This is a genomic window from Kribbella sp. NPDC058245 (assembly GCF_042882005.1).
Classification (GTDB): domain Bacteria; phylum Actinomycetota; class Actinomycetes; order Propionibacteriales; family Kribbellaceae; genus Kribbella.
Window position 1 is genome coordinate 1 of the sequence record NZ_JBHVWY010000030.1, and the last position, 49,225, is coordinate 49,225.

General features: G+C 67.1%; 45 protein-coding genes and 2 tRNA genes. 22 read left to right on the top strand and 25 right to left on the bottom strand.

Annotated elements, in window-relative coordinates; translation table 11 throughout:
• Positions 1 to 99 precede the first annotated feature (99 nt).
• From ACFVWG_RS40560 to ACFVWG_RS40570, 3 genes are all read right to left on the bottom strand, one after another.
• Positions 100 to 546 (bottom strand): DUF5994 family protein, encoded by a 447-nt coding sequence (locus ACFVWG_RS40560; RefSeq protein WP_391548858.1) that lies wholly within the window; start codon positions 544 to 546, stop codon positions 100 to 102.
• A gap of 201 nt (positions 547 to 747) precedes the next feature.
• The gene (gene smpB, locus ACFVWG_RS40565; RefSeq protein WP_391548859.1) at positions 748 to 1,227 is read right to left on the bottom strand and encodes an SsrA-binding protein SmpB; all 480 of its coding nucleotides are present in this window, start codon (positions 1,225 to 1,227) and stop codon (positions 748 to 750) included.
• A gap of 16 nt (positions 1,228 to 1,243) precedes the next feature.
• On the bottom strand, positions 1,244 to 1,690 hold the full coding sequence (locus ACFVWG_RS40570; protein ID WP_391548860.1) for a hypothetical protein: 447 nt from the start codon (positions 1,688 to 1,690) through the stop codon (positions 1,244 to 1,246).
• Positions 1,691 to 1,774: 84 nt separating this feature from the next.
• Between ACFVWG_RS40570 and ACFVWG_RS40575 the strand changes: the two genes are divergently transcribed.
• Positions 1,775 to 2,080, top strand: coding sequence for a hypothetical protein (locus ACFVWG_RS40575; protein ID WP_391548861.1), 306 nt, complete (start codon positions 1,775 to 1,777; stop codon positions 2,078 to 2,080).
• A 9-nt stretch (positions 2,081 to 2,089) separates the two neighbouring features.
• Here the strand turns inward: ACFVWG_RS40575 and ACFVWG_RS40580 are convergent, their stop codons facing one another.
• The gene (locus tag ACFVWG_RS40580; protein WP_391548862.1) at positions 2,090 to 2,458 is read right to left on the bottom strand and encodes a nuclear transport factor 2 family protein; all 369 of its coding nucleotides are present in this window, start codon (positions 2,456 to 2,458) and stop codon (positions 2,090 to 2,092) included.
• A 730-nt stretch (positions 2,459 to 3,188) separates the two neighbouring features.
• Between ACFVWG_RS40580 and ACFVWG_RS40585 the strand changes: the two genes are divergently transcribed.
• On the top strand, positions 3,189 to 3,692 hold the full coding sequence (locus ACFVWG_RS40585) for a phosphotransferase family protein (RefSeq protein WP_391548863.1): 504 nt from the start codon (positions 3,189 to 3,191) through the stop codon (positions 3,690 to 3,692).
• Positions 3,693 to 3,992: 300 nt separating this feature from the next.
• On the opposite strand, the gene ACFVWG_RS40590 is transcribed toward ACFVWG_RS40585, so the two are convergent.
• The 5 genes from ACFVWG_RS40590 to ACFVWG_RS40610 form a co-directional block, all read right to left on the bottom strand.
• Positions 3,993 to 4,065: transfer RNA gene (locus tag ACFVWG_RS40590), tRNA-Arg, on the bottom strand.
• 30 nt (positions 4,066 to 4,095) lie between these two features.
• Positions 4,096 to 5,388 carry a hypothetical protein gene (locus ACFVWG_RS40595; RefSeq protein WP_391548864.1) on the bottom strand — a complete coding sequence of 431 codons (1,293 nt, stop codon included), beginning with the start codon at positions 5,386 to 5,388 and terminating at the stop codon, positions 4,096 to 4,098.
• 92 nt (positions 5,389 to 5,480) lie between these two features.
• Positions 5,481 to 6,092, bottom strand: a complete 612-nt coding sequence (locus ACFVWG_RS40600; RefSeq protein WP_391548865.1) for an META domain-containing protein — start codon at positions 6,090 to 6,092, stop codon at positions 5,481 to 5,483.
• A complete protein-coding gene (locus ACFVWG_RS40605) occupies positions 6,089 to 6,583 on the bottom strand; it encodes a SigE family RNA polymerase sigma factor (protein WP_391548866.1) in 495 nt (164 codons plus the stop codon). The genes ACFVWG_RS40600 and ACFVWG_RS40605 overlap by 4 nt, the downstream gene beginning before the upstream one ends.
• 208 nt (positions 6,584 to 6,791) lie before the next feature.
• Positions 6,792 to 7,403, bottom strand: a complete 612-nt coding sequence (locus tag ACFVWG_RS40610; protein ID WP_391548867.1) for a hypothetical protein — start codon at positions 7,401 to 7,403, stop codon at positions 6,792 to 6,794.
• Positions 7,404 to 7,578: 175 nt separating this feature from the next.
• Between ACFVWG_RS40610 and ACFVWG_RS40615 the strand changes: the two genes are divergently transcribed.
• The 3 genes from ACFVWG_RS40615 to ACFVWG_RS40625 are packed head-to-tail and all read left to right on the top strand — an operon-like array spanning position 7,579 to position 9,040.
• On the top strand, positions 7,579 to 8,283 hold the full coding sequence (locus tag ACFVWG_RS40615) for a hypothetical protein (protein ID WP_391548868.1): 705 nt from the start codon (positions 7,579 to 7,581) through the stop codon (positions 8,281 to 8,283).
• Positions 8,280 to 8,420 (top strand): hypothetical protein, encoded by a 141-nt coding sequence (locus ACFVWG_RS40620; protein ID WP_391548869.1) that lies wholly within the window; start codon positions 8,280 to 8,282, stop codon positions 8,418 to 8,420. The genes ACFVWG_RS40615 and ACFVWG_RS40620 overlap by 4 nt, the downstream gene beginning before the upstream one ends.
• Entirely contained in the window at positions 8,417 to 9,040 is a 624-nt protein-coding gene (locus tag ACFVWG_RS40625) for an alpha/beta fold hydrolase (protein ID WP_391548870.1), read from the top strand. Before ACFVWG_RS40620 ends, ACFVWG_RS40625 begins: the two co-directional genes overlap by 4 nt.
• Here ACFVWG_RS40625 and mscL read toward each other — a convergent pair.
• From mscL to ACFVWG_RS40640, 3 genes are all read right to left on the bottom strand, one after another.
• Positions 9,037 to 9,429: a large conductance mechanosensitive channel protein MscL gene (gene mscL, locus ACFVWG_RS40630; protein WP_391548871.1), complete on the bottom strand. Its 393-nt coding sequence runs from the start codon at positions 9,427 to 9,429 to the stop codon at positions 9,037 to 9,039. The two genes, ACFVWG_RS40625 and mscL, sit on opposite strands and share 4 nt — an antisense overlap.
• 85 nt (positions 9,430 to 9,514) lie before the next feature.
• Complete coding sequence (locus ACFVWG_RS40635) at positions 9,515 to 10,129, bottom strand: Flp pilus assembly protein CpaB (protein WP_391548872.1); 615 nt, start codon at positions 10,127 to 10,129, stop codon at positions 9,515 to 9,517.
• A gap of 55 nt (positions 10,130 to 10,184) precedes the next feature.
• Entirely contained in the window at positions 10,185 to 10,526 is a 342-nt protein-coding gene (locus ACFVWG_RS40640; protein WP_391548873.1) for an FmdB family zinc ribbon protein, read from the bottom strand.
• A 183-nt stretch (positions 10,527 to 10,709) separates the two neighbouring features.
• On the opposite strand from ACFVWG_RS40640, the gene ACFVWG_RS40645 reads away from it, so the two are divergent.
• Positions 10,710 to 13,256: a penicillin acylase family protein gene (locus tag ACFVWG_RS40645; protein ID WP_391548874.1), complete on the top strand. Its 2,547-nt coding sequence runs from the start codon at positions 10,710 to 10,712 to the stop codon at positions 13,254 to 13,256.
• On the opposite strand, the gene ACFVWG_RS40650 is transcribed toward ACFVWG_RS40645, so the two are convergent.
• Positions 13,253 to 13,801, bottom strand: coding sequence for a 5-formyltetrahydrofolate cyclo-ligase (locus tag ACFVWG_RS40650; protein ID WP_391548875.1), 549 nt, complete (start codon positions 13,799 to 13,801; stop codon positions 13,253 to 13,255). The two genes, ACFVWG_RS40645 and ACFVWG_RS40650, sit on opposite strands and share 4 nt — an antisense overlap.
• Positions 13,802 to 13,947: 146 nt before the next feature.
• On the opposite strand from ACFVWG_RS40650, the gene ACFVWG_RS40655 reads away from it, so the two are divergent.
• The 8 genes from ACFVWG_RS40655 (at position 13,948) to ACFVWG_RS40690 (ending at position 19,709) form a co-directional block, all read left to right on the top strand.
• On the top strand, positions 13,948 to 15,336 hold the full coding sequence (locus tag ACFVWG_RS40655) for a UTP--glucose-1-phosphate uridylyltransferase (RefSeq protein ID WP_391548876.1): 1,389 nt from the start codon (positions 13,948 to 13,950) through the stop codon (positions 15,334 to 15,336).
• Entirely contained in the window at positions 15,336 to 15,839 is a 504-nt protein-coding gene (locus ACFVWG_RS40660; RefSeq protein WP_391548877.1) for a GNAT family N-acetyltransferase, read from the top strand. Before ACFVWG_RS40655 ends, ACFVWG_RS40660 begins: the two co-directional genes overlap by 1 nt.
• Positions 15,840 to 15,849: 10 nt before the next feature.
• Positions 15,850 to 17,076: a gephyrin-like molybdotransferase Glp gene (glp, locus tag ACFVWG_RS40665; protein WP_391548878.1), complete on the top strand. Its 1,227-nt coding sequence runs from the start codon at positions 15,850 to 15,852 to the stop codon at positions 17,074 to 17,076.
• On the top strand, positions 17,073 to 17,552 hold the full coding sequence (moaC, locus tag ACFVWG_RS40670) for a cyclic pyranopterin monophosphate synthase MoaC (RefSeq protein ID WP_391548879.1): 480 nt from the start codon (positions 17,073 to 17,075) through the stop codon (positions 17,550 to 17,552). The genes glp and moaC overlap by 4 nt, the downstream gene beginning before the upstream one ends.
• Positions 17,549 to 18,037, top strand: coding sequence for a molybdenum cofactor biosynthesis protein B (locus ACFVWG_RS40675; RefSeq protein ID WP_391548880.1), 489 nt, complete (start codon positions 17,549 to 17,551; stop codon positions 18,035 to 18,037). The genes moaC and ACFVWG_RS40675 overlap by 4 nt, the downstream gene beginning before the upstream one ends.
• Positions 18,037 to 18,654 carry a GNAT family N-acetyltransferase gene (locus tag ACFVWG_RS40680; protein ID WP_391548881.1) on the top strand — a complete coding sequence of 206 codons (618 nt, stop codon included), beginning with the start codon at positions 18,037 to 18,039 and terminating at the stop codon, positions 18,652 to 18,654. The genes ACFVWG_RS40675 and ACFVWG_RS40680 overlap by 1 nt, the downstream gene beginning before the upstream one ends.
• Positions 18,655 to 18,751: 97 nt before the next feature.
• The gene (locus tag ACFVWG_RS40685; protein WP_391548882.1) at positions 18,752 to 19,561 is read left to right on the top strand and encodes a hypothetical protein; all 810 of its coding nucleotides are present in this window, start codon (positions 18,752 to 18,754) and stop codon (positions 19,559 to 19,561) included.
• 75 nt (positions 19,562 to 19,636) lie between these two features.
• Positions 19,637 to 19,709, top strand: a tRNA-Ala gene (locus tag ACFVWG_RS40690).
• On the opposite strand, the gene ACFVWG_RS40695 is transcribed toward ACFVWG_RS40690, so the two are convergent.
• From ACFVWG_RS40695 to ACFVWG_RS40720, 6 genes are all read right to left on the bottom strand, one after another.
• Positions 19,683 to 20,105: a nucleotidyltransferase domain-containing protein gene (locus tag ACFVWG_RS40695; protein WP_391548883.1), complete on the bottom strand. Its 423-nt coding sequence runs from the start codon at positions 20,103 to 20,105 to the stop codon at positions 19,683 to 19,685. The genes ACFVWG_RS40690 and ACFVWG_RS40695 overlap by 27 nt on opposite strands.
• A gap of 78 nt (positions 20,106 to 20,183) precedes the next feature.
• Positions 20,184 to 21,260 (bottom strand): ABC transporter substrate-binding protein, encoded by a 1,077-nt coding sequence (locus tag ACFVWG_RS40700; RefSeq protein WP_391548884.1) that lies wholly within the window; start codon positions 21,258 to 21,260, stop codon positions 20,184 to 20,186.
• 3 nt (positions 21,261 to 21,263) lie between these two features.
• Complete coding sequence (locus tag ACFVWG_RS40705; RefSeq protein ID WP_391548885.1) at positions 21,264 to 21,701, bottom strand: DUF6069 family protein; 438 nt, start codon at positions 21,699 to 21,701, stop codon at positions 21,264 to 21,266.
• Between the two features lie 56 nt (positions 21,702 to 21,757).
• Positions 21,758 to 23,197, bottom strand: a complete 1,440-nt coding sequence (locus ACFVWG_RS40710; RefSeq protein ID WP_391548886.1) for a sensor histidine kinase — start codon at positions 23,195 to 23,197, stop codon at positions 21,758 to 21,760.
• Complete coding sequence (locus tag ACFVWG_RS40715) at positions 23,197 to 23,883, bottom strand: response regulator transcription factor (RefSeq protein WP_391548887.1); 687 nt, start codon at positions 23,881 to 23,883, stop codon at positions 23,197 to 23,199. The genes ACFVWG_RS40710 and ACFVWG_RS40715 overlap by 1 nt, the downstream gene beginning before the upstream one ends.
• A gap of 208 nt (positions 23,884 to 24,091) precedes the next feature.
• On the bottom strand, positions 24,092 to 24,559 hold the full coding sequence (locus tag ACFVWG_RS40720; RefSeq protein ID WP_391548888.1) for a GNAT family N-acetyltransferase: 468 nt from the start codon (positions 24,557 to 24,559) through the stop codon (positions 24,092 to 24,094).
• A gap of 93 nt (positions 24,560 to 24,652) precedes the next feature.
• On the opposite strand from ACFVWG_RS40720, the gene ACFVWG_RS40725 reads away from it, so the two are divergent.
• The 8 genes from ACFVWG_RS40725 (at position 24,653) to ACFVWG_RS40760 (ending at position 40,730) form a co-directional block, all read left to right on the top strand.
• Entirely contained in the window at positions 24,653 to 25,060 is a 408-nt protein-coding gene (locus ACFVWG_RS40725; protein WP_391548903.1) for a Fur family transcriptional regulator, read from the top strand.
• A gap of 37 nt (positions 25,061 to 25,097) precedes the next feature.
• Positions 25,098 to 27,344 (top strand): catalase/peroxidase HPI, encoded by a 2,247-nt coding sequence (gene katG / locus ACFVWG_RS40730; protein ID WP_391548890.1) that lies wholly within the window; start codon positions 25,098 to 25,100, stop codon positions 27,342 to 27,344.
• A 96-nt stretch (positions 27,345 to 27,440) separates the two neighbouring features.
• Entirely contained in the window at positions 27,441 to 27,758 is a 318-nt protein-coding gene (locus tag ACFVWG_RS40735; RefSeq protein ID WP_391548891.1) for a hypothetical protein, read from the top strand.
• Positions 27,759 to 28,222: 464 nt separating this feature from the next.
• The gene (locus tag ACFVWG_RS40740; RefSeq protein ID WP_391548892.1) at positions 28,223 to 29,659 is read left to right on the top strand and encodes a GuaB1 family IMP dehydrogenase-related protein; all 1,437 of its coding nucleotides are present in this window, start codon (positions 28,223 to 28,225) and stop codon (positions 29,657 to 29,659) included.
• Positions 29,660 to 29,967: 308 nt separating this feature from the next.
• Positions 29,968 to 30,738, top strand: coding sequence for a hypothetical protein (locus ACFVWG_RS40745; protein ID WP_391548893.1), 771 nt, complete (start codon positions 29,968 to 29,970; stop codon positions 30,736 to 30,738).
• Between the two features lie 75 nt (positions 30,739 to 30,813).
• Complete coding sequence (locus ACFVWG_RS40750; RefSeq protein ID WP_391548894.1) at positions 30,814 to 36,018, top strand: fibronectin type III domain-containing protein; 5,205 nt, start codon at positions 30,814 to 30,816, stop codon at positions 36,016 to 36,018.
• A gap of 97 nt (positions 36,019 to 36,115) precedes the next feature.
• Positions 36,116 to 37,099, top strand: coding sequence for a LuxR C-terminal-related transcriptional regulator (locus ACFVWG_RS40755; protein ID WP_391548895.1), 984 nt, complete (start codon positions 36,116 to 36,118; stop codon positions 37,097 to 37,099).
• Between the two features lie 76 nt (positions 37,100 to 37,175).
• Positions 37,176 to 40,730, top strand: coding sequence for a discoidin domain-containing protein (locus tag ACFVWG_RS40760; protein WP_391548896.1), 3,555 nt, complete (start codon positions 37,176 to 37,178; stop codon positions 40,728 to 40,730).
• A 266-nt stretch (positions 40,731 to 40,996) separates the two neighbouring features.
• Here the strand turns inward: ACFVWG_RS40760 and proS are convergent, their stop codons facing one another.
• From proS to ACFVWG_RS40790, 6 genes are all read right to left on the bottom strand, one after another.
• Positions 40,997 to 42,409, bottom strand: coding sequence for a proline--tRNA ligase (gene proS / locus ACFVWG_RS40765; RefSeq protein ID WP_391548897.1), 1,413 nt, complete (start codon positions 42,407 to 42,409; stop codon positions 40,997 to 40,999).
• 44 nt (positions 42,410 to 42,453) lie between these two features.
• Positions 42,454 to 43,476, bottom strand: a complete 1,023-nt coding sequence (locus ACFVWG_RS40770) for a TAXI family TRAP transporter solute-binding subunit (RefSeq protein WP_391548898.1) — start codon at positions 43,474 to 43,476, stop codon at positions 42,454 to 42,456.
• Entirely contained in the window at positions 43,473 to 44,834 is a 1,362-nt protein-coding gene (locus ACFVWG_RS40775; RefSeq protein WP_391548899.1) for a sensor histidine kinase, read from the bottom strand. The genes ACFVWG_RS40770 and ACFVWG_RS40775 overlap by 4 nt, the downstream gene beginning before the upstream one ends.
• Positions 44,831 to 45,484, bottom strand: a complete 654-nt coding sequence (locus ACFVWG_RS40780) for a response regulator transcription factor (RefSeq protein ID WP_391548900.1) — start codon at positions 45,482 to 45,484, stop codon at positions 44,831 to 44,833. The genes ACFVWG_RS40775 and ACFVWG_RS40780 overlap by 4 nt, the downstream gene beginning before the upstream one ends.
• 4 nt (positions 45,485 to 45,488) lie before the next feature.
• Positions 45,489 to 46,802: an MFS transporter gene (locus tag ACFVWG_RS40785; RefSeq protein ID WP_391548901.1), complete on the bottom strand. Its 1,314-nt coding sequence runs from the start codon at positions 46,800 to 46,802 to the stop codon at positions 45,489 to 45,491.
• Between the two features lie 90 nt (positions 46,803 to 46,892).
• Positions 46,893 to 49,109, bottom strand: coding sequence for an NADP-dependent isocitrate dehydrogenase (locus tag ACFVWG_RS40790; protein ID WP_391548902.1), 2,217 nt, complete (start codon positions 49,107 to 49,109; stop codon positions 46,893 to 46,895).
• Between the last annotated feature and the right edge of the window lie 116 nt (positions 49,110 to 49,225).

The window sequence follows — 49,225 nt, forward strand, 5'->3', positions numbered from 1 at the left end:
CACAGCGCCGGCGACCCACCACGGCCCAACAACACCAACCACCCGCGACAACGCCGCACCACTCATCAACCGAACAGACGAAACATCGAGGCTAGAAGCTCACTGCTTGGACGCCTCAACACCGGCGAGGAGGAATTGCGCAGGCACCTGGTTGTCATCCGAGCTGGCCTGCTCCAGCGCCAGCTCGGCCACGTCCTCCGGCGTACCGGGCGGGACGGTCAGCAGATCGAGGCGCCACCCGTACGAGTCGCGCATCGCGATCAGCAGGTTGAGCGGCTGCGTCGTGAAGTACCCCACCGTCACCACGCGCCCGGCGACACCCAGCCGTGCCGGATGCGAACTCCAGGACGGCCGGTGCAGCAGCAGCCGCGTGACGATCCCGTCACCGAGCTCGTCGAGCGCCATGATCAGCCCGGGCAGCTCCGCCACCGGGTCGTCCGACCGCGGCCACCAGCCACCGTTCAGCGGCAGATCCTTGTTGGCCGACTCGCGCAGGCGCACCCGCGGCGTCGACGGCTCGGTCTCGAATCCTGCTACTCGTGACACTGACTGGAACCCACTCACGACGCGTTGATGGAATCGAACGGAACCTTCATGGCGCATCCCTAGGGGTGGCCGGGCACAACCGGCACCACAAGTTCGATGTCGTCGATCCGGATACCCCCACCTTACGCCCTCACTGCCACCCCTCCGCCGATCGCGCGTGCCACCGCCGTCGCCGCGAGCCTGGGTCGGGAGCGCGGAACGTCAGTCCGGGCGACCCTTGAGCCGGCGGTTGAGCGCACGCTCGGTCTCTCGGGTGGCTTCGCGTTCGGCGAGGACCTGGCGCTTGTCCCAGGTCTTCTTGCCGCGGGCGAGGGCGATCTCGACCTTGGCGCGGCCGTCCTTGAAGTAGAGGGTGACCGGGACGATGGTCAGACCGCCCTCGTTGACCTTGCGGTCGATCTTGTCGATCTGGGCGCGGTGCAGCAGGAGCTTCCGCTTGCGGCGGGAGCCGCCTTCGAACCAGCGGGCCTGCGAGTACTGCGGGATGTGGACGGCGTGCATCCACATCTCGCCGTTCTCGACCTGAGCGAAGCCGCCGACGAGGGACGCGCGGCCGGCCCGGAGGGCTTTTACCTCCGGACCCTGCAACACGATCCCTGCCTCCCAGGACTCACCCAGGTGGTAGTCGTGGGCAGCCTTGCGGTTGCGCGCGATCACTGGGTCCGTCTCGGGCTTCTTCACAGTCCGATTCTCGCACTCAGCGGTGTTCGAGCGTGCCCAACGGCCAACTCGACTCAAGCCACTCGACGAGCGTGCTGTGCAACGTGCCGTCGAGCTCGTCCCGGTCGACGGTCACCCAGCTCCGCAGTACGGCGTCGTACTCGGGCTTCTTCGACGGATAGAGGTAGACGCACCCGATGACATCGCTCGTCTCCGGATCGAGCACCGTGTAGGTGAATCCGCGCCGCGCGGCGAAGTCGTCGGCATGCCGTTGCAGATCAACGAGATTCGCCTCCAGCGTCATCCCCTCGACCGGCGGCCACTTGCCGAATCCCGCCGTACTGCGGATGTGCTCGATGCTCCCGGTCCACGCCGCATGATCAGCAACGTTGTGCTGAGGCCCCAACGGCTCAAGCCGAAACCCCGGCCCGACGAACTCCGTCGGTACGTCGAAATCATCCGGCACCAATGCACTCACAGCCATGCGCTCACTCTACGAGAGGCCTTGAACGTGCTTGTTACCTTGGGTGATTCCCTCCTAGCCGACTATGACTGAAGGGTTCTCCTCATGGGCATCTTCGACTCGCTCAAGGACAAGGCGACCGAGCTTCTCTCCGGCGCCACCGACAAGGTCACCGAGGCCACCGGCCTCGACCTCTCCGGCGTCTCCGACAAAATCGCCGAAACCACCGGCGTAGACGTCTCCGGCGTCACCGACCAGGCCACCCAAGCCACCGAAGGCCTGACCGAAGCCGCCCAAGGCCACGCCGACACCTTCGGCGACCAGGTCACCGACACCACCGGCATCGACCTCCCCACCGAGGGCCTCACCGACCAAGCCACCGAAAAGTTCGGCGAAGCCACCGGCCGGTGATCAACAGCCTCAGTCGTTGGCCGACTCGAGAGCTTCGGCAACGGTGAGACTGTCTTCGTACACGGCGTAGCGGGTGATCAGCCCGTTCTCGACGGTGAGATGAAGCGCGAACAAGGCGATGTACTGCTTGCCGGTAACCCGCACTGTCTGCTGGATATCACCGAGGACGACCGCGTCCTGATCGTCGATCAGGACGCGGGCTACGCCTCCGGCCGATCTCTCCGGGATATGGAACGCGGCCAGTTCCCGGAAGTGATCGGCAACGTCGTCGCGGGTGGCGCGCGGGCGAATCCACGGCACCGCTGGATGACCGTCCTCCGGCCAGTCCAGCAGCCACTCGACGCGCTCGGCGAACAGTTCGGGGCGGATCTGTGTCACCGTCTAAGTGGCTGCTGAGCGGTCGGGGGCGGCGTGCTGAGCGCGAATCAGCGGGCCGCGTGGAGTTGGTGGGTGATGGCGGTCCGCCGGCCGCTCGCTGGATCATGCGATCGGCGTGGTGGTGCGGACCTGCGCCACTCATCAAGCCGCTTCTGAGCCAGCTGGGCGGTACGCGCTGAGCGTGAATCAGGCGCGCCGCGCAGAGTTAGTGAGTGGTGGCGGTCCGCCGGGGATACGTCTTGAACTCCTGGCATCGGCCGCTCGACTCAGGCACCAATCCAAATGACCGAAGTCAGGCCGTACGGTGACCGGGTGGACAGATTGCCTGCTCACCACCGTGCCGTAGCCGTTGCGGCTCGAGTGCTTGGGCGTGAGCTCGTTGCCTTTGAGCCGCAGCGGACGTGGGGACCTACGGGCGTGGTCAAGGTTGTGTTGGGTGGTGGGCTGACGGCCTTCATCAAGGCGGGGGCGAACCAGAACGTCCACACCGAAGCCGCCGTCATCGACCTGGCGCGCGCGGCCCGCGTACCGGTGGTGGATGTTCTCGCGACGGGCTTTGACGAACAGTTGCCGGGCGGTCGGTGGATGATCACGCGGGCTGCTAGTGGACAAACACTTGCAGATGTTGGCTTGGGTGCGCCGACGATCGCGCGGAGCCTTGCCGACCTCGCCGATCACTACGCACAACTCCACGAGACCACGCTGCCCGGTCGCGGGCCGATCGCGCCTGATGGCTCCCGGGCGACTCGACACTTGGTCGCAGTGGCAACGGGAGGTGCTGGACGAAGCCCTTGCCAAGCTGACGCAGCGAAACGATGTCAGTGCCTCGTTTGCAGAGCGGGCCAGGCGTTTGGCGCAGCAGTTTGCCGCCGATCTCGACCGTGCGCCTGCCGCACTGCTGCACGCTGATCTGGGCGATCGCGAAGTCTTCGTCGACCCGTCGACCGGAGGCGTGACCGCCCTTGTGGATTGGGGCGCTGCGCTGGTTGGCGATCCTCTGTACGACCTTGCCCGCTTCGTCGGCGGCGGCCCCGCCGACGATCCCCGGCCCGCTCAACTCAATCCCGTACTGCGGGAACGCTACTTCGCACGCAATCCCCAGGACCCCGCCCACGCTGACCGCATGCTGCTCTTCTACCGCTTCCACATCTGCATCGTCGAAGCCGCCTGGGAACCAGCCTGGGCACCAGCCCACACCGCGTGGGCCGACAAGCTCACCGCCGAACTCTCCTGAGCGCATGTCTCCTGAGGCCTGCTAACGTCCGAAAACACGCCGAGGCAGGCGACCACGGTCTCGCCGTCGGGCGGAGGGGCTGTGGTTGCTGCACGAAAAGCTGAGGGGATCTCCGCTCAAGTTGCTGGTTCTCCCCTCGTTTTTTGACCAGAGAAGGGTCAACTTGAACGGATAGCCCACCAGATTACTGAGGTCCAGGCGACGGGTCCGAAACGCGCCGATCACGCGAACGTCCGAAAACGCGCCGACCACGCCATCCGAACCTTCGGACGTTGGCGCAGGCGGGTGTCCGGCTTGAGGTGCCCCCAGCAGGATTCGAACCTGCGACGCACGGTTTAGGAAACCGACGCTCTATCCCCTGAGCTATGGGGGCGCACTGGTGCGGGGACAGCTTAGCGGAGGGTCAGCCGGTGAGGGCGCGGACGCCTAGGTGGCCGGTGATGGAGGCGTAGCGCTCGGCGTAGAGGGTGGTGCAGCGGGAGGAGGCGCAGCCGGCGCCGGCGAAGGCTACGCCGCGGATGGTGGCGGTGGTGGAGCTGGGGCGGCTGTAGACGGGGCCGCCGGAGTCGCCGCCCATGATGGCGATGGCGCCGCCGCGGGTGGCGCGGATGACGTAGGTGGTGCAGCCGTCGACGTCGCAGTACTTGGCGGAGGTCGAGCGGACGGTGAGGCCGCAGAGTGAGGTGCTGAAGCTGCCGGACTGGCAGACGACGGTTCCTACGCCCGGGTCGGCGCCTCCGGTGACGGTGCGTTTGGCGGCGGCGTCGCCGGGGCCGTCGGTCCAGATCTTGGCGCCGTACGTGCTGCCCATCAGCAGGGACTGGTCGTAGTCGGGGTAGTTGGTGCGGACCGCGGTGGTGCCGTAGAAGTTCGGGCCGGACTTCCAGCTGGTGCCGACGCCGCCGCAGTGGCCGGCGGTGACGGAGCCGCGCTTGCCGTCGGAACGGCGGACGACGGAGAAGCCGGCTGAGCAGTTCTTCGAGCTGGACGAGATGCGGGCACCACCCCAATGACCGCCCTTCGGGGTGTCACTGAGCCGGGAGGTGCGTTCGAGACCACCTGCAGTTGCCTGTACGCCGGTCAGTCCGCTCAGGCCGTCGGCGGATTCGGGGGAGGTGCTGGCCTGGTCGTACTCGACCTGGATGTTCTCGCTGACGGGGTCGAGATCGGCGGCGAAGGTGGTGTGCTTCGCGTCGTTGGACCAGGCGCGGGCACCGACCGTGTTCCAGCTCTCGGCGATTGCCTTGGCCGAGCGGCAGCTGCGCTCCAGGCCGACCAGCTGCTTGCCGGCGGCCGGCACGTTCTTGGAGAGAGCCGCGCCGTACTTCTTCTCGTCCAGCACGTTGGTGTCGACGACGACCTTGTACCCGGTGGACGCCGTACCGATCACGCCGATCACGCCCTGGCTCAGGCCGAACGGCAATCCGGACTTCGGGCGGCCGGTCGCGTCGAGGGGTTCCAGTGAGCGGACGGCGACACCGATGCCCTCGCCCATGGTCTCGCCGAGCGGGCGCGGATCCGACGACGAGGTCGGCTGCGAGAGCCGCTTCGCCGCGGTGGCGCTGACGCTCGGACCGGCGTGCGAACAGGCTGCTTCCGCAGCCTGTGGACGCCCCGAGGCAGTGGCGGTGAGGCCGACTGCGAAGAGTGAGACTGAGCCAAGGGCCAGCAGAGGGACGGTGGCTGAGAGTCGCACAGGGCTCCTTCATCGGTGGACGACCTCGGTCAATCGTCCGCGCAGAGACTCCGCTCAGTCAATAGGTGATCACCGTCCGCAAGCAAATTTGACTACCCTGCGCGAGCGTATCTGGCAAGCTCGTGACCGTCCGCGGCAGTGAACGTGAGCGTGTCCCCGGCGACCTCGATCCGCTTGGCGGACTGCAGGACACCGGTGTGCGGAACGTTGTCGCAGCCGATCATGTGCTGCGGACCGATCTTCGCGGCGAACTCACCGCGTTGACCGATCGTGAACGTCCCCTGCAGCGGGTTGCAGCCGTCCGAACCGGACCAGGTGCCGTCGGCCTTGAAGACCAGCACCGGGTCGTCGGGCCGGGGCGCCTTCAGCGACTTCGCTCCGGTGATCTGGGTGGCTCGCCAGGTGCCGGCCACGGTCTTGGCCGACATCGGCTGGACCGCGGTCGTCGTCGGGACTGTGCTCTGGGGGGCCACGCCGCCGGCAACCGGTGGTTGCTCCGGTGTGTTGCCGCCGGTGAGAGCAAAGCCCGTGACGGCGACCGCGGCGACTGCGACCGCGGCGGCACCGGAGACCATCCAGGTACGGCGGCGGGCCTGACGCGCTCCGGTCGCGGCCCGGTCGGACAGACCGGTCGCCTGCGGCACGGACGCGGCGGCGCGGTCCAGCGTCCCGCGCAGATCATCCTCGAGATCGGTGTTGCTCACGACAACCTCTCATCAACACGGTTGGACTGCTTGCTCTTCCGTAGCGTGGCCAGCCCGCGGCTGGCCGTCGCCCGGACGGAGGACGGTTTGATGCCGAGCAGGTCGGCGATCGTGCGGTCGTCCAGGTCCTGGTAGTAGCGCAGCACCAGAACGACCCTCTCCCGCGCCGACAACTCCTGCAGGGCATGCCAGAGGTCGTCGGAATCCACGATGCCGGTGGCCGGGTCGGGCACCGTGCGGTGCGGCTCGACCTCGGCGGTCGGCGCCTCGGTGAAGGAACGCCGGCGCGTCATCGCCAGGTACTCGTTGACCAGGATCCGCCGCACGTAGTGATGCGGATCGTCGGCCTTGCGGACCTTGCGCCAGGACCGGAACGCCTGCATCAGCGCGGTCTGGGCCAGGTCCTCGGCTCGTTGGTAATCGCCCGAGACGGTGAAACCGAGCCGCACCAATTCCTGTCCGCGCGCTGACACGTACTCCTCGAACTCCACTCGCCACTCCCCGGCTGGGCGTACAACACCTCACATCTATTAGATGCACCGAGGCGCCCGATGTGCTGCAGAGGTTGCCGCACAGTCTCATCTCACCGTGCTGAGACGGACCGTGCCAGCTCACCGGACGGCCCAGACCGGGGTGAACCGGTCTGGGCCGCGGTGTGACCCGGTCCGGACGGCTTCGGGGGGCGCGTCCGGCGCCAGGTCAGCGCAGGCCGAGCGACTTGATCAGCTCGGGGGTCGCCTGCCGCGGCGCCGGCAGGGCGCCGGGCTTGCCCTGGCCCTCCAGCGAGGTCGCGACCAGGCGGTGGCAGCCGAAGGCCTCCACCGTGACAGACAGAACTCCGCGGTCGTTGTCGGTGAACCGCAGGACGTAGGTCGGGCCGAGCTCCTTGGTGCAGAAGGCCGGCTGCTTGGCGACCGGCTTGGCCGCGTTCACCAGGGCGAACAGGTCGGTCGCCTGGGCCGCCGTGCGCTTGGTCGTCACGTTGGCGTAGACCGCGCCGGTCGCGCCGGCGTCGTACTGGCAGATGGTCACCGAGACCGGCTGGAACAGCGACTTGGCCGGTCCGGTTCCCCAGGCGACCTTGTCGGTCGCGGTCTTGACCGACGCGATGGTCTCGGGGCACTCCATGCTGGGCGTGCTGCTCGGGCTCGGCGTCGTGCTGGGGGTGCTGCTCGGTGTATCGGTCGGGTTCGCGGTGGGCTGGGCGGCGGGCGGTGGCGGGGCATTCTCGGAACCGCAGGCGGCGGTCATCCCGAGAACTGCCACGACGAGCGTCGCACCGATCAGGCCCCGTGTCCGTAATGCACTCACGACTGGGTCCTTCCGGTTGGCAAGGCCACCCATGATGGTCGACGGGAGTCTCATAGCGCGTGCCAAACCATCACGGCGGCGCGTCGTTCCGGTCACGCCCGCGGATCGTGCGGCAACCGAGGCCGACCTGTAACGCGCACGCGCTGTACGCGATTGCGGACTAACATGCTGTCCCGTGGGCCGCAACGACAAGAGATCCGGTACGGCGCAGCGCGAGCGCGAGGAATGGCAGCTCGGTATCGACTGGGCGCGCTGGCTGCTGGCCGGAAACCATCCGCAACCGTTGACCATCTACGGTCTCGTCCTCGAACCGGGCGAAGTCCCCTACCTGAACACGGTCGCGCACTATGCCCGGCTGTACCGGGGGAGTGGCCGCTACACCACGAGCGGTGGTTTCATCATCGGCCACCCGGCGCTGGTGGTCGGCGCATTGGCAGCCAACGCTGCCGTCAACGCGAGCCGGAAGGCGGCCGCGAAGCGCAATACCGAGCTGATGTGGCGAGACCTGCAAGAGGTTCCCACCGTCGCGACCAACTACCGGATCCTGTGTCAGCTGCCGGGTCGTGGCTGGCTGAGCTTCTACTACAGCGCGGTGCAGGAGTTCTATCCCGATCCCGCGAACTGGCGGATCACCATGGCCTTCCAGAACGCCGAGCCGTTGCAGCTCGCCGGTCTGGCGATGCCGACGCTGTCCGTGCTGTCGGCCTGGAACGTGCTCGGAAGCGACCGCTGGCATGGTGAGCCGGGGATCCAGCCGCTGCTCCAGGCTGCCGTCGCCCCGCAGATCGACCCGAATGCCGTCCAGGGTGAAGTCGTTTCGGACCAGCCTCGTGAACTCGGCACCGGAGAGCCCCGCCAGCTCGGTAACCTGGAACCATGACGAGCCCGTACGAGGACGACGAGCCGGTGCTGCCCGACCAGACCCGCGACGACGACCCGCGGAGCTGGGGCGAGAACGACCCCGGCAGCGATGACGACGAGCGCATCCTGCGCGAGGTCCCACCGCACCACGGATGAGCACCACCGTCCTGCTCGTCCATGGCGGTCTCTGGGACCCGATGGACGCGCAGAAGTTCTGGGGTACGCCGGGCATCACCGCCGGACTTGCAGCGGCCGGTCTGACCGTGCTCGCTCCGGATCGCCCGAGGCTGCCGAACGACTGGGGTGTCGAGGTCGACGCCCTCAGTGAACTGCTGGCCAAGCGCATCGAACCGCTGACGATCATCGGCGCATCCAACGGATGCACAGTTGCTGCTCGCCTGACATTGGTCTACCCCGAGCTGGTCGACCGGCTGGTCCTCGCCTGGCCCGCAACCGCCGGTGACGCCGGTGTGGACACGCTCACCCGGGCCGGCCTCCTCGGCCGCGGATGCGCACCCGAGGACGCCGGCCGGCTCCTGGCCGGCGACACATTGCGCGGTACGACGGACGCCGAGCTCGCGGGTCTGGCCCGGATCCCGGTCGCCGTCCTGCCGTCGCTGATGGAGAACCCGATGCACCAGCGCAGGACGGTCGACGCCCTGCTGGGGCTGGTCCCGGGAAGCCGGGAGCTGTCCGGCTACCCGGAACCACCGCGCCCCGACTTCCCGCCGTACCTGGACCAATTCGTGCGGACGATCGTGGAGTTCGTGAACTAGGAGCGCTGACGCAGCGAATCGCGGATCTCGACCAGCAGCTGCTGGTCCGTGGTCAGCGGCTCGTCGTCCGGCGCGGGCTCCTGGCCGCGCTTACGACGCTCGGCCAGCTTGTTGAGCGGGAACACGATGCAGAAGTAAATGGCAGCGGCGACGAACAGGAAGCTGAGCAACTCGTTCAGGATGAGGCCGATGTGGAACTCTCCCTTGCCGATCTTGAAGTTCCCGACGCCGGACAGATCGGGCTTGCCGAAGATCGCCGCGATCAGCGGGTTGATCAGGTTGTCGACGAGCGCGGTGACGATCTTGCCGAATGCGGCGCCGATGACGACGGCGACCGCGAGGTCGACGACGTTCCCGCGCATGATGAATTCTTTGAAGCCCTTGAGCATTGGAGTGCCTCCACGAAGCGGACGTTGTACTCCGGTCAACGTAGAACCGCGCCACTGGTCACGCGAGGGACCGCGCCGCAGACGATCAACTCGTATCCGGAGTCAGGGCAACGCTGATCCTCGAGTTCGTTGTGGCCTGGGCAAGTCTGGCGGCCACCGCAGATGAGACGCCCACCACGATCAGCGCGCCAGCAGTCGAACGCGAAGCAGGCAGGGCAATCACCCGTACGGCGTGGGCCACGAGCCCGGCGGAGGCGGTCGGCGTACTGGTTCCGGCGTACAGGTCGAGTCGATCGCCGACCCGCAGCAAGCCGCTGATCTCGGCATCACCGATGCGGAACGGATAAGCGACCGACCCCGGTGGAACCAAGCTAGGGCCGAGAAAGCGCGCGTCGGTGAGTGGTTCGCCGGATCTGACCGGCCCGCTCAGCACACGCGTGGCGACATCGGCGCCAGGTTTCAGCACTCCCGAGGGAATGGCATCGGCGGGTAGCTCAAGCGAACGGAGGTCACTCGGAGTTGGCACGACGCCGCCGGACAGATCGCGTGCTGCGGCGAGCACCGTGACTGTCGGGGGAGGAGCCGGGGCAAGAGACGTCAGGCCGAAGTAGACGGCGGCCGCAGCGGCGACACCGGCGAGGAGACGGCGGTGCCAGCGAGCGGCTCGGGAGAGGTCGCGGAGGAACGAAAGGTTTGTCATGCCAGAGAAAGTACGAGTTTCTCCGGCCCTGCTTTCAGTTATCCACAGCCGAGAATCAGGCGGCGCTGGTCGAGCTGGAGGAGCTGCCCTTGCTCGAGGAGTCCGAGGACTTCGACGACGATCCGGAGTCCGAGGACGAGGACGTCGAGCTGGACGACGACTCCGACTTGCTCGACGACGAGGCCGACTCCGACTTGGCCGGGACCGAGCTCGTGCTCGTGGAGCGGCTGTCGTTGCGGTAGAAACCGGAGCCCTTGAAGACAACACCCACCGCGTTGAAGACCTTACGCAGCGTGCCCTGGCAGTTGGGGCAGACGGTCAGCGCGTCGTCGGTGAAGCTCTGCCGCACCTCGAGCGCCTCACCACAGTCGGTGCACTGGTACTGGTACGTGGGCACGGTTGGTTCCCTTCAGGCCGGCTGGCACTCCTGCTACTCGACTGCTAATAATGCGTCAGCGCCCCGAAGTATTCCAAACTTCCCGCTCAACTCCGCCCCGGAGCCCGCTCCGGACGCAGAGCAACGCAAAGTTCAGCGGGACCCCATTTGGGCCCAGGGTCCGCATTCTCTACGGTTGGGTCCGTGCGTCGCCTGCTTCGAGCCGTCATCATCTGCGGTATAGCGCTCGCCACGGTCCTCGTGGTGATCGCCGGTACTGCTGTTTTCGTCGTCCGCCACTCGTTCCCCTCCTACGACGGGAACATCGAGCTGGCGGGTCTGGACGCCGACGTCGAGGTGGTCCGGGACGCCAACGGCATCCCGCAGATCTACGCCTCCGACCCGTCCGACCTGTTCGCCGCGCAGGGCTATGTGGCCGCGCAGGACCGGTTCTTCGAGATGGACTTCCGCCGGCACGTCACCGCGGGCCGGCTGAGTGAGCTGTTCGGCAAGGACGCGCTGGAGACGGACAAGTTCGTCCGGACGATGGGCTGGCGCCGGGTCGCCGAGAAGGAGCTCGGGCTGGTCAGCCCGACCACCCGGCAGTACCTGGACGACTACGCCCGCGGTGTGAACGCCTACCTGGACAAGCACAGCGGCTCCGGCCTCAGCCTGGAGTACGCCGTACTGGGCCTGGATCCCAACGGCCGTCGTGACTACCGGCCGGAGCCGTGGACCGCGGCCGACTCGATGGCGTGGCTGAAGGCGATGGCCTGGGACCTCGGCGGCAACATGGACGAGGAGATCAACCGCACCAAGCTGCTGGCCACCATCCCCTCGAAGAGCGTCGACGGTCTCTACCCGGCGTATCCGTACGACCGGAACGAGCCGATCATCGCGACGGCCTCGGTCGGCGCGGACGGCAAGTTCAGCTCCACTCCGCCGGCCGGTAACGAGCTGCGGCGCGGCATGCTGACCACGGACCTGCTGAAGTCGCTCGACTCGGTGGACAAGGTCGCCAAGGGCCTGCCGCAGCTGCTCGGTCAGGGCGAAGGCATCGGTTCGAACTCGTGGGTCGTGTCCGGTGACCACACCGAGAGCGGCAAGCCGCTGCTGGCCAACGACCCGCACCTCGGCGCGACCATGCCGGGCGTCTGGACGCAGATCGGCCTGCACTGCACCAAGCTCGGCCGCACCTGCCCGTACGACGTCTCCGGCTTCAGCTTCTCCGGACTGCCCGGCGTGGTGATCGGCCACAACAACGCGATCTCCTGGGGCTTCACCAACCTCGACCCCGACGTCCAGGACCTGTACCTGGAGCGGATCGAGGGGGACAACGTCCTCTACAACAACCGCTGGAAGCCGCTCACGACCCGTGAGGAGACCTTCCAGGTCGCCGGTCAGGACCAACCGGTGAAGATCACCGTGCGCGAGTCCCGGCACGGTCCGATCGTCTCCGACGTCGGCGCCGACGAGCGCGCGACCGGTGAGCTGGCCGCCAGACGGGACAAGTCCGACAAGGCGTACGGCGTCGCGCTGCAATGGACCGCGCTCCGGCCGGGCAAGACCGCCGACGCGCTGTTCGCGATCAACCGCGCGCAGAACTGGACCCAGTTCCGCGATGCGGCCCAGCTGTTCGAGGTCCCCTCGCAGAACCTGGTCTACGCCGACACCGAAGGCCACATCGGCTACCAGGCACCGGGTCTGGTCCCGATCCGCAAGGTGGCCAGCGGGAAGTGGCCCGTGGCCGGCTGGGACCCCAAGAACGACTGGAGCGGCTACGTCCCGTTCAAGGCGATGCCGACCGAGTTCGACCCGGCCGACGGCATCATCGTCACCGCGAACCAGGCCGTCGTACCGAAGACGTATCCGTACTTCCTGAGCGACAGCTGGGACTACGGTTACCGGTCACAGGAGATCCTGAACCGGATCAAGGAGGCCGGCACGCTCGACGCGACCAAGATGGCGTCGATCCAGCTGGACACCAAGAACCCGGCCGCCGAGATGCTGATGCCGTCCTTGCTCAGGATCGGGATCAACGACGCGTTCGAGCGGCAGGGCCAGGACACGCTGAAGGGCTGGGACTTCACGCAGCCGGCCGACTCGGCACCGGCGGCGTACTTCAACGTCGTGTGGCGCAATCTGCTCGCGCTGACGTTCCACGACCAGATGCCGAAGGGCACCTGGCCGGACGGCGGCTCCCGCTGGATCGAGGTCATGCGCACCCTGCTCAACCAGCCCAACAACAGCTGGTGGGACGACCTCCGGACCCCGCAGGTGGAGAGCCGCGACGACATCCTCCGGCAGGCTCTGATCGACGCCCGGACCGAGATCACCAAGAAAATGGCGCGCGAGCCGTCGAACTGGCGCTGGGGTCAGCTGCACAAGCTCACGCTGACCAACGAGACGCTGGGCAAGTCCGGCATCGGTGCGGTCGAGAAGCTCTTCAACCGCGGTCCGTACGAGCTCGGTGGTGGCGCGTCGCTCGTGGACGCGACCTCCTGGGACGCGTCGGTGGGCTACGAAGTGACCTCGGCGCCGTCGATGCGGATGGTGGTCGACCTGTCCGACTTCGACAAGTCGCGCTGGATCAGCCTGACCGGTGTCTCGGGGCACGCGTTCTCGAAGAACTACACCGACCAGACCGAGCTGTGGGCGAAGGGCGAGACCCTGCCCTGGGCGTTCACCCGCGGTGCAGTCGAGGCCAAGCGCGAGCACACACTGACCTTCACAGGTAAGCCTGAGCGTTAGCCGACCGGGATCAGTCCGGTCGGTGTGAGCGCCGCGTGGACCAGGTGGTCGTGCGGATCGGACGGTAGCGAGTCGACGACTTCAGAGTCGTAGACGGCCGCCCAGATCGGCGTACCGGGTGTTACTCGGGTGAGTGCCCGGTCGTAGGAGCCACCACCACGACCAAGCCGTACGCCGTCCTGTGCGACCGCGAGTGCTGGGCAGATGACCAGGTCGGCGGTGCTGATCGCATCCGAGCCCAGATCGGTCCGGGGCTCGGACAGCCCGAGGCGTCCGGGAACCAGGTCGGCCGCTCCGGGAGCGACGCCCCAGCCGAGGTCGTTGTCGGCGTACAGGATCGGTAGCAGCACCTCATGGTCGCCGGCGAGCAGCCAGTCGATCAGTGCGCCGGTCTGAGGCTCCGGGCCAATCGAGACGTACAGGGCGATCCGCCGTGCGTTCTGCACGACCGGTAGGGAGCGGGCGCCTGGCAGCAGGTCCTCCGCGGGCCTCCCGGCGCGGGCGGTGAGGAAGTGCTGCCGCGCTACGGCCTTCGACGCGAACACGCGTTGATAGTAGGCGGCGTGACGCGGTTAACACTGCGATTGGGCCGTGTCCCCTAGGGTTGTGTCATGAGTGAGCGCAGCGAGCGAAAAGAAAGCACAGCTGAGTTCTCACTCATGGTGGAGCCGAGCGCCAGCGAGGCGAAGGCATGAGTGAGGCGGGTCTTAGGCAGGCGCAGGACAAGATGCGTTCCGCAGGTGCTGCGGAGGTCGCGGTCCGAGTGTTCACCCACTACTACCGGCTCCTGGAGTCCGGTCAGCAGGGGGCGATCCGCGAGGACGACATCGAGCCGGTGGGCGACCTGCCTCATCTGGACCACCTCGACACCGACCCCGACGCGATGCGCGCCGCGCTCGCCGAGACCGTGGTGATCAAGCTCAACGGCGGCCTCGGTACGTCGATGGGTGTCACCGGACCGAAGTCCGCACTGCCGGTCAAGGACGGTCTGAGCTTCCTCGACATCATCGCCCGGCAGATCCTGAGCACGCGGCGCAAGTACGACGTACCGCTGCCGCTGGTGCTGATGAACTCCTTCCGCACCCGGGAGCAGTCCCTGCAGATCCTGAGCGAGTACGACGGTCTCGCGATCGACGGCCTCCCGCTGGACTTCCTGCAGAACATGGAACCGAAGCTGCTCGCCGACGACCTCACTCCGGCCGAGTGGGAACCGGATCCGGAGCTGGCGTGGTGCCCGCCCGGTCACGGCGACCTGTTCACCGCACTGGTCGCCTCCGGCACGCTGGACGCGCTGCGCGAGCACGGGTTCCGGCATGCGTTCATCTCGAACGCCGACAACCTCGGTGCGACCGCGGACCCGCGGATCGCCGCCTGGATGGCCGAGCACGACGTGCCGTTCGGGATGGAGGTCTGCCGGCGGACCCGGTCCGACCGCAAGGGCGGTCATGTGGCGGTCCGGAAGTCCGACGGCCGGCTGATCCTGCGGGACAGCGCCCAGGTCGCCGAGGGGGAGACGCAGTACTTCCAGGACGTCAAGCGGCACACCAGTTTCAACACGAACAACCTGTGGATCGACCTGGACCAGCTGGCCGACCTGATGGACGGCCATGACGGCATCCTCGGGCTGCCGATCATGGTGAACCGCAAGACCGTCGACCCGGCCGATCCCAGCTCGCCGAAGGTGATCCAGCTGGAGACCGGGATGGGGACCGCGATCGAGATCTTCGAGGGCTCGCAGGCCGTGATCGTGGACCGTAGCCGGTTCAAGCCGGTGAAGACCACGAACGATCTGCTCGTGCTGCGCTCGGATGTCTACGAGCTCGACGACGCGGGCGACCTCACCACCACGCACGAGGGCGACGAGCCGTACGTCGACCTGGACCCGGAGTACTTCAAGATCCTGGCCGACTTCGACGCGCGCTTCGTGGCCGGTGCGCCGTCGCTGGTCCGGGCCGACCGGCTCGAGGTGCGGGGCGACGTGGTGTTCGGCAAGGACGTCACGGTCGTCGGCGACGTCGAGATCGAAGCGGCAGCGGGTGAGCGGCGGCTGATTGCGGACGGGACGGTTCTCGAAGGCTGATGAAATACCTTCCCCGCCCCACCGCCCCGGTCGACGACCTGCTGATCCGGCCGCTCGAGCCGTACGACACTGACGAGGCGGCGCAGGTCTGGTGGCGCTCGCGGCATGCTCCTGGCGCACAGCTGCCGCCGGCGATCCACACTGCCGAGCAGGTGGCGAGCTGGTTCGCCGAGGTACTGCTACCGGATGCACAGACGTGGGTGGGGCTCGACGACGGCCGGATAGTCGCCGTACTGACGCTGGACGGTGACGACCTCGACCAGCTGTACGTCGACCCGGATCTGGCCGGCCGCGGTATCGGATCGACCCTGGTTGATCTGGCCAAGGACCTGCGGCCCGGCGGCCTTGCCCTGTGGACCTTCCAGAGCAATCTGCGCGCCCAGGCGTTCTACCGCTCACACGGCTTCACCGAGGTACGACGTACCGACGGTGCAGCCAACGAGGAACGTGTGCCGGACGTCCGGATGGTGTGGGGTCGGCACCCGGAGCGCACCACCGACTAAGGTCAGCCGGGTGAAGCGGAGCGTTGAGGAGCATCTGGAGGCCGTGCTCGGGCGGGTGACCGCACTGCCGGCGTTCGACCAGCCGCTGATGGAGGCGCTCGGTCTGGTGCTCGCCGAGGACATCGTCTCCGGCGTGAACCTGCCGGGGTTCGACAACTCGGCCATGGACGGTTACGCCGTCCGCGCCGAGGATCTGGCTGGTGCGTCGGCGGAGACCCCCATCACTTTGGCTGTAGCCGGTGAGCAGCGCGCAGGTCGGCCAGAGCCGACCATGGTCACGCCCGGCAAATGCATCCGGATCATGACCGGTGCACCGATGCCGCGCGGCGCGGACAGCGTCGTACCGGTGGAGTGGACCGACGGTGGCACGGTCAACGTGCAGATCGACCAGCAGCCGCCACTTGGTGGATCGGTACGGCGGTTTGGTGAGGACGTGCAGGCCGGACAGCAGGTGCTGCAGCGGGACACGCTCCTCGGGCCGCGGCAGATCGCCGTACTGGCTGCTGTTGGCCGGGCGCGGGTCAAGGCGCGTCCGCGGCCGCGAGTAGTCGTCGTGTCCACCGGGTCTGAGCTGCGTGAGCTGGGTACTGCCTTGGGCGACGGGCAGATCTATGACTCGAACAGCTACACCATGGCGGCCTGCGCGAGGGATGCCGGTGCTGAGGTCTACCGCGTCGGAGTAGTCGACGACGACGCGAAGAAGATCATGGACACGCTGATGGACCAGCTGTCCCGAGCAGACATGGTCATCACCACCGGTGGGGTCAGCAAGGGCGCGTACGACGTGGTGAAAGAGGTGCTGTCCAAGACGGGCACAGTCGACTTCCCGGAGGTCGCCATGCAGCCCGGGAAGCCGCAGGGCTTCGGAGTGCTCGGTGCTGACGACGTACCGATCTTCACGCTGCCTGGGAACCCGGTGTCGGCGTACGTCTCCTTCGAGGTGTTCGTCCGACCGGCTCTGCGCAAGCTGATGGGCCAGATGCCGTACCGGCGGAGTCTGTCGCGTGGAGTGGCACTGGACGAGTTCAAGTCGCCCTCCGGACGGCGGCAGTACGTCCGCGCAGCGGCCAGGTTGGGCGACCAGGGCTGGATGGCCAGTACAGTCGGCGGGCACGGCTCCCACCTGCTCGGCGGGCTGAGCCGGGCCAACGCCCTGATCGTGGTCCCGGAGGACGTGACGGCGGTCCGGGCCGGTGACCAGGTGGAGCTCTTGCTGCTGGACGAGGAGACCGGATGACGCAGGACCGGGGGCTGACCCACGTCGACGAGACGGGGGCGGCGCGAATGGTGGACGTCTCCGCCAAGGACACCAGCGCCCGGCGAGCTGTTGCCTCTGGCAAGGTTCTGGTCTCGGCCGAGGTGGTCGAGGCGCTGCGCGGGGACGGCGTACCGAAGGGCGACGCACTCGCGGTCGCCCGGATCGCCGGAATCATGGGGGCCAAGCGGACGCCTGACCTGGTGCCGCTGTGTCATCCGATCGCGATCACCGGTGCCAAGGTCGACCTCGAGGTGGCGGACGACGCGGTACTGATCACGGCGGCAGTGAAGACCACTGATCGGACCGGCGTCGAGATGGAGGCGCTGACCGCGGTGGCCGTGGCTGGGCTCGCGGTGATTGACATGGTGAAGGCGCTGGACCCGGCTGCCGTGCTGTCCGACGTACGCGTCGAGCGCAAAGAGGGTGGCAAGACCGGGCTCTGGGAGCGGCCGTGAAGGCGCTGGTCGTGAGCGTGTCCAACCGGGCCGCTGCCGGGGTCTACAGCGACACCACTGGTCCACTGATCGCAGAGCGGTTGGGTGACTGGGGTTTCGAGGTGTCGGGGCCGCAGGTCGTGCCAGATGGTGTGCCTGTCGGTGAGGCGCTGCGGCAGGCGGTCGCTGCGGCGTACGACGTCGTACTGACGACTGGTGGCACGGGAATCTCGCCGACGGACCGGACACCCGAGGAGACGGCTGCGGTCGTCGACAAGGTCGTGCCGGGGATCGCCGAGGCAATCCGCGCGTACGGCGTTGCCAACGGCGTACCGACGGCTGCACTGTCCCGTGGGCTCGCTGGAGTCGCCGGTACGACGGTCATCGTCAACCTGCCGGGGTCTCGTGGCGGGGTGAAGGACGGTCTCGCCGTACTGGAGCCGCTGCTGAAGCATGCGGTCGAGCAGGTGCGCGGTGGGGACCACGTGCGGACGGATACCGACTGATGGCGATCGTGCACTGGCCTGTCGAGCTGCAGCACGGACAGGTCGCGCTGCGGCCGTTGCGGGCCGGCGACGGTGCCGAGTGGGCAGCAGCACGGCAACGCAACATCAGCTGGCTACGGCCGTGGGACGCGACCCAGCCGCCCGGTGCGGATGACGGTGCGCGCACCTTTCGCGCGATGGCCCGTGACTGGAACCGGCAGGCGCGGTACGGCCGCATGCTGCCCTTCGTCATCACGTACGGCGGTGCGGCGGGCGCAGGTGCGCGGGCGAAGTGGCCGCTGGTCGGCCAGCTCACCGTCTCCGGCGTCACCTACGGCTCAGCCCGCTGGGCCAACCTCGGCTACTGGGTCGACGAGCAGTACGCCGGCCGTGGCATCGTGCCGACCGCGGTCGCGCTGGCCGCCGACCACTGCTGGTTCACCCTTGGACTGCACCGCATCGAGGTGGCAATCCGGCCCGAGAACAAGGCCAGCCTGCGCGTGGTGGAGAAGCTTGGTTTCCGGTACGAAGGGGAGCGGCCGCGGTTCCTGCACATCGACGGGGACTGGCGCGACCACCGCATCTTCGCGCTCAACAGTGAGGAAGTCGGGCCCGGTCTCGTCTCGCGATTGCAGTGACTACGCTCCGTACTGTTCACATCAGTCACACGAGTCTTCTTGCGACACACCGCGCCACGTACCCCATCTGGTGCGCGCTGGGTCTTAGCGTCATCGCATGGGGACGACAGGACTGATCTATGTGGCGATCGTCGCCGCGTGGGCTGCCTACCTCGTCCCGATGATGCTGAAGCGGAACGACGAGGCCAGGCGCCGCACGTCGGTGCCGTCGACAGCCGACGCACGCGTCCTGTCGAGGGACCCCGCCACCACCCGGTACGTCGTCCGTCCACCGGGCTCGAGTGACACCGCTTCGACCGACACCGTCGAGACCGCTGACGACCTGTCCCCACCGAAGCGCTACGTCCCCAACCGAGCCCGCCGGGTGGCCGCTATGCGCCGCCGGCGGGTCCTGTCGATCCTGACCCTTTCTCTCCTGTCAGTCACCGCACTGGCAGGACTTGGCATGCTCCTGTGGTGGACCGTCGCGATCCCCGGCAGCCTCATCGTCGGCTTCGTCGTCCTCACCCGCGTCCAGCTCCGCCGCCAGGCCCGCGACCGCGCCCGCCTCGCGGCGGAACGTCGTACCGTGCTGCAGTCCCGGCACGACCACGGCCCCGCCGGCAAGCCCGCCCCGTCCCCGGACGACGAGCTCACCATCGAGGTCAAGCTGCCGGCCGAGCCGGCCCCGGTCGTCGAGAAGCCTGCGGCGTCGACGGAAGGCCTGTGGGACCCGGTCCCCGTCACCCTCCCCATGTACGTCATGAAGGAGAAGGCGCCGGACCGGACGGTCCGCACCATCTCGCTGACCGACGACGAGGTCTTCTCCAGCGCCCGTACCACGGACCCCGCCGAGCAGCCCTTCGTCGCCGAAACCCGGCCGCCCGCCGTCGAAGAACCCGAGGTCAAGCGAGCCGTCGGCGACTGAGTATCCGGTTTTAGTCTCCGGGGCCCAACGTGTTAGAGTTTCGCGGTCGCCAGAGATAGTGTGGCGGCCCGATTTGGGGCTTTGGCGCAGTTGGTAGCGCGCTTCGTTCGCAACGAAGAGGTCAGGGGTTCGAATCCCCTAAGCTCCACGAAGTCGATGGGCGGCGTGTGCGGAATCCTTCGGATTCTCGCCACGTCGCCTTCGTCATTTGTGCGGCTTCGCTTCGCTCGCCGCGTTGCGGGGGCTCCGCCACCCGCACCCCCCGCGCCTCGCTTCGCATCGGCGGCTGGGGCTCGGGTTGCCGGTCGAGTGCGCCCCGCTTTGCTGAGGGGCGTTGCGTCCGAAGACTTGCGGGGTGACGCCTCCGGACGTTGTCCTCAAGCTCAACGCGGTTGTTCCAGCCGGACGGCGCAATGACCGCCAGGTCGATATCACTGTCCGGCGTTCCCTCTCCGCGAGCGATCGACCCGAAGAGGAGAACCGCCTGTACGTCGTCGTCGGTCACCGCGATGATCGCCTCTCGCAGGGCTGCTACCGGATCCACGCACCGGCACAGACGCCTCCGGAAGGCGACCCGTGCCCGAGAGCGGGGTCGGGTCGCGTTCGTCGCCTCGGGCCCTCGCTAGGCGGAGGGGTGGATGAAGGTTGTGATCAGGGCTCGGTAGCGTTCGACGGCGGCGCGGTCGCGGATGAAGTCGCGGAAGCCGTTGAGCGGGGTGTTGTAGTCGGTGATGAGGCCGGCGGGGACGGCGACGTCGCGGCGGCTTGACCATTGCAGGACGGTGCGTTGGCGTTCGACGGTCAGTTGCCAGGCGAGGTAGAGCTTCGCGGCGGCTGGGTGGCGTGCTGCGCGGAAGATGGCGGCTGTCCGTGGCCAACTCATGAATTGGTCTGTCTTCGGGGCTAGGTATTGCACCGCGCCCGGGACCAACGGCGAGACGTTGGAGAGGCTGACAGTGCGCTGGCCGCTGGCCAGGATGGCGTTGGTTGTCGGCGAGTTCGCGACGACCAGTGGCCGCTGCTCCATGAACTGCTCCATGAAGCGCAGACCGTATTTCTGCGTCACCAGGTAGAACGCGAACAGCACAGCGTCGTCCGCAGTGGGATCCGGTACGACGATCTTGTCGCGGAAGGCCGGAGTCAGGAAGTCGGTGGCGTCTCTCGGGCGTTCACCCTCGGAGAGCAGGGTGGTGTTGACGACGCGACCGAAGGATTGCGCGCTGATGCCGATGAAGGTGTCGTCGGGATCCCGGTACTGCTTGAAGACGGCCTGTGCGCCTGGGGGACGGTACGGCAGCAGCGCGTTCCGGGCCTTCCAATGGTCGAAGTCGTACAGGGTCTGCAGCTGAATGACGTCCGGCTCCAGTCCGCCGAGCGCCAGTTGCCGGTCGACAAGGGCGCTGTGCTCGGTGCTGTAGCGGACCTTGATGACCGTGTCGATTCCGGGGAAGGCGGTGGTGAACGCGTCCCGCGTCCGGTCCTCCTGAGTGGGTACGCTCCCGCCGGCCCACACGACGAGCCCGCCGCCCTCGTTCAGCGCGGCGCGGTACAGCCGCCGCAGTTCCGCGTCGTCACCACCGCCGGCCGCCAAGGCCCCGGTCTGGTTGAAGGCCAACGCGCTCACGCCGACCGCGCCAGCGGCGCCGTACCGGAGAAGTGTGCGTCGTCCGATGCCCGCATTGTTCAACGTCGTCTCCACGTTTCAACGGGCCGGTCGCGGCGGGGCGATCCGGGTCAGGGCGAAGTAGGCGGCCAGGCCGACGACGACGTGCATGACCGCCAGCACGACAACCCCGACCGGCGACTGACCGGTCACCAGCAGCGCGACGTCGGCGAGCATCGACACCGGCACGATGATGACGGCCAGCTTGCGCAGCAGCTCGACCGGCTTGGCGGCCTTGGCCGCGATGGCCGACCATGCGACCGTGGCGCCGGCGATGCCGATGACCGTCAGGAAGATGTAGGCGCCGGGCTGGAACCCCTTGAAATCATCGGGGACCGAGAAGACCGACCGGCCGATCAGCGCGAGCAGGGTGTTGATCAGGCTCGCCGCCACGATCGCCAGTACGGCGGCGCCGGCGAGCTTGCCGGGATGCGGGGAGCGGGTGCGTACACCGTCGGCCGCGGAGAGGGTAGTCACGAAGAACCTCCTGGGAATCGTCCGGTTTCTCCGGACTCAGCTCCCAGGAAAGTGCCTCAGCCTCCGAGCGACATCGGCGTCACCTCAGAGTTTGCTGGGAACTCGATGGCAGCGCTCGCCGCCGGAAGCAGCACTCTGAGCCAGGCGCCGCCGCGATGTGGTACCACGGTCGCGGAGCCCTGATGCGCGGCGACGATCGCGGCCACGATGCTGAGCCCCAGCCCGCTGCCTTCGCCCGTGCCCGCGACGCGATGCCGGGCGGTGTCGGCGCGGTAGAAGCGCTCGAACACCTTGTCCGCTTGGTCGGGCGCGATCCCCGGCCCGTGGTCGATGACGTCGAGAAGCTCGTCGTCCCCGTCACGGCTGAGCCGCACCTCGGCCGCCGTACCGGCCGGCGTGTGCGCGCGGACGTTGGCCAGCAGGTTCCCCAGCACCTGGCTCAGCCGGTGCTCGTCGCCCACGACCCGATGCGTGCCGGGCTCGATGATCAGGGTCAGGGACCGATCGGGATCGGCAGCCCTGGCATTCTGTACGGCGGCCGTGACCAGCTCGGCGAGATCCAGCTCGACCCGGTCGAGTGGTCGCCCCTGGTCCAGCCGCGCGAGCAGGAGTAGTTCGTCGACCAGGCTGGTCATCCGGTGCGTTTCGTCCTCGACCCGGCGCATCGCGTCCTCGAGCTGCTCGGGCTCGCTCAACGCCCCCTTCCGGACCAGCTGCGCGTAACCCGTGATCGCGGTCAGCGGCGTACGGAGCTCGTGACCGGCATCGGCGACGAACCGCCGCAACCTGTCCTCGGCCAACTGCCGCTGGGTGAACGCATGCTCGATCCGGCCGAGCATCTGATTCATCGACTGCCCGAGTACGGCGACCTCGGTCGGAGCCCCGGCGAGCTCGACCCGATGGGACAGCTCGCCGTCGGCAATCCGCGTGGCTGTGGCCGACATCGTGTCCAACGGTTTCAGCACGAACCTGCTCACCCCGACCGCGAGCGCGACGGCCAGTGCGAGAGCGATCAGCGTGACCGCGAGCTCGATGAGGATCAGCCGGTAGACCACGGCGTCCGACCAGGCCGTGGCCTCCGACACCAGCAGGAAGCGCCCGCCGGGCAGGGTGGCGACCTGAATCCGGTAATCCTCTCCTGCGGTGATCGTCAGCGGGGTTCCGCCGGCCGCATACCGCGCGAGGTCCGCGACGGGCGGCGTCGGCAGTGTCTGTACGGCGCCCGCGTGCGACAGCTGGTTGCCAGTGGCATCGATGATCGCGACCGAGCAGTTGCCGGCCGCGGCCGGGATCGACGGCAGCTGGCCGTCCGGACTCAGCATCTGCTGATTGGCCGACAACGCGATCTTGAGCTGCTGATCGGTCCGCTGATGCAGATAGGAGCCCAGCGCGGTGACGCCGACGATGCCCGCCGCCGCGAGCCCGATCGCGGTCACCGCGAGCACGCCGACCAGCAGCCTGCTGCGGAGCGAACGCAACCACGGTCGCCTCGCCATCAGGTCGCCGTACGGAGTAGGTAGCCGGCGCCGCGCACGGTCCGGATCAGCTGACCGTCCGGTCCGTCCAGCTTGCGCCGCAGGTAGTAGACGTAGGTCTCGACGATGCCCGAGTCGCCCTGGAAGTCGAATTTCCACACATGGTCGAGGATCTGCGCCTTCGACAGCACGCGCCCCGCGTTGAGCATCAGGTAGTGCAGCAGCTGGAATTCGGTCGCGGACAGGTCCACCAACTCGCCACCGCTCCACACCTCATGGGTATCCGGGTCAAGCTCAACCCGCCCCGCCTTCAGACGTTCACCTGCCTGCCGAACACTCCGGCCCCGCCTCAGCAACACCTTGATCCGGGCAACGAGCTCGTCGAGGTCGAACGGCTTGGTCACGTAGTCGTCACCGCCAAGGGTGAGCCCAGCAACCTTGTCCTCCCGCGCGTCCCGCGCCGTCAGGAACAGCACCGGCGCATCGACCCCGTCCCGACGCAACCGCCGGCAGACTTCGAACCCATCCAGGTCCGGCAGCATCACATCCAGCACGATCACCTCGGGCCGGAACTCGCGCGCCTGCTCAAGCGCCTCACTACCCGTGGCTGCGGACGCGACGGTGAAACCGGCGAACCGCAAGGTCGTGGTCAGCATCGCGAGGATGTTCTCCTCGTCGTCGACCACCAGCACTCTGGTTTCCGGCATGTTCATCTTCCCCGTTGGACAACGCTCCTGACCACGATAAACACCAAACCTCAGAACCAGCTCAGAGCTCGGCCGGCAGGCGCTCTGGTTCCCTGACCCACGGCTGGCTGAACGCCAAGGAACGCGTACCGACGGACGGGTAGAGGTCTCTCAATCGGCGAACCCGCACCGCGTGTCAGGCGTAGACCTCGCCGATTCCCACCACTACTCACCGTCCGTCGGTACGCCGATCCGGTTTCCCCAGAAGGCGTCGTCCACTGCCTGCCTCGGACGACTGGGTGCTTCGCCGCATCAGCAGCGACTGACCGACGTCATCGGTGAAACCCCAGCGGCGATAGAAAGGGATCAGGTCGGGCTGGCAGACGAGCTCGATGCTGCGAACCTGCTGAAGATCAGGGTGCGTCACGATCGCCTCCATCAGAGTTGCGCCGTGACCGCCGCCCCGGGACTCGGGTGCGACCACCACGTCGAGGACCAGGGCGACGTGCGCATAGTCGGTCAGGACTCGGGCGAATCCGACCAGGCGATCCTCGTCGACCAGCGCGATGATCAGGTCGGATTCTCTCAGGATCAGAGCGGTCTCCTCCGGCGTACGGTCGGTCAGCCACCAGGCGGAGCGGAAGAGCGCGGCGAGGTCCGGCAGGTGGTGGGGCTCGATGCGGTCGATGACGGTCATGGGTCCATTCTCGAATTGAGACTCGCCGTTGGTGTTGCGGCAGGTAATCTTGACTCGTTCCAGAAAAGGCGGAAGACTGCGGGGGTGCCTACGGTGGAGGAGCTCCAGCAGTTGCTGCGGGGCGTCGAGCTGCGGGTGACCCGGCCGCGGGTGGCGGTGTTGCAGGCGGTGTACACGCATCCGCACGCGGACACGGACTCGCTGATCGGGGCCGTGCGCAACGAACTGCCGGAGGTCTCGCACCAGGCGGTGTACGACTCGCTGCACACGTTGACGGCGGCCGGGCTGGTGCGCCGGATCCAGCCGCTGGGCTCGGTCGCGCGGTACGAGTCGCGGGTCGGGGACAACCACCACCATGTCGTGTGCCGCACCTGCGGCGCCATCGCTGATGTCGACTGTGCGGTCGGGCACGCTCCGTGCCTGACCGCCTCCAACGATCACGGGTTCGTCATCGACGAGGCCGAAGTCATCTACTGGGGGCTTTGCGCCGCCTGTGCTTGACCCTTCTTGCAAAACGTCCAGTCCTGGAAGGATTTAGATGTCCGACAACCATGAGCCGCACGAGCCCCTGCCCGGTGAAGGCAGCGTGGAGAGCCGCGGCGAAGAGAACGTAGGCGGTTGCCCGGTGGCCCACGGCCAGGGCGTGCAGCCGACCTCGGGCGACGCGAACCGGGGCTGGTGGCCGAACCAGCTAAACCTGAAGATCCTGGCCAAGAACCCGGCGGTCGCCAACCCGCTCGGTGCGGACTTCGACTACAAGGCGGAGTTCGAGAGCCTGGACCTGGCCGCCGTGAAGGCGGACATCCAGGAGACGCTGACCACCTCGCAGGACTGGTGGCCGGCCGACTTCGGGCACTACGGCCCGCTGATGATCCGGATGGCGTGGCACAGCGCCGGGACGTACCGGATCAGCGACGGCCGCGGTGGCGCCGGCGCCGGGCAGCAGCGGTTCGCGCCGCTGAACAGCTGGCCGGACAACGCCAACCTGGACAAGGCCCGCCGGCTGCTCTGGCCGGTCAAGAAGAAGTACGGCCAGAAGATCTCCTGGGCCGACCTCTTGATCCTGACCGGCAACGTGGCGCTGGAGTCGATGGGCTTCAAGACCTTCGGGTACGCCGGTGGCCGGGCCGACGTGTGGGAGCCGGAGACCGACGTCTACTGGGGTCCCGAGACGGGCTGGCTGGACGACGAGCGGTACAGCGGTGACCGCGAGCTGCAGAAGCCGCTGGGCGCCGTACAGATGGGTCTCATCTACGTGAACCCGGAAGGCCCGAACGGGAACCCGGACCCGCTGGCCTCGGCCCGCGACATCCGCGAGACCTTCGGCCGGATGGCGATGAACGACGAGGAGACCGTCGCGCTGATCGCCGGTGGTCACACCTTCGGCAAGACCCACGGTGCCGGTAACGCCGAGGAGCACGTCGGGGTCGAGCCCGAGGGCGCCGACCTCGAGCACCAGGGCCTCGGCTGGAAGAGCACGTTCAACTCCGGCAAGGGCAAGGACGCGATCACCAGCGGTCTCGAGGTCACCTGGACCACGAAGCCGACCCAGTGGACGAACGACTTCTTCGAGATCCTGTTCGGCCACGAGTGGGAGCTGACCAAGTCCCCGTCCGGTGCGAACCAGTGGGTCGCCAAGGACTCCGAGGCGATCATCCCGGACGCGTACGACGGCCCGGCGAAGAAGCCGACGATGCTGACCAGCGACCTGGCGCTGCGCGTCGACCCGATCTACGAAGAGATCTCGCGCCGGTTCAAGGACAACCCGGACCAGTTCGCGGACGCGTTCGCCCGCGCCTGGTTCAAGCTGACCCACCGCGACATGGGCCCGATCGTCCGGTACCTCGGCCCCGAGGTCCCGTCCGAGACGCTGATCTGGCAGGACCCGCTGCCGGCCGTCGACCACGAACTGATCGGTGCCGGCGACGTCGACGCGCTGAAGGCGCAGATCGCGGCCTCCGGCCTGTCGGTGTCGCAGCTCGTCTCGACCGCCTGGGCCGCCGCGTCCAGCTTCCGCGGGAGCGACAAGCGCGGTGGCGCGAACGGCGCCCGCATCCGCCTGCAGCCGCAGGCCGGCTGGGAGGTCAACAACCCCGACCAGCTCGCCCAGGTGCTGCGCACGCTCGAAGGCATCCAGTCCTCCTTCAAGCAGTCGTCGTCCGGGAAGGCGGTCTCCCTGGCCGACCTGATCGTCCTCGCCGGCGGTGTCGGCGTCGAGGTCGCGGCCAAGAACGGCGGCGTCGACATCGTCGTACCGTTCACCCCGGGCCGCACGGACGCGACCCTGGAGCAGACCGACGTCGAGTCCTTCGAGGCCCTCGAGCCGGTCGCCGACGGTTTCCGCAACTACTACGGCAAGGGCAACCGCCTCCCCGCGGAGTACCTCCTGCTCGACAAGGCGAACCTGCTCACCCTGAGCGCCCCCGAGCTCACCGTCCTGGTCGGCGGCCTCCGCGTCCTCGGCACCAACTACGACGGTTCGTCGTACGGCGTCCTCACCGAGAACCCGGGCACCCTCACCAACGACTTCTTCGCGAACCTGCTCGACCTGGGCACCGAGTGGAAGTCGACCGACGCCAGCCAGGAGTTCTTCGAGGCGAAGGGTACTGACGGCAAGGTCAAGTGGACCGGCACCCGCGCCGACCTCGTCTTCGGCTCGAACTCCGAACTCCGCGCCGTCGCCGAGGTCTACGCCTCCGACGACGCCAAGTCCAAGTTCGTCACCGACTTCGTCGCCGCCTGGCACAAGGTCATGGAACTGGACCGCTTCGACCTGCACCGCTGACCCACCCCGCGAAGGCCGGCTCCCTGTTCAAGCGAGCCGGCCTTCCGGCTTGTCAGGCCGCCCGAGACCGGGTACGAGCTGGACCTTCGTCGGCAGGTGGAATTCGTCGAGACCACCACGGCTCGAGGCCGCATCGTGTCGGTGCCGACGCATCTCTCTCGGCTCGACCTCGATGCGGCGCTCGCCACGGTGACGCTGCCGTTGCATCTGAACTGGTCAGAACCCGGACGAAGCTTCGACCTGCGGAACCGGGCCGACCGCGCGAGGGTGTACGAGACCGTTCTGCGTGAGGGCGGGCCGGAGGACATCCTGCAGTACGTCGACGGAGCTTTCCTGGTCGACCTTTGGCCGGAGCTGGTGTTGCCGCGTGACGTCCGTGCCGCCTGGAGCGACGTGATCGAGCACGCCACATGACCACCGACGTGCTGCGGGGACGGTAGCTGGCGAGTGTGCGTAATGAACCGTCGACTGTGACCACCGGGTCGTTGTCCATCGATTACCGGCGGCAATCTCCTCACAGTCGGGGTGAGCTGCCCCTTTGGTGCGCGGCGAGCGAAGCCACCGTGCCGATGGAGAGCTGGCGGGTTGGGGCGCGGACCGCCAGCACCGTCCAACTCTGTGCGGCTCGCGTGGTTCACGCTCAGCGCGTCCTGCCCGGAGCGTTGAGGAGCGGGTTGGTGGGTGATGCAGATCCGCCTCGGCCGCACGTCCCGGGAGAGCGAGGCGTGGTACATCCGAACCGATCACAGCGTCCGAGAACACGCCGACCAGGTACTGCGGGCCTTCGGACGTAGCGAGGCTGCTTTCCTGATTCCTTGTGGGGGTTGGGGGTGCGTGACAGGCTGGCGGAGGATTTGGCGTCGGCGAAGGGCACTGGGATGCGGTTTCATCATGATCGGGAACCTGCGGGGGACCTGACGTTCAGTGATGTGTTTTTGGTGCCTAGCCGGTCTCGGGTGACGTCGCGGCTGGATGTGGACCTGGCGACGGGGGATGGGAGTGGGGCTTCGATTCCGGTCGTGGCGGCGAATATGACCGCCGTGTCGGGGCGGCGGATGGCGGAGACTATTGCTCGGTGTGGTGGGCTGGCGGTGATTCCGCAGGACATTCCGGTGGATGTGGTTCGGGAGGTCGTTGCCTGGGTCAAGGATCGAGATCCGGTGCACGACACGGCTTTGGTGCTGCCGCCCGGCGGGACTGTGGGGGAGGCGTTGAATCTGCTGCCGAAGCGGGGACATGGGGCGGTGGTGGTGGTTGACCGCGGGCGACCCGTCGGGGTGGTGACTGAGGCGGATTGTGCTGGGGTGGATCGGTTCACGCAGTTGGATGCGGTGATGTCGCGGGAGTTGCTGACGGTGCCGGCCGGGATTGATCCGGAGGCGGCGTTCAACCAGTTGCACGACGGGCGGCATCGGTTGGCGCCGGTGGTGGATGCGGCCGGGACGATTGTCGGGATTCTGACCCGGCAGCGGGCGCTCCGGGCGACGCTGTACGAGCCGGCGCTGGACGCGAACAACAAGCTCCGCGTCGCGGCGGCGATCGGGATCAACGGCGATGTGGAGCAGCGGGCGAAAGCCTTGCTGGACACGGGAATCGACGTACTGGTGATCGATACCGCACACGGTCACCAGGAGCGGATGCTCGACGTACTGAAGCTGGTGAAGAGCCTCGACCCACAGATCCCGATCGTCGCGGGCAACGTGGTGACAGCGGAGGGCGTGAGCGATCTCGTCGAGGCGGGCGCGGACATCATCAAGGTTGGCGTCGGACCGGGCGCGATGTGCACGACACGGATGCAGACGGCTGTCGGTCGACCGCAGTTCTCCGCCGTACTGGAGTGTGCCGCCCGCGCGCGTGAGCTGGGCAAGCACGTCTGGGCGGACGGCGGCGTACGGCATCCGCGCGATGTCGCGCTGGCGCTCGCGGCGGGCGCGTCGAGTGTGATGATCGGGTCGTGGTTCGCCGGGACGTACGAGTCGCCCGGGGATGCGCATCGCGACAGCGACGGGCGGATCTACAAGGAGAGCTTCGGGATGGCGTCCGCGCGGGCGGTGCGGTTGCGGACGGCTGACGACACCCCGTTCCAGCGGGCGCGGAAGGCGATCTTCGAGGAGGGGATCTCGTCGGCGCGGATGTACCTCGACCCCGAGAGCCCGAGTGTCGAGGATCTGCTCGACTCGATCGTCTCCGGGGTGCGCAGTTCCTGCACGTACGTCGGCGCCGCGAACCTGGCCGAGTTCCACGAGAAGGCGGTCGTCGGCCTGCAGACCGCGGCCGGGTACGCCGAGGGCAAGCCGATGCCGACCAGTTGGTGACCGAGGGGGTGTCTCCTGCCCAGCAGACACCCCCTAATCCCCGGGGTGAGGTTGAGTACACAACAACCTCATACGGCGAGCGATTGGCAGGCGCGGGGGCCGGTGGCAGTCTGTAGTCAGCAGGGGGGAGGGAACGCCTCCGATGGGCTGCAGGTGGCGTTCGATCTCGCTGGGGGAGTTGAGATCGAACGGCTCAGCACAGAAGGCGTTTCGGACGTGGTCGCGGGTGGTGGCGAAGGTTAGGCCGAGGCTTGGGAGGGCGACTCGGTCAGCCGGCCCCACCCGCGACTACCGTCTATCGTGGGACCGTGCCGGCCATCCCGATCGTCTGTGACGAGTCCGGCTATGAGGGTGAGAAGCTCGTCGGTGGGGTGACGGACGTCTTCGCGCACGCGAGCATCCGCCTCGACCAGGAGACCGCAGCGGCCTGCGTCGCCGAACTGCGCGCCCGCATCAAGTCCCCGGCCACGATGTACAAGGCCAATCACCTCCTGCGCGCCAAACACCGAGCCACCCTGCTCTGGTTCCTCGGCCCGGACGGCCCGCTGCCCGGCAACGCCAGCGTCTTCGTGATCGACAAGACCTACTTCCTGATCACCGCCCTCGTCGACCTCCTCGGTGCACCACCGTCGACAACCACCTTCCTGTACGACGCTCATCGGCGTACCGGGCGGGCCCGCGAGTTCCTCGACACGGCCAACGACTACCTCCGCGCCCACGAGACCGCCGTACTGCCAAGGCTCGACCCGCTACTCCCCGCGATCATCCGAGCCGCCGAACACTGGAGTGACGGCACCCCGGTCCTGATCGCCCACGACCGCCAAACCACCCTCTCCCCAACCCGAATCACCGCGCTCCGCGAGAAGAGCCCCGCGATCGCGGCCATCGAGCAGCTGGACTCCTTCGTCGACCACCGAGTCCAGATCGCCGACTTCCTGGCCGGCATCACCTACCGCATCGCCTCCGGCCGGCTCCACGGCAACGACGACCCAGGGGTCTGGGCCGCGCTGACGCCGTACCTCGATCCGGCGTCGCTGTGGATCGAGGACAGATTGCACGTTGTTGCAAGGAAGATCTGACCACAACCAGCCAGCGCGCGATTACGATCTGTCCTTCTGCGGCGATGAGGCGTCGCAGATCTCACTGGGGGCTTCGTGCGTAGATTCTGCGGTCTGTTGGTTGTGCTGTCGCTCATCTTGTCCGGACTGGTCGCTGGTCCGGCTCAAGCCGTCTCCACTGGTCGCGAGGGTCCACCTGCCCCGGCGATCGGCGGTGCCTCAGCTACGAGTGGTCGTGGTCAGTACGTACCGCTCGCGGCGCCCAAACGCGTACTCGACACCGGCGCGGCAACGCTTGTGGCTGCAGGGAAGACCGTGACCACGGCGCTCGGAGGACGCAACGGCCTGCCCGCCAGTGGCATGTCGGGAGTCATGGCCAACATCATCGTCATGACTGCGTCGGCGAACGGTTCGCTGCCGACCTGGGCGGTGGGCGATCCGGAACCTGCGGTCTGGACGATGCAGTTCAAGTCGACCCAGACCTACGGTTCCACGTCGAGCCTGATCCGGACCAACAGCACCGGGCAGTTCAACTTCAAGAACAACAGCACCGGCACTATCCGCGTCCTCATCGATGTCTTCGGCTATTACACCGACGACACCGTGCCGGTGGCGGCCAGCCGGTTCGTTCCGCTCAAGCAGACGCGCATCGTGGACACCCGGACCGGTCTCGGCGGCGTTCCGGTAGGGACCGCGCCCACGGACAAGAGCCTCACGTTCGCCGTTGCAGGCAAGGGCGGGCTGCCCGCTGTTGGAGCCATCTCGGCGGTTGCCGTCAACGTCACAGCCTGGATGCCCGCCGCAGCAGGAACATGGGTGGTGCATCCCGCCGGTGCCGCCGTGCCGGTTGTGTCGAACGGCAGCTACAACGTAAAGCGTCCACTGACCAGCTCCGCGATCGCTGTCCTCTCGGCGAACGGCCAGCTCGGCCTGTACGGCGGTAAAGGCGCATCGCACTTCACGATCGACGTCGTGGGCTACTACACGCCCTCGAGCAACACCGGTGCGGCGTCGATGCGAGTCACCGCGGCCAAGCCCGTCCGAGTCCTCGACACCGGCACCACGCTGATCGCCGCGGGTGGATCGAAGACGCTTCACGTCGCGGGCGTCGCTGAGGTTCCGCAAGGTGTAGGTGCCGTGGCGCTGCACCTGATGGCCTCCGGTACCGCGACATCCGGCGAACTCATCACCTACCCGACCGGCCAGGCCAAGCCGACGCCGGCGACCGACGTCGTCTACGCCCCCGATCCCTATTCGTACAACCTGGTGTGGGCCAGAGTCAGCGCCACCGGCGACGTGACCATCACCAACGGCACCAGCGCACCAGCGCGGATCTACGGCGAACTTCAAGGCTATGCGGTGTCGCCGCAAGCACCCGGTACGCCGACCGCTGTCAAGGCCACTCCCTCCAACGCAGGGGCATCGGTCGCCTGGTCAGCGCCCGATGACGACGGCGACCTGACCATCGCGAACTACCGCGTGTCCATCACCCCCGGCGGCCGAACGGTGACGGCAACCTCCACCACGGCTGTCATCGACGGTTTGACCAACGGGCGGCAGTACACGTTCCGGGTCACGGCAATGAACGCCGCCGGACCCTCGGCAGCTTCCGCCTCCTCACCGGCAGTAACCCCACGGCTGCCGGCTCCTCCCGGCAAACCGTTCATCACGAGCTCAACGCCACGTCACGCATCGGCAGCGGTGAGTTGGTCTCCGCCGACAGGCGCGGACAGCATTGTGAGCTACAAGGTCACCGCCACGCCTGGTGGGACTTCAGTGACTACTGCTGGAACGGCGCGGTCAGTGGTCCTGACCGGGCTCACCAACGACACGTACTACGATATCGTCGTGACTGCCGTCAACGGCAACGGGTCCGCAGAGTCTACACCTGTACCGGTTCGGCCACGACCCGCTGAGGTTCCCATGGCGCCGATGATCAACGCGGTCACCGAACTGGACGGCCGTGTCGACGTGCAATGGGTGCATCCGCCCGACGGCGGCGGCGACATCACGGGCTACGAGCTGGAAGCGTCACCCGGCAACATCGTCCAGAGCATCGCGCCGGACACGACCGTGGCAGCCGTGCGTGGTCTCGCGAACGGCACTGCCTACACCTTCAAGGTCCGCGCGAAGAATATTGCCGGTGATGGGCCTCAGGCAACGTCCACCGCGACCCCGATCGCCGAGCGCGCGCCCGATGTGCCGTCCAGCATCAATGTAGCTGCCGGCGCTCCCGGGACGCTGGCCGTCAATTGGCGTGCACCGGCAGATACCGGAACCTCCGCGATCACCGGCTACACGGTCAAGGTGTCGCCTGGCGGCCGCACCATCGACGTCACCGCGACCTCTGCCAGCGTCGCCGGCCTCGATCCGGAGACCGAGTACACCCTGACCGTCGCGGCGAAGAACGCGACCGGGACCGGTGCGGCGAGTACGCCCACGTCGCCGATCCGGCCCCGCGTCGCGATCAAGAAGACACCGGTCGTCCTCAGCCCGGCGTCACTGGCTGCCATCAGTGAGATGTCGTCCGACGGCGCCATCGCGATCGAGCGCCCTACCCCGCAACTGGCCGCGATCGTCGTTGGCGACATCGTCGTGGGCGAATCGTCGGCGGTGGCACCGTTGGGGTTCATGAAGAAGGTGGTGCGCATCGACAGCTACGCAGGGATGCGTGTGCTGCTGACGGAGGACGCGCCACTGACCGACGTACTGTCGGAAGGCGAACTGTTTATGCGTGGGGAGATGCTCGACGAAGACGTTGCCTCCTTCGAGCCCGCGATGCCTGGTATCCGGTTGCGCGAGTCCACGATCCGCGGCAAGACACTGCGCCAAGGAGGCGCGGAATCACGCCTGGCGCCGGCAGGTGACTGGACGATCGGAATGCGCAACGGCGCCTTCATGATCGAGATGGAGAACTCGTTCGGAGGTGTCGAGGGAAAGGTCTCCGAAGGATTCGATCTGCGGTTGACCGCCATGCTCAAACCGTTCTGGGACGGCAAGCTCGAGACCGGGTCGCGCAGGGCTGACCTGCAGCTCGGCGTCGAAACCACGATGCAGTTCAAGGCGTTCCTCAAGGCCAGAGGCGGCGGCTTCGACAAACCCTTCACACTGGGCAAGCTCCGCGGAGTCTGCCTCCGCTTCATGATCGGCGTGGTCCCCATCCAGGTCTGCCCCGAAGCGAAGCTGAAGCTGAGAATCGAGGCAAGCGGTAAGGCCAGCATCCTGATCGACGGCGAGTTCGGCCAGCGGGTAGGTGTCAACATCTTCAGCGCCCCCGGGTCGGTCGGGGGAGAGCCGTTCGAGTCACAGCTGAAGCCTGGATTCCTTCGAGTGACCCCGTCGTTGCAGGCGGAGGGACGCGTGACGCTCGAAAATGCGCTAGGGCTGGTCTTCAACGGTCTCGGCGGACCCGAAATCACGCTGAGCCCCTACATCGAGGGTGAGGTGAACCTCGGAGCCGAGCCCTGGGCAGAAGCCACCATCGGGCTCACCATGGACGCCGGCTTGAACTTCAACGCCTTCGGCATCAAACAGGAATGGACGAAGAAGAAGATCCTCGACATCGAGATCAAGCACTGGGAGACCTCCGGACCCTTCAACGGCATCGTCCTCGATCCACCGACAGCACAGATTCTCGGCGGCGAATCGGTACAGATACGTGGCTCGATCTCGGCACACCCAGATGAACCGATCAGCAGATGGCGGCTCGGTGAACACAGCGTCGGATCGATCACATCGAACGGGCTGTTCTCGGCCCCGCCAGGAACCAACGGCGACGCCAAAGTCATCGCAGAGGTCGACGCCACCGTGACCCACCCCAAGTTTGTCGCGGACATGACTGTGCGGGTCGGGGTACGCCGACCGGACGCGGTGACCGACGTCCGCGTCGCTCCGGCAGACCTCGGGGCCACCATCAGCTGGAAAGCCCCAGGGCAGAACGGTGGCACACCGCTCACCCAGTACGTCGTGACAACCGACCCGGACACCGGAGCCCGCTACGTGCCGGCCGGAAAAACCAGCGTTACGCTCGGCGGACTGTCCGATGGCAAGACCTACACCGCCTCCGTCCGTGCGGTCAACGCAGTGGGCATCGCGGACCCGGTCATGAGCGAAGACTTCGTGGTCAGGCGTGCGATCGTCAGTGACTTCTCCGCCACCGACATCAGCCGCGGTCTCGGCGAACCAGCGTTGGGGCTCGATCTTCAAGCCGGCCGGAGCGACATCGGCCTGTACTATGCCGCCGTCTCCGAGACCGGCCGTTACGCGTTCTTCAACGTCCCCGGCATGGACTGGATCACCGCCGTTCCCGGGCTCCCGTACGACGGCCAGCAGTATCTCGTCCGCCGCGACCTCTACACCGGCGAATACGAGCTCGCTTCCAAAGCCGAGGACGGCATCACCCCCCAGCCGATCGTGTCCGCGCCGTACTACTACAACAAAACGCTCCCGAACGCCGGCGACGGCCGGTACGTCGCCTACCAGGTCATGGCCGGAACCTCGCAGGTCCGGATTTTCGTTCACGACCTCACGACCGGTGCGACCTGGACGTCGGGAGCTCCCGTCGACAACGTCGCGGCGATCCGACTCACCCCGTCAGGTTCCTATCTGGCCTACGTCGTCCAGAGAACTGGTTCCAGCGGAGAAATGATCAACGAGATCTATCGAGCGTCGCCCAGTGGCCGGGTACGGGTGGACACCTGCCCCGGCCAGCCAACCTGCCGGTGGGATCCCTTCGGCCGGCTCGGGATGTCGGCGGACGGCAACACCGTCATGTACTCGGCGACTCCGATCGATCCAGCGCATCCGAACAACGGCAGAGCTGTCTGGGTTTTCAAGAATGTCTCCGCGGGTTCCTTCACCTTGCCCTACGCCACCATGAAGGATGGAATCCTCGACATGAACTTCAGTGACGACGGCACCGGGATGCTCGCCGTGGGGATCGATTCGGCGACCTTCGACTTCTACGACGTAGCCAAGCCCGCTGGGCAGCCGTTCACCATCGCCGATGCACTGGAAACAGAGAATCCGCTGAGCGTCTACAACGGCGGAGAAGTCAGCAGTGGCGCAAAGAAGGTCGCCATGCTCAGAGAGCTCACCGAAGACGAGCGACGGCTGTATGTCTACGACGTCGCCAGCCGCCAGAAGATCGAGGTCCCGGGACCGATAGTCGACACCCCCTACGAAGACTTCGCCATCGATCTGTCCGACGACGGCAGCCTGGTCAGCTGGGGCCGGTTCGACGATGCAGGAGGCCGCTGCGGATTCGGTTGCAACGGCGTACAGGCCATGCGCGTGAGCTGACCCGCCGGTTCGTGCGGTTGCCGAGTCGCGAAAGGGCTTGGCAACCGCCGGTCGTGGTGGCACAGTCAGTGCTTGATCGATAGAGCAGGAGTGCGTCGTGCCGGCAGACGGACCGCCCCCGCTCAGGGTGGACGCTGAGACCGCGATCATCCTGCGCGAGGCCTATCACAAGATCCAGGCGCTGTTCCGCGCTGACCACTACGGGCTGTACGACTATGTGCGGGTTGTGGTGGCGAAGGTCGCGCAGGTGGACACGTTCTATGTGGGGTTCCTGCACGGGACGAGCAAGGTGCGGTATCCGTACGGGTACGACGAGGGCCGGTACGTCGACCCGGACACGCACAGCTTCGGGCCGCATGGGCAGACGGCGTGGTTGGTGAAGCATCGGCAGACGTATCGGCTCGCGTATGACAACGGGGCGGCGTTGCATGCCGGCGTACCGATCGGGGCGGTGGGGCGGCGGTCCGAGGATGTGGTGACGGTGCCGATCTTCCGGCCGGTGAAGGACGGGCCGGATCAGTTGTTCGGCATGTTGTCGATGCACAGTTATGAGCCGCACAGCTACGACGACAACGCCGTACGAGCGTTTGAATGGTTGGCGGGTGTGGTGGAGCGGGTGCTGACCCGGGAGGGTGAGGACCGGGATGCGTTGCGGCGGTTGCCGGCGGGGGATGTCGGGCCGGGGCTGCTGACGTCGGATCACGTGATGGAGTACCTGACGCATCGGATCGCGTCGATCCGGGAGATCGCGACCGAGGCGCTGACGGCGGACTCGGTACCGATGGAGGTGCACGGGCATCTGGTCCGGATCGTCGACACCACCGAGCACATCCAGTCCGAGCTGATCGAGATGCTGATGGACACCGACGAGGGGCCGGAACGGCGGTTCGCCGGGTTGACGAAGGCTCAGCAGGGGATTGCGGTGCTGCTGGCGGACGAGCTGGACAACGACCAGCTCGCGGCCGAGCTCGGGATCAGCCTCAATACGGTGAAGACGCACCTCAGCGCGATTCTGCGCAAGTACGGGATGGCGCACCGGGCCCAGGTGGCCGACGACGTACGGAAGTACCTCGCCCCGTAGACATACTTGAGGCATTGAAGTAACTTCCCGGGTGGCTCGTTTATTAGGAATTATCCAGTCCGCCCTGGAGGCTCCCGTGGATCCGTTGTCCCGTCGTACGTTCCTGGCCGCGAGCGGTGGGTTGCTGGCCAGTGTCACGCTGCCGGTCGCCGGAGCAGAGGCCGCCAAGCCGACCGCGCCGCCGACCGACCTCGCGAAGTACCGGCCGGTGCGGGCGTCGTCGAGCGCGTACGCCGCGACGCCGCCGGAGTTCGCGGTCGACGGTCTGGCAGTACCGGGCGTGCGGGGATCAGGCTGGCGGGCGGCGGGTACCGATCCGCAGTGGCTGGTCGTGGACCTGCAGGCGAAGTGCAAGGTCGAGTCGGTCCGGCTGACCTTCGAGGCGACGTCCAGCGACCCGGCCTTCGATTTCTCCGGCGGCAACCCGTACGGGAACACGACCGGTCAGGAGCTGCTCTCGAGCTCACCGCTGGACTTCCGCGTCGACACCTCGACCGATGGCTCCTCGTGGCGGACGGTCTATCAGGCGAGCGACAGTACTGGTGGCACTGTCGACGTCACGCTGGACAGCCCGGTCACTGCGCAGTACGTGCGACTGACCGCGAGCCGTCAGGCGAACACGAACGCCCTTGGCCTCAACGGTTTCCAGGTCTACGGTACGGCGACCTCCGCGCGCCCGGTCGCGACCGGCTGGACCGATTGGGGTAAGCACGCGGACCGCCCGCAGGCGTTGACCAAGGCGGCCGATGGAACCTTCCCGATCGAATCCGGCTGGACGCTGACGATGGACGCCTTCACCGGTGTGGATGGCACCGGTACGGATGGCGCCGGTACGGATGGCGCCGGTACGACGGATGGCGCCGTACTGGCTGATGCGCAGATGGATACGTCGGGCTGGCTGCCTGCCGTCGTACCGGGGACCGTGCTCGGATCGCTAGTGGAGGAAGGGCATTTCCCGGATCCGGTCGAGGGGATGAACAACCTCGAGATTCCGGAGGCGCTGAGCCGGAACGTGTGGTGGTACCACCGGAAGTTCGATCGGCCGGCGGGATCGGGGACGCGGGCGTGGCTCGAGTTCGACGGGATCAACCACCAGGCGGATGTGTGGCTGAACGGGATTTCGGTCGGTACGGTGAAGCATCCGTTTGCTCGCGTGGCGCTGGACGTGACGGCCGCGTTGAAGGCGAAGAACGGGCTCGCGGTGAAGATCACGCCGATGCCGCACCCCGGATCCGCTGGTGACAAAGGGGATGCGGGACAAGCGTTTGTTCAGGCGGCGACGTTGTACCTCGACTCGCCGACGTTGCTCTCGGCATCTGGTTGGGACTGGATGCCTGCGGTCCGCGACCGCGCGGCCGGGATCTGGAACCACGTCCGGATCCGCTACACGGGCGACGCCGTACTGGGTGATGCGCGGGTGGTGACGAAGGTTGCCAGCCAGTCTCGGGCGACCGTCACGGTCAGCGTGCCGGTGCGCAACGCCGCGTCGGCTGCGCGCACAGTCACGGTGAAGGCCGCCTTCGACGGGCATACGGCGAGCAAGACGGTCACACTGGCCGCTGGCGCGAGCGCGAACGTTGCCTTCGACACCGTTGCCCTCGACAACCCCAAGCTCTGGTGGCCCAACGGGTACGGCGATCCCGCGCTACACACATTGACCGTCACCGCGACCGTCGGCAGCACTGTCAGCGATAGCCGCAAGACGACCTTCGGTATTCGGGAGTTCGCGTACGACTACGAGATCCCGATCAAGATCGACCCGGCGACCAACAGTGCACGGCAGACCGTCACCATCGCGAAGCAGACCGCGCGCCACCTCAGGATCCAGGGCCGACGACGGGCGACGGGGTGGGGTTATTCCCTGTGGACGCTGGCGATCAAGGACAGCGCGGACCCATCGGTGGACCTCGCGAGGTCCGGTACGGCGACCGCCTCGTCCGATGACGGGAGCCCGGCGGCGAATGCGATCGATGGCAACGACGGGAGTCGCTGGTCGTCGGCGTACAACGACAACGAGTGGATTCAGGTCGATCTCGGGACACCGAAGACCTTCGATCAGGTGGAGCTGCTGTGGGAGACGGCGTACGCGTCGCTGTTCGAGATCCAGGTGTCCGATGACGGCAACGAGTGGCGCAAGGTGCAGGAGGTCAACAACGCGCCGGTGCCGCTGAAGATCAGCGTGAACGGCGTCCGGATCTTCTGCCGCGGTGGCAACTGGGGCTGGGACGAACTGCTGCGCCGGATGCCCGAGGAGAAGATGCGTGCGGTGATCGGCATGCACCGCGACATGAACTTCACGATGATCCGGAACTGGATCGGCTCGAGTACCCGCGAGGAGTTCTACCAGGCGTGCGACGAGAACGGCATCCTGGTCTGGAACGACTTCTGGGAGGCGGGTCCGTTCACGGACAACCTGCCCGGGTACGTCGAGATCGCGCGCGACACGATCGTTCGGTACCGGACGCATCCGTGCATCGTGATCTGGTGCGGGGCCAACGAGCAGCACCCGCCGGCGGCGATCGACGCCGGGATCGCCGCGGCGGTACGTGAGGAGGATGACGAGATCCTCTACCTGCCGGACTCGGCAGCCGGCTTCGTGTCCGGGCATGGGCCGTACTACTGGGTCGACCCGGTCAAGTACTTCGACGCGAACACCTATGACACCTTCAACTTCGGCTTCCACACCGAGATCGGGATGCCGACGATCCCGGTGGTCGAGAGCATGCGGAACCTGGTCGGCCAGGACGACCCGGGCTGGCCGATCGGTACGCCGTGGTACCACCACGACTGGTCGACGCACGGGAACCAGCACCCGGAGACATATCTCGGCGCGATCGACGAGCGGCTCGGATCGTCGAGCGGGCTGGAGGAATTCACCCGCAAGGCGCAGTTCGTGAACTACGAGAACATGCGGGCGATGTTCGAGGCCTGGAACGCACATCTGTGGACTGACGCGTCGGCTTTGTTGCTGTGGATGTCGCACCCGGCGTGGCATTCGACCGTGTGGCAGACGTACGACTACGACCTCGACGTGAACGGCAGCTACTACGGCGCCCGCAAGGGCTGCGAGGCGATCCACGTCCAAGCGAACCAGACCGACTGGACCACGGTCGTCCTCAACCACACGATCAAGCCGTTGACCGCGTCAATGACCGCCGAGCTCTACGACCTGAACGGAGTCCGCCTCGGAACGCAGAACCAGTCGATCACCGTTGCTGCGAGCAATAAATCGGAAGGATTCAAGGTTGCCTTCGGCGCCGATCTGCCGGCGCTGCATCTACTCCGTCTCAAGCTGACCGATGCCGCAGGCAAGGTTCTCTCCGAGAACACCTACTGGCGCTACCGCAAACCGACCGACGTCCAGCGCCTCAATTCCCTGCCGACGGCGAAACTCGACGTACGGACAACCGCCGTACGCGGCAAGCTGACGGCCACCATCCGCAACACCGGTACGTCGGTAGCAGCCCTCACCCGTCTGTCTCTCCGCGACCGCGCCGGCAACCGAGTCCTCCCCGCCACCTACACCGACAACTACTTCTGGCTCCTCCCCAACGAGACCCGCACAGTAGTAGTCAGAACCCCCACCCCCACCACCGGCCTAAAGCTCCACGCCGACCCCTACAACAACTGACCCCACCGGGCGGGCGAACCCTCCAACTCGACGGTCATCCCTTGAGCTGGAGGGTTGCCCCCTGAGATTTCGCATGGGCAACCCTCCAACTGAGTGGGCCTCCCCTGAGTTGGAGGGTTGCCGCTTCAGTTAGGGGGTTGCCCCCTGAGATGGAGGGTTGCCCCAGGGAAATCTCGATGGGCAACCCTCCGGGGCGATGGGCATCCCCTGAGTTGGAGGGTTGCCGCCTGAGTTGGAGGGTTGCCCGCTGAGTTGGTGGGTGGGGGTTAGTAGGAGCGGGCTACGAACGCGGTCAATCCGCGTTCGTTGTCTTCGGTGGGGAGGGTGCCGTCGGCGCGTTGGAGGCAGCGGACGGTGATGGCGGACTGGGCCAGGCGGTCTTCGCCTTCCTCGCCGACGGCGTCGTACGGGAGGGTGGCCCAGCCGGTGGCCGCGGCTTCTACCGCTTCGTCGACGGTGGTGACCGCGGTCGTGCGGGCGGCGTGGCGGGCGACCGCTTCGTCGTGCAGCCAGGTCTGGTCGACCGCCAACGCCTCGACGACAGTCGACACCACGTCCGCGAGGTTCACGGTCGACTTCGCTGACGCGCGCAATCGCCGTACGACGGTTGCCACGCCCGCGGCCAGGTCGCGCGGACCGATCTCGATCCGCACCGGTACACCCTTGAGCTCCCAGTTGACCGCCCGGCGGCCGAAGGGCTGGTCGGTGCGGTTGTCGAGATGAACCCGTACGCCGGCCGCCCGCAGGTCGTCGGCAATCTGACCAGCCGCCTCGACGGTTTCGTCTTTGACAGCCAGTACGACGACCTGCGTGGGAGCCGCGATCGGGGGGAGACGGAGTCCGGCGTCGTCGCCGTGCACCATGATCAGCCCGCCGAGCATCCGGGTCGAACTGCCCCAGGACGTCGTCCACGCCAGCTCACGCTGTCCCTCGCGGGACAGATAGCCGATGTCGAAGGCTCGGGCGAAGTTCTGCCCGAGCTCATGCGACGTACACATCTGGAGCGCCTTGCCGTCACCCGTCATCGCCTCGAGCGTGATCGTGTTCACCGCACCCGCGAACCGCTCCCGCCGCGTCTTCCGCCCGACCACGACCGGAATCCCCAGGATGTTCGTGATGACGTCGCGATAGACCTCGATGGCGATCCGCGTCGCATAAGCTCGCGCCTCATCAGCTGAGGCGTGCGCCGTATGCCCTTCCTGCCAAAGGAACTCGGTCGTCCGCAGGAAGGTCCGGGGCCGCAGCTCCCAGCGGACGACGTTCGCCCATTGGTTCAGGAGCAGCGGCAGATCGCGGTAGCTCTGGATCCATTTCGCCATCGACTCGCCGATGATCGTCTCCGAGGTCGGCCGGATCACGGCGGGCTCCTCGAGCTGCTTGCCGCCGGCGTACGTGACGACCGCGAGCTCGGGGCTGAAGCCCTCGACGTGCTCGGCCTCCCGCTGGAGGTAGCTCTCGGGGATCAGCAACGGGAAGTAGGCGTTCTCCGCACCGGCCGCCTTGATCCGCCGGTCCGTTGCCGCCTGCAACAGTTCCCAGATCCCGTAGGCATACGGTCGGATGATCATCGTGCCCCGCACCGGCCCGTTGTCGGCGAGCTCGGCTTTGGCAATCACATCCTGGTACCACCGGGGAAAGTCCGTCGCCTGCGCGGCAAGCACGGATCGGGTCGCTGTCATGCTCGCCAGTGTAGGAATCTCTCCCGACCGCGGCCACGCATTTCCTAGCCGTACAGCCGCCGGTACTCCGCAACCGCCCCGGGATGCAAGGGGATTGGGTTGGTGACGACGAGGGACTGCAGGTTGAGGTACTGCGCTCCGACGGCGGAAGGTGGGACGAGCAGACGAGCCTGTCGGGCCAATGTGTTCGTGACCGCGCGTGCGACGGCGGTCGGCAGGTCCGGTCGGCAGAGCAGGAGATTGGGGATGCCCAGTACGGCGACCGCGGTGGGCGCCTGGTAGACCCCAGCCGGGACGAGCACGTCCTGATAGACGGATCCATAGGTACGGCGAAGTGGGGCGAGCCAGGCGCCGAGTGGGAGCAGCCGAATCGGGACCCGGCGACTCAGCTTGCCCAGCGTCGTGGTCGGGACCCCGCCGGACCAGAACATCGCGGCGACCTGACGATCGGCCAGCGCGGTCGCCGCCTTTTCCAGCGGAAGGTGGTCCTGCCGACAGTTCACCCCCGCGGCCGTGAGTAGCCGAGCCGCGGTGACGGCCGCCCCGGAACCACGCGCGCCCGCGGAGATCGTCGTACCGGCTAGGTCGGTGAGGGATTTGTACGGGCTGTCCGCGCGGACCACGCACTGCAGGTAGTTCTCGTAGACGCGGCCGAGCGCGCGCAGATCGGGGCCGGACGTGATGGCGTCCGCGAGGCTGAGAGCCAGATCGGTTTCCCGCGCGGCGAGCAGCCGCAGGTTGTCCGTACTCCCACCGGTCTCGCGAACCACCACCTCCCGAGCAACCCCAGCCAACCGCAACTGAATCGCCAGCAACTGCGCGAACTCCAGATAGAACCCACCGGTCTCCCCAGCCGCGATCGTCAACCGCTCAACCGCCGGCCCCCGACTGCACCCCGCCACCGCCAGAGCAAGGGCGCCCAACACCGCAGTCCGCCGCCTAACCCCAGCGCTAGCGTCCGAAGACACGCCGACCACGTCATCCGATCCTTCGGACGTTGCGAGGAACCCCGCGCTAGCGTCCGAAAACACGCCGACCACGTGCTGCGTTCCTTCGGACGTTGTCATGGGGCTTCGGGGAGGTGGAGGGTGGCGGTGAGGCCGTGGGGGTGGGTGGGGGAGAGCGTGAGGGTGCCGCCGATGGCGACGGCGGTTTGTTCGGCGATGGCTAGGCCTAGGCCGGTGCCTAGGGTCGAGGTACCGCCGCCGCGCCAGAAGCGTTGGGTGGCGACGGGCAGGTCCGCTGCGGGGATGCCGGGACCGTCGTCAGAGACCTGTACGACGATGCCGTCGTCGACCCGTGATGAGGAGACGACGACGGTGGCGCCGGGGCCGGCGTACTTGATGGCGTTGTCGAGGAGGACGCCGACCAGTTGGCCCAGGTCGTGCTCATCAGCGGCGGCGACGAGCCCCGCAACGGTGTTCAGCTCGAGGGTGATGCCGTCCGCGGTTGGTTGCCAGGTGTCCACCTCCTCCTGCAGAACGGCCTCCACCAAGCAGGTTGCGGTGGTCGGCGTACGGAGGCCGTCGATGATGCGGCTCTCGATCGCGGCCAGCTTCAGAAGGCCGGCCAGTACATCCTCCAACCGCGATAGATCATGCTGCACATGCGTGATCCCAGGGCTCGAAGCATCCAACGCATCCACCCGCAATCGCAAGGAAGCCAACGGGTTCCGGAGCTGATGGGAGGAGTCGGCAACCATTTGTCGCTGTACGTCGATCGACCGCCGAACCGTTGCCCCCATCACCTCAACCGCTCGCGCCAACCGCCGCAACTCAGGTGGTCCACTCGCCTGCAGCGACTGATTCCACCCACCCGAACGCCCCAGTTCCACGACCGCGTCCTCCAGCTGACCCACCGGCCGGATCACCCACCGCGCAGCCTTGGACGCCATGAACAGCAACAACAACTGAGCCGCCACCGCGGCAGCACAGATGATCGCCCACGACCGCCGTATGTCGCCAATCGCCGACCCGGCATCCACCGCCAGAACCACCGCACCCGCTGGCTCTTGCGGCGATCCGACCGGCGCTGCGATCAGCGTCCGCGCAGCAGTCCACGGCCGCAGAGTGTCGATCGTCAACTGCGGCAGATCCCGAGCGGCCAACTCCGCGACCGCACCCACTCCAGGCGACGTCATCGACATCCCACCCGTCGACACCATCACCTGCCCGGAAGCATTGGTGATCAGCACGGCCTCGTCGTACAGCTCCTCATGCCGCGAAGCCTCCAGCTGCACACCGCTGTAGTCGCCGGAAGCCGCAGCCTGCCCGGCCAGCCCGGCAAACCGAGCCAGCGTGGTATTCCGGGCAAGCTGCAAACCCTGGGTCCGAGTGTCGGAAACCGAGTCCAGGAACGGAATCACCAGCGCCGCGAGCAGGACGAACGAGACGACCGCAAGGACGCCCATCAATCGGGCCCTCATGGTTCGAGTCGATAGCCGAACCGGCGGATCGTGGTGATCACCGGCCGGCCGAGCTTCCCGCGTAACTGATGCAGATGCACGTCCAGCGCCTTCGATTTGGTGACGAACGCATCGCCCCACACCTCGTCCTGGATCGCTTCCCGGCTCACCGCCGTACCGGCCCGGCGAGCCAGCGCGGCGAGGACGTCGAACTCGATCGGCGTCAGGTGGATCTCCGAACCGTCGAGCGTCACCGACCGCAGCCCGAAGTCGATCCGCAGCCCGCCCGCCTCGTACGTCGTACCGTCCGGGGCCGACCGTCGATACCGGCGAGCCGAGGCCTCGATCCGGGCGAGCAGCTCAGCCAGCCGGACCGGCTTGGTCAGGTAGTCGTCCGCGCCGAGCCGGAGCGCGAGCACCACCGAGCGTTCGTCGTCGCGGGCGGTGAGCACGATGACCACCACGTCGTCGACCCGGCGGAGCTTGCGCAGGACCTCCAGACCGTCGATGTCCGGCAGGCCCAGATCGAGCAGGATGACCTGGGCCTCGGCGTGCCGAAGCAGGACGTCTTCGCCGCGGCTGACGAGCGTGACCTGGTGACCGTTGGCGCTCAGCACATCCTGGAGGGACCGACCTAGTGCTTCGTCGTCCTCGGCGATGAGTGTGCGCATTGGGTCATTGTGCCGTCGGTGTCCGCGGTCGGCCCACCGGACGGGCCGTGGAGTGCTGAGCCTTCATCTGGCCGCGCGTCTCGGTCATGGTCAGGTAGACGATCAGGCTGATCAGCGCACACCCGGCGACGTAGTAGTAGAACGACGACTCGTGCCCGGCGTCCTTGAGCCACAGCGCGACGTACTCCGCCGTACCGCCGAAGATCGCCACGGTGACGCCGTACGGCATGCCGACCCCGAGCGCGCGGATCGCCGTCGGGAACAGCTCGGCCTTCACGATCGCGTTGATCGAGGTGTACCCGCTGACGATCACGAGTCCGGCCAGCATCAGCAGGAACGCCGTCACCGGGGTCGCATCCTCCAGGGCGGTGAGGATCGGCACGGTGAGCAGTGTTGTACCGATGCCGAAGAAGATCAGCAGCGGCCGCCGCCCGATCTTGTCCGACAGCAGGCCACCGACCGGCTGCAGCAGCACGAAGATCAGCAGGGCAAAGAAGTTGATCCACGTGACCTGCGACTTCTCCAGGCCGGTCGTGTTCACCATGAACTTCTGCAGGTACGTCGTGAACGTGTAGAACGCGACCGTGCCACCCAGCGTCAGGCCCACAACCGTGAGCACCGCGCGCGGGTGCTTGGCCAGTTCGCGCAGCGAGCCCTGCTGGAACCGACGGCTCTTCGGCTGTGCCTCGAACTCCGCCGACTCGTCCATCGACCGCCGCAGCCAGAACACGATCACCGCCGCAACAGCCCCGATCACGAACGGGATCCGCCAGCCCCACGTCGCCAGGTCGTCCTTCGACAGCGTCTGCTGCAACACGATCTGTACGGCGAGCGCTACCAGCTGACCGGATGCCAGCGTCACGTACTGGAAGCTGGAGAAGAACCCGCGCCTGTTCTCGGTCGCGACCTCGGACATGTACGTCGCGGAGGTCCCGTACTCACCACCGACGGACAGACCCTGCAGCAGCCGTGCTGTCACCAGCAGCACGGGCGCGGCGATCCCGATGGTCGCGTAACCCGGCGTACAGGCAATCACCAGTGAGCCCGTCGCCATCAGCGTGACCGAGAGCGTGAGAGCGGCCCGCCGGCCGTGCCGGTCGGCGTACCGGCCGAGCAGGAAGCTGCCCACCGGCCGCATCAGGAACCCGACCGCGAACACCCCCGCGGTGTTCAGGAGCTGGCTGGTCGCATCGCCCTTGGGAAAGAACACCGGGGCGAAGTACAGCGCGAACGCCGTGTAGACGTACCAGTCGTACCACTCGACCAGATTGCCGAGTGATCCTTTGAAGATATTGCTGACAACCCGCCGTGAATCCACGATGCCTCCTCGAACATGAAGTTGCCGCCACTCTCCGGGCTTCGGAAAGTGACGGCAACCACACTCACGGCATCCTTAACGGGCCTTAATTTAGATGCTCTGCAGAGCGTCGTTCCAGGTCTTCGACGGGCGCATGATCGCGGCCGCCTTGGCCGGGTCCGGCTGGTAGTAGCCGCCGAGGTCGACCGGCGAACCCTGGACGGCGATCAGCTCGTCGACGATCGTCTGCTCGTTCGTGGCCAGCGTCTCGGCCAGCTTGGTGAACAGGGCGGCGAGCTCGGGGTCGTCGGTCTGCTTGGCCAGCTCCTGCGCCCAGTACAGGGACAGGAAGAAGTGGCTGCCGCGGTTGTCGATCCCGCCGACGCGACGGGTCGGCGACTTGTCCTCGTTCAGGAAGGTCGCGGTGGCCCGGTCGAGGGTGTCGGCGAGGATCTGCGCCTTGGCGTTGCCGGTCGCCTGGGCCAGGTGCTCGAAGCTCGCGGCCAGCGCGAAGAACTCGCCCAGGCTGTCCCAGCGCAGGTAGTTCTCCTTGACCAGCTGCTGCACGTGCTTCGGCGCGGAACCGCCCGCGCCGGTCTCGAACAGCCCGCCACCGGCCATCAGCGGTACGACGGACAGCATCTTCGCGCTGGTGCCCAGCTCGAGGATCGGGAACAGGTCGGTCAGGTAGTCACGCAGCACGTTGCCGGTCACCGAGATGGTGTTCTCGCCGCGGCGGATCCGCTCCAGCGAGTACTTGATCGCCTCGACCGGCGCCAGGATCTTGATGATCAGGCCCTCGGTGTCGTGCTCGGTCAGGTAGCGGACGACCTTGTCGATGATCTTCGCGTCGTGCGCGCGGGTCTCGTCCAGCCAGAAGACGGCCGGGTCGCCGGTCGCCCGGGCGCGGGTGACGGCCAGCTTCACCCAGTCGCGGATCGGGTCGTCCTTGGTCTGGCAGGCGCGGAAGATGTCCCCGGCCTCGACGTCCTGCTCCAGTACGACGTCGCCTTCGCCGTCGACCAGGCGGACGACGCCCGCGGAGGCGACCTCGAAGGTCTTGTCGTGCGAGCCGTACTCCTCGGCCTTCTGGGCCATCAGGCCGACGTTCGGCACCGAGCCCATGGTGGCCGGGTCGAACTGGCCGTGCTCGCGGCAGTCGTCGACGACGACCTGGTAGATGCCCGCGTAGCTGGAGTCCGGCAGTACGGCGAGGGTGTCGGCCTCGGCGCCGTCCGGGCCCCACATGTGGCCCGAGCTGCGGATCATGGCCGGCATCGAGGCGTCCACGATCACGTCGGACGGCACGTGCAGGTTGGTGATGCCCTTGTCCGAGTCGACCATCGCGAGCTTCGGGCCGTCGGCGATCTCCGCGTCGAAGGACGCCTTGATCGCGTCCCCCTCGGGCAGCTTGGCCAGCCCGTTCAAGATGCCGCCGAGACCGTCGTTCGGGCTCAGACCGGCCTTGGCCAGCGTCTCGCCGTACTGGGCGAAGGTCTTCGGGAAGAAGGCGCGGACCGCGTGACCGAAGATGATCGGGTCGGAGACCTTCATCATCGTGGCCTTCAGGTGCAGCGAGAACAGGACGTCGTCCGTCTTCGCCTGGGCGACCTTGGCGGTCAGGAACTCGCGCAGCGCGGCCACGTGCATGACTGAGGAGTCGACGATCTCACCAGCGAGCACCGGAACGGTCTCGCGCAGCACGGTCGTCGCGCCGTCGGCGGCGACGTGCTCGATCCGCAGCGCGCCGTCGGCCTCGATCACGACCGACTTCTCGGTGGAGCGGAAGTCGTTCTCGCCCATGGTGGCGACGTTGGTCTTGGAGTCCGAGCTCCAGGCGCCCATGCGGTGCGGGTGCGTCTTGGCGTAGTTCTTCACCGAGGCAGGGGCGCGGCGGTCCGAGTTGCCCTCGCGCAGTACCGGGTTGACGGCCGAACCCTTGACCTTGTCGTAGCGGGCCTGGATCTCCCGCTCCTCGTCGGTCTTCGGCTCGTCCGGGTAGTCCGGCAGCGCGTAGCCCTGGGCCTGTAGCTCGGCGACGGCGGCCTTCAGCTGCGGGATCGAGGCGGAGACGTTCGGCAGCTTGATGATGTTGGCTTCCGGCGTCTTGGCCAGTTCCCCGAGCTCGGCCAGCGCGTCGGCGATCCGCTGGTCCTCCTTCAGGTACTCACCGAACAGCGCGATGATCCGGCCCGCCAGCGAGATGTCGCGGGTCTCGACCCCGACACCGGCCTGCCCGGCGTAAGCCTGGATCACGGGAAGGAACGAGTACGTCGCCAGCGCGGGCGCCTCGTCGGTGTGGGTGTAGATGATCGTCGAGTCAGTCACAGCCCCCACCTTAGTAGGCCCCTAGCCTCGGGATTTCATGTCGGTGGGGTTGGGTTCGGCGTGTAACGCACGGAAGTGCCTGTCTGGCGCGGGATTCTTGGCTTGTCGAAGGTCAA

Coding starts and splice junctions, on each gene's coding strand:
- ACFVWG_RS40570 (WP_391548860.1), bottom strand. CDS start 1,690: ATGGCTGTGAGTGCATTGGTGCCGGATGATTTCGACGTACCGACGGAG.
- ACFVWG_RS40575 (WP_391548861.1), top strand. CDS start 1,775: ATGGGCATCTTCGACTCGCTCAAGGACAAGGCGACCGAGCTTCTCTCC.
- ACFVWG_RS40585 (WP_391548863.1), top strand. CDS start 3,189: ATGGCTCCCGGGCGACTCGACACTTGGTCGCAGTGGCAACGGGAGGTG.
- ACFVWG_RS40620 (WP_391548869.1), top strand. CDS start 8,280: ATGACGAGCCCGTACGAGGACGACGAGCCGGTGCTGCCCGACCAGACC.
- ACFVWG_RS40625 (WP_391548870.1), top strand. CDS start 8,417: ATGAGCACCACCGTCCTGCTCGTCCATGGCGGTCTCTGGGACCCGATG.
- mscL (WP_391548871.1), bottom strand. CDS start 9,429: ATGCTCAAGGGCTTCAAAGAATTCATCATGCGCGGGAACGTCGTCGAC.
- ACFVWG_RS40635 (WP_391548872.1), bottom strand. CDS start 10,129: ATGACAAACCTTTCGTTCCTCCGCGACCTCTCCCGAGCCGCTCGCTGG.
- ACFVWG_RS40655 (WP_391548876.1), top strand. CDS start 13,948: ATGAGTGAGGCGGGTCTTAGGCAGGCGCAGGACAAGATGCGTTCCGCA.
- ACFVWG_RS40660 (WP_391548877.1), top strand. CDS start 15,336: ATGAAATACCTTCCCCGCCCCACCGCCCCGGTCGACGACCTGCTGATC.
- moaC (WP_391548879.1), top strand. CDS start 17,073: ATGACGCAGGACCGGGGGCTGACCCACGTCGACGAGACGGGGGCGGCG.
- ACFVWG_RS40680 (WP_391548881.1), top strand. CDS start 18,037: ATGGCGATCGTGCACTGGCCTGTCGAGCTGCAGCACGGACAGGTCGCG.
- ACFVWG_RS40685 (WP_391548882.1), top strand. CDS start 18,752: ATGGGGACGACAGGACTGATCTATGTGGCGATCGTCGCCGCGTGGGCT.
- ACFVWG_RS40710 (WP_391548886.1), bottom strand. CDS start 23,197: ATGGCGAGGCGACCGTGGTTGCGTTCGCTCCGCAGCAGGCTGCTGGTC.
- ACFVWG_RS40715 (WP_391548887.1), bottom strand. CDS start 23,883: ATGCCGGAAACCAGAGTGCTGGTGGTCGACGACGAGGAGAACATCCTC.
- ACFVWG_RS40720 (WP_391548888.1), bottom strand. CDS start 24,559: ATGACCGTCATCGACCGCATCGAGCCCCACCACCTGCCGGACCTCGCC.
- katG (WP_391548890.1), top strand. CDS start 25,098: ATGTCCGACAACCATGAGCCGCACGAGCCCCTGCCCGGTGAAGGCAGC.
- ACFVWG_RS40740 (WP_391548892.1), top strand. CDS start 28,223: ATGCGGTTTCATCATGATCGGGAACCTGCGGGGGACCTGACGTTCAGT.
- proS (WP_391548897.1), bottom strand. CDS start 42,409: ATGACAGCGACCCGATCCGTGCTTGCCGCGCAGGCGACGGACTTTCCC.
- ACFVWG_RS40770 (WP_391548898.1), bottom strand. CDS start 43,476: ATGACAACGTCCGAAGGAACGCAGCACGTGGTCGGCGTGTTTTCGGAC.
- ACFVWG_RS40775 (WP_391548899.1), bottom strand. CDS start 44,834: ATGAGGGCCCGATTGATGGGCGTCCTTGCGGTCGTCTCGTTCGTCCTG.
- ACFVWG_RS40780 (WP_391548900.1), bottom strand. CDS start 45,484: ATGCGCACACTCATCGCCGAGGACGACGAAGCACTAGGTCGGTCCCTC.